At 54.7% G+C, this 57,671-nt stretch carries 51 protein-coding genes, 2 tRNA genes, 1 pseudogene and 1 CRISPR repeat array (1 of these 55 running past the window's edge); of the genes and pseudogenes, 25 read left to right on the forward strand and 29 right to left on the reverse strand.

Annotation, left to right across the window (positions count from 1 at the left end; translation table 11 throughout):
- From VGK23_06990 to VGK23_07045, 12 genes and pseudogenes are all read left to right on the forward strand, one after another.
- Positions 1-567 (forward strand): B12-binding domain-containing protein (locus VGK23_06990; protein ID HEY3420282.1); only part of this gene is annotated, 567 nt, incomplete at its 5' end.
- Positions 568-599: 32 nt separating this feature from the next.
- Positions 600-2,006 (forward strand): annotated as a pseudogene (gene mtbB / locus VGK23_06995) ([dimethylamine--corrinoid protein] Co-methyltransferase).
- 106 nt (positions 2,007-2,112) lie between these two features.
- Positions 2,113-3,600, forward strand: coding sequence for an APC family permease (locus VGK23_07000; protein HEY3420283.1), 1,488 nt, complete (start codon positions 2,113-2,115; stop codon positions 3,598-3,600).
- Between the two features lie 328 nt (positions 3,601-3,928).
- On the forward strand, positions 3,929-4,756 hold the full coding sequence (gene pylSc, locus VGK23_07005) for a pyrrolysine--tRNA(Pyl) ligase large subunit (GenBank protein ID HEY3420284.1): 828 nt from the start codon (positions 3,929-3,931) through the stop codon (positions 4,754-4,756).
- 10 nt (positions 4,757-4,766) lie between these two features.
- Positions 4,767-5,852 carry a methylornithine synthase PylB gene (gene pylB / locus VGK23_07010; GenBank protein ID HEY3420285.1) on the forward strand — a complete coding sequence of 362 codons (1,086 nt, stop codon included), beginning with the start codon at positions 4,767-4,769 and terminating at the stop codon, positions 5,850-5,852.
- On the forward strand, positions 5,849-7,018 hold the full coding sequence (gene pylC / locus VGK23_07015; protein HEY3420286.1) for a 3-methylornithine--L-lysine ligase PylC: 1,170 nt from the start codon (positions 5,849-5,851) through the stop codon (positions 7,016-7,018). Before pylB ends, pylC begins: the two co-directional genes overlap by 4 nt.
- Positions 7,015-7,875 carry a 3-methylornithyl-N6-L-lysine dehydrogenase PylD gene (gene pylD, locus VGK23_07020; GenBank protein HEY3420287.1) on the forward strand — a complete coding sequence of 287 codons (861 nt, stop codon included), beginning with the start codon at positions 7,015-7,017 and terminating at the stop codon, positions 7,873-7,875. Before pylC ends, pylD begins: the two co-directional genes overlap by 4 nt.
- On the forward strand, positions 7,872-9,509 hold the full coding sequence (locus VGK23_07025) for a methylamine methyltransferase corrinoid protein reductive activase (protein ID HEY3420288.1): 1,638 nt from the start codon (positions 7,872-7,874) through the stop codon (positions 9,507-9,509). Before pylD ends, VGK23_07025 begins: the two co-directional genes overlap by 4 nt.
- Before the next feature lie 17 nt (positions 9,510-9,526).
- Complete coding sequence (locus VGK23_07030) at positions 9,527-10,552, forward strand: hypothetical protein (GenBank protein HEY3420289.1); 1,026 nt, start codon at positions 9,527-9,529, stop codon at positions 10,550-10,552.
- A gap of 5 nt (positions 10,553-10,557) precedes the next feature.
- A complete protein-coding gene (locus VGK23_07035) occupies positions 10,558-12,555 on the forward strand; it encodes a hydantoinase/oxoprolinase family protein (protein HEY3420290.1) in 1,998 nt (665 codons plus the stop codon).
- Positions 12,556-12,641: 86 nt separating this feature from the next.
- Complete coding sequence (locus VGK23_07040) at positions 12,642-13,343, forward strand: DNA alkylation repair protein (GenBank protein ID HEY3420291.1); 702 nt, start codon at positions 12,642-12,644, stop codon at positions 13,341-13,343.
- Positions 13,344-13,406: 63 nt separating this feature from the next.
- Positions 13,407-14,315 (forward strand): hypothetical protein, encoded by a 909-nt coding sequence (locus tag VGK23_07045; protein HEY3420292.1) that lies wholly within the window; start codon positions 13,407-13,409, stop codon positions 14,313-14,315.
- 304 nt (positions 14,316-14,619) lie between these two features.
- On the opposite strand, the gene VGK23_07050 is transcribed toward VGK23_07045, so the two are convergent.
- Positions 14,620-15,012, reverse strand: coding sequence for a hypothetical protein (locus VGK23_07050; protein ID HEY3420293.1), 393 nt, complete (start codon positions 15,010-15,012; stop codon positions 14,620-14,622).
- 222 nt (positions 15,013-15,234) lie between these two features.
- On the opposite strand from VGK23_07050, the gene VGK23_07055 reads away from it, so the two are divergent.
- Positions 15,235-15,726, forward strand: coding sequence for a methylated-DNA--[protein]-cysteine S-methyltransferase (locus VGK23_07055; GenBank protein ID HEY3420294.1), 492 nt, complete (start codon positions 15,235-15,237; stop codon positions 15,724-15,726).
- 68 nt (positions 15,727-15,794) lie between these two features.
- A complete protein-coding gene (locus VGK23_07060) occupies positions 15,795-16,391 on the forward strand; it encodes an Ada metal-binding domain-containing protein (protein HEY3420295.1) in 597 nt (198 codons plus the stop codon).
- Between the two features lie 198 nt (positions 16,392-16,589).
- Here the strand turns inward: VGK23_07060 and VGK23_07065 are convergent.
- The 3 genes from VGK23_07065 to VGK23_07075 all read right to left on the reverse strand — a co-directional run bounded on the left by VGK23_07065 (position 16,590) and on the right by VGK23_07075 (position 18,758).
- Positions 16,590-16,664: transfer RNA gene (locus VGK23_07065), tRNA-Arg, on the reverse strand.
- A gap of 57 nt (positions 16,665-16,721) precedes the next feature.
- On the reverse strand, positions 16,722-17,477 hold the full coding sequence (locus VGK23_07070) for a peptidylprolyl isomerase (GenBank protein HEY3420296.1): 756 nt from the start codon (positions 17,475-17,477) through the stop codon (positions 16,722-16,724).
- A gap of 165 nt (positions 17,478-17,642) precedes the next feature.
- Positions 17,643-18,758, reverse strand: coding sequence for a M42 family metallopeptidase (locus tag VGK23_07075; GenBank protein ID HEY3420297.1), 1,116 nt, complete (start codon positions 18,756-18,758; stop codon positions 17,643-17,645).
- A gap of 172 nt (positions 18,759-18,930) precedes the next feature.
- On the opposite strand from VGK23_07075, the gene VGK23_07080 reads away from it, so the two are divergent.
- From VGK23_07080 to VGK23_07095, 4 genes are all read left to right on the forward strand, one after another.
- Positions 18,931-19,332, forward strand: a complete 402-nt coding sequence (locus tag VGK23_07080) for a hypothetical protein (GenBank protein HEY3420298.1) — start codon at positions 18,931-18,933, stop codon at positions 19,330-19,332.
- A 99-nt stretch (positions 19,333-19,431) separates the two neighbouring features.
- Positions 19,432-20,856: a hypothetical protein gene (locus tag VGK23_07085; GenBank protein ID HEY3420299.1), complete on the forward strand. Its 1,425-nt coding sequence runs from the start codon at positions 19,432-19,434 to the stop codon at positions 20,854-20,856.
- Between the two features lie 104 nt (positions 20,857-20,960).
- A tRNA-Thr gene (locus VGK23_07090) sits at positions 20,961-21,037 on the forward strand.
- Positions 21,038-21,220: 183 nt separating this feature from the next.
- Positions 21,221-21,427, forward strand: coding sequence for a hypothetical protein (locus VGK23_07095; GenBank protein ID HEY3420300.1), 207 nt, complete (start codon positions 21,221-21,223; stop codon positions 21,425-21,427).
- Positions 21,428-21,445: 18 nt separating this feature from the next.
- Here VGK23_07095 and VGK23_07100 read toward each other — a convergent pair whose 3' ends face one another.
- From VGK23_07100 to argC, 7 genes are all read right to left on the reverse strand, one after another.
- The gene (locus VGK23_07100; GenBank protein ID HEY3420301.1) at positions 21,446-21,793 is read right to left on the reverse strand and encodes a cupin domain-containing protein; all 348 of its coding nucleotides are present in this window, start codon (positions 21,791-21,793) and stop codon (positions 21,446-21,448) included.
- A gap of 4 nt (positions 21,794-21,797) precedes the next feature.
- Complete coding sequence (locus VGK23_07105; GenBank protein ID HEY3420302.1) at positions 21,798-23,159, reverse strand: acetyl ornithine aminotransferase family protein; 1,362 nt, start codon at positions 23,157-23,159, stop codon at positions 21,798-21,800.
- A gap of 81 nt (positions 23,160-23,240) precedes the next feature.
- Entirely contained in the window at positions 23,241-23,927 is a 687-nt protein-coding gene (locus VGK23_07110; GenBank protein ID HEY3420303.1) for an ACT domain-containing protein, read from the reverse strand.
- Positions 23,928-23,985: 58 nt separating this feature from the next.
- Positions 23,986-25,167: an aspartate aminotransferase family protein gene (locus VGK23_07115; GenBank protein ID HEY3420304.1), complete on the reverse strand. Its 1,182-nt coding sequence runs from the start codon at positions 25,165-25,167 to the stop codon at positions 23,986-23,988.
- A gap of 45 nt (positions 25,168-25,212) precedes the next feature.
- Positions 25,213-26,073: an acetylglutamate kinase gene (gene argB / locus VGK23_07120; GenBank protein ID HEY3420305.1), complete on the reverse strand. Its 861-nt coding sequence runs from the start codon at positions 26,071-26,073 to the stop codon at positions 25,213-25,215.
- A gap of 8 nt (positions 26,074-26,081) precedes the next feature.
- Entirely contained in the window at positions 26,082-27,308 is a 1,227-nt protein-coding gene (gene argJ, locus VGK23_07125; protein HEY3420306.1) for a bifunctional ornithine acetyltransferase/N-acetylglutamate synthase, read from the reverse strand.
- Between the two features lie 2 nt (positions 27,309-27,310).
- Positions 27,311-28,327, reverse strand: coding sequence for an N-acetyl-gamma-glutamyl-phosphate reductase (gene argC, locus VGK23_07130; protein HEY3420307.1), 1,017 nt, complete (start codon positions 28,325-28,327; stop codon positions 27,311-27,313).
- Positions 28,328-28,551: 224 nt separating this feature from the next.
- On the opposite strand from argC, the gene VGK23_07135 reads away from it, so the two are divergent.
- Positions 28,552-29,796: an argininosuccinate synthase gene (locus VGK23_07135; GenBank protein ID HEY3420308.1), complete on the forward strand. Its 1,245-nt coding sequence runs from the start codon at positions 28,552-28,554 to the stop codon at positions 29,794-29,796.
- 10 nt (positions 29,797-29,806) lie between these two features.
- Positions 29,807-31,255: an argininosuccinate lyase gene (gene argH, locus VGK23_07140; GenBank protein ID HEY3420309.1), complete on the forward strand. Its 1,449-nt coding sequence runs from the start codon at positions 29,807-29,809 to the stop codon at positions 31,253-31,255.
- Between the two features lie 52 nt (positions 31,256-31,307).
- Here the strand turns inward: argH and VGK23_07145 are convergent, their stop codons facing one another.
- From VGK23_07145 to VGK23_07195, 11 genes are all read right to left on the reverse strand, one after another.
- Positions 31,308-31,676 (reverse strand): hypothetical protein, encoded by a 369-nt coding sequence (locus tag VGK23_07145; GenBank protein HEY3420310.1) that lies wholly within the window; start codon positions 31,674-31,676, stop codon positions 31,308-31,310.
- Between the two features lie 338 nt (positions 31,677-32,014).
- Complete coding sequence (locus VGK23_07150; GenBank protein ID HEY3420311.1) at positions 32,015-32,164, reverse strand: hypothetical protein; 150 nt, start codon at positions 32,162-32,164, stop codon at positions 32,015-32,017.
- A 212-nt stretch (positions 32,165-32,376) separates the two neighbouring features.
- Positions 32,377-35,393: a CRISPR direct-repeat array (repeat unit 29 nt; unit sequence CGGTTCACCCCCACCTGTGTGGGGAATAC).
- 51 nt (positions 35,394-35,444) lie between these two features.
- Positions 35,445-35,723, reverse strand: a complete 279-nt coding sequence (gene cas2e / locus VGK23_07155; GenBank protein ID HEY3420312.1) for a type I-E CRISPR-associated endoribonuclease Cas2e — start codon at positions 35,721-35,723, stop codon at positions 35,445-35,447.
- A complete protein-coding gene (cas1e, locus tag VGK23_07160) occupies positions 35,704-36,645 on the reverse strand; it encodes a type I-E CRISPR-associated endonuclease Cas1e (protein HEY3420313.1) in 942 nt (313 codons plus the stop codon). The genes cas2e and cas1e overlap by 20 nt, the downstream gene beginning before the upstream one ends.
- 12 nt (positions 36,646-36,657) lie before the next feature.
- Complete coding sequence (cas6e, locus tag VGK23_07165) at positions 36,658-37,236, reverse strand: type I-E CRISPR-associated protein Cas6/Cse3/CasE (GenBank protein HEY3420314.1); 579 nt, start codon at positions 37,234-37,236, stop codon at positions 36,658-36,660.
- A gap of 10 nt (positions 37,237-37,246) precedes the next feature.
- Complete coding sequence (gene cas5e, locus VGK23_07170; protein HEY3420315.1) at positions 37,247-37,927, reverse strand: type I-E CRISPR-associated protein Cas5/CasD; 681 nt, start codon at positions 37,925-37,927, stop codon at positions 37,247-37,249.
- Complete coding sequence (gene cas7e, locus VGK23_07175; protein ID HEY3420316.1) at positions 37,902-39,092, reverse strand: type I-E CRISPR-associated protein Cas7/Cse4/CasC; 1,191 nt, start codon at positions 39,090-39,092, stop codon at positions 37,902-37,904. The genes cas5e and cas7e overlap by 26 nt, the downstream gene beginning before the upstream one ends.
- Entirely contained in the window at positions 39,089-39,589 is a 501-nt protein-coding gene (casB, locus tag VGK23_07180) for a type I-E CRISPR-associated protein Cse2/CasB (GenBank protein HEY3420317.1), read from the reverse strand. Before casB ends, cas7e begins: the two co-directional genes overlap by 4 nt.
- A gap of 44 nt (positions 39,590-39,633) precedes the next feature.
- Complete coding sequence (casA, locus tag VGK23_07185; protein ID HEY3420318.1) at positions 39,634-41,187, reverse strand: type I-E CRISPR-associated protein Cse1/CasA; 1,554 nt, start codon at positions 41,185-41,187, stop codon at positions 39,634-39,636.
- Positions 41,184-43,139, reverse strand: coding sequence for a CRISPR-associated helicase Cas3' (cas3, locus tag VGK23_07190; GenBank protein HEY3420319.1), 1,956 nt, complete (start codon positions 43,137-43,139; stop codon positions 41,184-41,186). The genes casA and cas3 overlap by 4 nt, the downstream gene beginning before the upstream one ends.
- A 42-nt stretch (positions 43,140-43,181) precedes the next feature.
- On the reverse strand, positions 43,182-43,901 hold the full coding sequence (locus VGK23_07195) for a CRISPR-associated endonuclease Cas3'' (GenBank protein HEY3420320.1): 720 nt from the start codon (positions 43,899-43,901) through the stop codon (positions 43,182-43,184).
- A gap of 271 nt (positions 43,902-44,172) precedes the next feature.
- Between VGK23_07195 and thiD the strand changes: the two genes are divergently transcribed.
- Together thiD and VGK23_07205 are read left to right on the forward strand one after the other, a co-directional pair.
- Entirely contained in the window at positions 44,173-45,462 is a 1,290-nt protein-coding gene (gene thiD / locus VGK23_07200) for a bifunctional hydroxymethylpyrimidine kinase/phosphomethylpyrimidine kinase (GenBank protein HEY3420321.1), read from the forward strand.
- Between the two features lie 4 nt (positions 45,463-45,466).
- Positions 45,467-46,627, forward strand: coding sequence for a glycosyltransferase (locus VGK23_07205; protein ID HEY3420322.1), 1,161 nt, complete (start codon positions 45,467-45,469; stop codon positions 46,625-46,627).
- A gap of 1 nt (position 46,628) precedes the next feature.
- On the opposite strand, the gene VGK23_07210 is transcribed toward VGK23_07205, so the two are convergent.
- The gene (locus VGK23_07210) at positions 46,629-47,801 is read right to left on the reverse strand and encodes a glycosyltransferase family 4 protein (protein HEY3420323.1); all 1,173 of its coding nucleotides are present in this window, start codon (positions 47,799-47,801) and stop codon (positions 46,629-46,631) included.
- A gap of 58 nt (positions 47,802-47,859) precedes the next feature.
- On the opposite strand from VGK23_07210, the gene VGK23_07215 reads away from it, so the two are divergent.
- Together VGK23_07215 and VGK23_07220 are read left to right on the forward strand one after the other, a co-directional pair.
- On the forward strand, positions 47,860-48,078 hold the full coding sequence (locus VGK23_07215) for a hypothetical protein (protein HEY3420324.1): 219 nt from the start codon (positions 47,860-47,862) through the stop codon (positions 48,076-48,078).
- Complete coding sequence (locus VGK23_07220) at positions 48,075-49,151, forward strand: glycosyltransferase family 4 protein (GenBank protein HEY3420325.1); 1,077 nt, start codon at positions 48,075-48,077, stop codon at positions 49,149-49,151. The genes VGK23_07215 and VGK23_07220 overlap by 4 nt, the downstream gene beginning before the upstream one ends.
- A gap of 33 nt (positions 49,152-49,184) precedes the next feature.
- Here the strand turns inward: VGK23_07220 and VGK23_07225 are convergent, their stop codons facing one another.
- Positions 49,185-50,090, reverse strand: coding sequence for an FKBP-type peptidyl-prolyl cis-trans isomerase (locus VGK23_07225; GenBank protein HEY3420326.1), 906 nt, complete (start codon positions 50,088-50,090; stop codon positions 49,185-49,187).
- Between the two features lie 292 nt (positions 50,091-50,382).
- Here VGK23_07225 and thrS point away from each other — a divergent pair, with 292 nt between their 5' ends.
- On the forward strand, positions 50,383-52,095 hold the full coding sequence (gene thrS, locus VGK23_07230; GenBank protein ID HEY3420327.1) for a threonine--tRNA ligase: 1,713 nt from the start codon (positions 50,383-50,385) through the stop codon (positions 52,093-52,095).
- A 222-nt stretch (positions 52,096-52,317) separates the two neighbouring features.
- Here thrS and VGK23_07235 read toward each other — a convergent pair whose 3' ends face one another.
- The 5 genes from VGK23_07235 to VGK23_07255 form a co-directional block, all read right to left on the reverse strand.
- Positions 52,318-52,917 (reverse strand): archaellin/type IV pilin N-terminal domain-containing protein, encoded by a 600-nt coding sequence (locus tag VGK23_07235; GenBank protein HEY3420328.1) that lies wholly within the window; start codon positions 52,915-52,917, stop codon positions 52,318-52,320.
- Between the two features lie 432 nt (positions 52,918-53,349).
- A complete protein-coding gene (locus VGK23_07240) occupies positions 53,350-54,462 on the reverse strand; it encodes an isocitrate/isopropylmalate dehydrogenase family protein (protein HEY3420329.1) in 1,113 nt (370 codons plus the stop codon).
- Entirely contained in the window at positions 54,450-54,944 is a 495-nt protein-coding gene (locus VGK23_07245) for a 3-isopropylmalate dehydratase (protein HEY3420330.1), read from the reverse strand. Before VGK23_07245 ends, VGK23_07240 begins: the two co-directional genes overlap by 13 nt.
- A 5-nt stretch (positions 54,945-54,949) precedes the next feature.
- Positions 54,950-56,218 (reverse strand): 3-isopropylmalate dehydratase large subunit, encoded by a 1,269-nt coding sequence (locus VGK23_07250; protein ID HEY3420331.1) that lies wholly within the window; start codon positions 56,216-56,218, stop codon positions 54,950-54,952.
- A gap of 13 nt (positions 56,219-56,231) precedes the next feature.
- A protein-coding gene (locus VGK23_07255) for a 2-isopropylmalate synthase (GenBank protein HEY3420332.1) crosses the window boundary here: on the reverse strand, positions 56,232-57,671 show its 3' portion. 162 nt of this gene lie beyond the right edge of the window; the window shows 1,440 of its 1,602 coding nt (coding positions 163-1,602); the start codon falls outside the window, past its right edge — the gene reads right to left on this strand; it ends in the stop codon at positions 56,232-56,234.

The raw sequence follows: 57,671 nt of genomic DNA on the forward strand, positions 1-57,671 counted from the left end.
GAAATGGCACGCGGAGTCCTTACGCCCCAAGAGATAATCGATTCACTCGCTGCAGGGATGAATGAGGTTGGGATCAGGTTCGAGAGGGGTCGCCTTTTCCTTCCTCATGTAATGGTAGCTGCAAATGCGATGACCTCGGGAGTAAAGATCATTGAAAAGGATCTTCCCAAAGGTGAAGCAGGCAAAAGCCTAGGCGTGATTGTGACTGGAACAGTTGAAGGGGACGTCCATGACATTGGAAAATCAATCGTCTCCACTATGTTGCAGTGCGCTGGATATGAAGTACACGATCTAGGTAGGGATGTACCAACAAAGAACTTCATTGACACTATAAAGGACAAAAATGCAGATATGGTAGGCTTGTCCGCCTTGATGACCACATCAATGCAAACCCAGAAAGAAGTTATCGAGGTCTTAGTTGAAAAGGGTTTGAGAAAGAATGTAAAGGTGATGGTCGGCGGTGCACCAGCGACACAATCATGGGCTGAAAAGATTGGTGCTGATGGCTATGGAGAGAACGCGAGTGAAGCGGTTAAGAAGGCCGGAGAACTTCTCAAGAAGAAGTGAGAATTGTAAACTTGATCAAGGAGGAAAGATAAATGTCAAACGAATATGCAATTAGAATGGGAGATGGCAAGAGAGTCTATCTCTCAAAGAAGCAAATCATAGAAGATGTTGCCGCAGGGTCTGAAGATGCTGCAGATCTCGGAAGTATCCCCACTATGAGCTCCGAAGATATGGAAAGGCTCGTAGAAATTCTGATGATACCAGGGAGAATGGTGGGCGTTGAGCATGGAATGGAAGTGCCCGTTACTCATGATATCGGAACCATCCGCCTTGACGGAGATCAAGGAAACAGCGGTGTCGGAATTCCCTCCAGTAGATTAGTCGGAATGATGACGCATGAACGAGCCCTAGGAGCCGACTCAATGGAACTTGGCCACATCGACTACAGTTTCAAACCAGTTAAACCGGTGATTGCCCAAGAGATGCAGACGATGGAGGTCGTTCAGCAGAACATGGTTGTTCCGGTGCTTTACGGTGCCATGCCGAATATGGGCCTCTATTATCGCCCAGATGGTCCGTTTGATAACCCCGGCGACCTTATGAAAGCCTTTAAGATCGAGGAAGCCCAAAGGTCAACAGAACATGCAGCAGAGCATTTGACTCGAGACATGATCTGGGTAATGCAGAGAATCATGAAATCAGGATCAGATGGTGTCAACTTTGACACGACTGCGGCAGCGGGAGATGGCGATTTCTTTGCCACGCTCAATGCGATCGAAGTATTGAGGAATGAATTTCCCGAAATGTATATAGAATCCGGTATGGCTGGAGAGCTAGTACTTGGAATGCATGGTGAATTAAAATACAAGGGTGAGACCTTGGCTGGCATGTGGCCACATCAGCAGGCAAAAATGGTGGCTAAAGCTGGTTCTAACATTTTTGGCCCTGTGGTCAATACCAACACCAGCAAGTCAGGTGCATGGAATCTGGGAAGAGCGGTCACTTTCGTAAAAGCTGCAGTTAAGGAATCTCCAATCCCATGTCATGTAAATATGGGCATGGGCGTGGGTGGAATTCCCATGTTCGAGACCCCCACAATAGATGCCGTCTCTCATGCAAGCAAGGCAATGGTAGAGATTGCCGGCGTCGATGGCATATAGATTGGGGTCGGCGACCCTATGGGTATGCCGATAACACACGTAATGACTTCCGGGATGAGCGGAATTAGGGCAGCTGGCGATCTCGTATGTAGGATGGAGTTTGCGAAAAGCATGAGAATCAAGCAAGCGAAGGAGTACGTTGCAAAGAAGGTGGGTGTCACCCCAGTGGACCTGAGCGACGAATTTGTCATGCGAGATATCAGAGAGAGCCTCGGAATTGGTGTGGTAACTTCTGTTGCTGGAGCACCAAAAGGCATTGCTGCTAAGATGAACATAGAAAAGTTGCTGGGCATCAAGATAAACTGTTGCGAAAAGTTCAGGGCACAGGTGAAGAAGTAGAAACGGAAACGCTTGATTTGATAATCTCTGGATCAGCATCTACTGTCAAGTTCATTTTGGTCCAGAGAGCGGTTTTTTTCCACATACGATATAGGAGGGGTGAGTCATGGTTGATGGTCAAGAAGGTGGAGGCGGTTCTACGGAAACCGAGCCGAAGAAGGCGAATTCGAACGAACTGCAAAGAACTATAGATTGGAAACAAGGATTGATGATCGCTGTTGGAGTGCCATTGCTGATATTGCCATCGATTGGCTATACCGCATCGTATCTATGGGCGGCTGCGATAATACTCTGGGTCGCATCTGTTTTACAAGGGTTCATGCAGAATATTGCCTATGGAGAAATGGCGACGGCATTCCCCAAAGCTTCAGGGTTGCCTGGTTTTGCTCAGGCTGTATTCAGAACTAAAAACAACGTAAACAAATATGATAAAGGGAAGTTGATTGGTGGATTCAGCGCCTGGGGGTATTGGTTCGCATGGAATCCGGTATTGGCGATTTTTTCATTGACGATCGCCAGCTATCTGCAAGGCATGATTCCGGCTTTGGCTGGGTATGATTTCGTATCTTTGGCCTTAGTTTGTGGCGCATTAATATTCGTGGCCCTAATTCTTATAAATATAAGAGGACTGGCCAACGGTGCAAGGATTGGATTAATTCTAGCAGTTGTCTCCCTTATTCCGTTGATTGTGATATCGATTGCGCCATTTGTCACTGGTGATTTTAACGCTTCGAATATCACTAATAACCTAGTGCCTACTGGATGGACATGGGATTGGCAGCATATACTGATAATCTTTGGTCTATTCGCCATCGCTCAATGGAGTGCGTGCGCCTGGGAAACTGCAGCTATATATGGACCACAATACAAGAAACCAGGGTCGGATGTTCCCAAAGCCTTATTCTCCTGTGGGATAATTTGTCTCATTATCTTTGCACTAGTTCAGACATCTGTGACTGGCACATTGGGAATTGATGGCATTCTTGCAGAACCGGTCTCGCCCTTAGTACCGATGGCTGAAATGAGTTTCGGCTCGCTCGGTTCATCTGTCATGATTGTCATGCTCGTAGCTGCCATGATCTTGATAATTCAGACGGCATTCCTGGGCTCTGCAACATCGATGCATTCCATGGCCTCTGAAGGAAATCTTCCAAGATTCTTCAGCAAGCTGAACTCGAGTGGTGTTCCAGTTCGGGCAATGCTAGTCATCGCACTCTTTAATATGGCGCTGATCTCACTAAAGACCCCGACAGCAATACTAGCAGCATCAGCGATTGGCTACACTTGCGCCAACGGTATTAGCCTATTTGCCTATGTCAAGGCTAAGCGGGATCCAGAGCTAAGGAAGTTGGATCGACCGTTCAAGGCACCAAGAGGTTGGACATACGTTGCCCTTGCGTTCGGGCTGTTCAACATCCCTCTATGTCTAATTGGTGTCATGTATTTGAACAGTCTAGAAAGTGGAATAACGGCAATTATTGTTGGAGTCATCGTACTTGCAGCCTATTTACCGATCTGGTTCTGGACCCAGCACGAGAATACCAAAAATCATGAAAAAGAGGTGAAAGTGGAACAACCCGAGGCATTGAATTGAATTTATCAATGGACAGGTAAAACCTGTCCGCCAATTATTTCCTATACTCTTTGAGATAAAAACTCCTTAAACGAAGCATGTGAGATGCACACAATGAATGAAAAAAAGGAAAAAGACCAGGTGATGAAAAAAGGCATTTCCCATTTTCGGAAATATGCCAATATTCATATCGTAAGCCACATTTATCAATATTCCAATGATATTGTACATCTAATGCATGGAGGGTTGGTCAGGGACCGCCGGGCCTCTACAGCTATGGCAGCCGGGTTCGATTCCCGGGCCCTTCGCCATTATTCTCAAAGCATCCTCTTACCCCGAGGTGGATAGGATGCCGCTTATCTGGACCTCTTCCCAGTCTCAGAGAATTCGAGAGCTGGGCGGAGATATTTCTCAAATTGAGGAATTTCAAACCGAAGAAGCCAGGGAGAAAGCGTTCTCCGTGCTCATCGAAAAACTGCAATCCCAGCACCGTAAGTTGATCCGTGACCTCTCCGTCAATCCCCGCCGGCATCCGCTTGCCGAACTGGAGGACTCGCTCGCCAACATGCTGGTCAGCAAGGGTTTCCTGGAGGTGAAGACCCCCACCATAATTTCCTACGAAGCGCTGAGGAAGATGGGCATCGACAAGGAACACCTTCTATACGAACAGGTCTTTTGGCTTGACGAGAAAAGATGCCTCAGGCCCATGCTGGCACCGAACCTGTATTTCTTAATGAGGCAACTGAAACGGAACGTGAAGATGCCTCTGATGATGTTCGAAATCGGGACCTGCTATCGGAAGGAGTCGCACGGAAATTCGCACCTCGAGGAGTTCACCATGCTGAACCTCGTGGAGATGAAGCCGAGCACCGATGCGATGGAACGATTGAAAGAGCACATCGTTTCCGTCATGGACCAGGTCGGTCTGGAATACGAACTGGTCACCGCCAAGTCCGAGGTCTACGTCAGCACCATCGACGTCGAGGTCGGTGGAGTGGAGGTCGCATCAGGCGCCGTGGGACCACATGTCCTCGACAAGGCCCATGGCATAACCGACCCATGGGCGGGAGTGGGTTTCGGATTGGAGCGCCTGCTCTTGATGAAAAGCGGCGACCTGAACATCAAAAAGGTAGGTCGGAGCCTGATCTACCTCAACGGAGCAAGGATCGATATCTGAAGGTGAAAGAATGAACACGGATGAAGATCTGGATATCATAATTTCAAAGGCCCGGGAGGGCCGGATTCTGGCTGACGGCGAGATCGCCTATCTGCTTGGACTTCGCGATGAAGCGTCCGTCGGCAAACTCTTCGAAACGGCCCGTCATGTCAGGGACAGGAACTTCGGGCACAAGGTGTTCCTTTACGGTTTTGTGTACTTCTCTACCCATTGCCGGAACAACTGTTCTTTCTGCTTCTACAGAAGGTCGAACGAGGAGAGCGTGAGGTACCGTAAGAACCGGGAGGAGATCATCGGCCTGGCCACCGCGCTCGAGGATTCCGGGATCCATCTGGTGGACCTCACCATGGGTGAAGACCCTACCTATCACGGAAAGGCGGGTTACAACGAGCTGGTGGACCTTGTCCAGAACGTGGACGATTCGGTCGATGTGCCCATAATGGTCTCCCCCGGCGTGGTGCCCAGGGAGATGTTCACCTCGCTTCGGAACGCGGGCACCGACTGGTTCGCCTGCTACCAGGAGACCCATAACCGAGAACTGTTCAGCAGACTGCGCCCTGACCAGGACTATGACGTACGCCTGAACCAGAAGACCTGGGCCGGGGAAAGGGGGATGCTGACCGAGGAGGGCATCATGATCGGCGTGGGGGAGACCATAGCCGACCGGGTGAACTCCATCAAGATGATGGGCAAACTGGGAGTGCAGCAGGTTAGGGCCATGACCTTCGTGCCGCAGGCCAACACCCCAATGAAAGGGATGCCCTCGACGCTGATGATCGAGGAGCTTGTGACCTTGGCCGTTATGCGTCTGGTGCATCAGGACAAGCTCATCCCGGCAAGCCTGGACATCGAGGGGGTCAAGGGCCTCCGCCCACGGCTCGACGCCGGTGCCAATGTCATCACCTCCATAATCCCCCCCAGCAAAGGCCTGGCAGGTGTGGCCCAACATGAGCTGGACATCGAGAACGGGGAACGGTCGAAGGGAAATATCGAGGACATGCTGGACATCATCGGTATCAAGATCGCCAGACTGACCGATTATACGAATTTCATTGCCTCCAGGAAGGAGAGGCTTGGGATCGAGGTGATCCAGTGAAGGTCGGTGTGGTGGGCGGTGCGCTTCAGGGCACTGAGGCGATCTACCTATCGAAGAAGGCGGGCATTGAAACGGTGGTCATCGACCGGAGAAAGAAGGCACCCGCTATGTCACTGGCGGACGAAGCGGTGAACATCGATGTGATCAAGGAACCGAGACGGGCGATAAGGGTGTTCGAGGACTGCGATGCGGTCCTACCGGCCAACGAGAACTATGAGACGCTGACCTCTCTGGTGAAACTGTTCGAGAACCTGGACGTCCCGCTGATGTTCGACATGGAATCATATGATGTGTCATCCTCCAAGGTCCGGTCCAATGAAATGATGAGGAAGCTCAAGGTCCCCATGCCTGGAGATTGGCCGGAATGCGGGTTCCCGGTCGTTGTGAAGCCCTCCGGGCAAAGCGGAAGCACCGGGGTCACCAAGGCAGTCACCCAGCAAGAGCTGGAGGAAGGGATTGACCGGGTCCGGGGCATCGGCGATGATTGCATTGTGCAGGAGTTCGTAGAGGGACCGAACATCTCTGTCGAGGTCATCGGGAACGGCATCGAAATGGTGCCTTTGGTGATCACTGAGGTCGTTCTGGACGACGGATACGACTGCAAGATGGTCCGTTCGCCGTACAGAAAGCTCGATGCCGACACCGAGATGATCTTCATGGCCGCCAGCGAGAAGATGGCCCAGCACATGACCTTGAACGGTATCATGGATGTGGAGGCGATCGTCAAGGATGGTATCCCAAAGATCCTGGAGATCGATGCCCGGATACCAAGCCAGACACCGGCGGCGGTGCTCGGCTCGAGCGGCATCAACATCATTTCGATGCTGACCGATTCCTTCGTCAAAGGGAAACTGGAAAGGCCCAGACCGACCAAGAGCGGTGCTGCCTTCTACGAGCACGTCATCGTCAGCGGCAGTACGATGCGTTCCTGCGGAGAAGGCGTGTTCGCCGGGGTGGATAGACCCCAGCTCATGCCTGGACTATTCAAATCCGATGAGATGATAACCGACTATGAGCCAGGCAAGAATAGGTGGAGGGCCACGATCATCAATTCCGGCCCCTCCGAAGAGGCTGCCTGGCACAAGAGGCTGGCCTGCCTGTGGGAGATCATGGAACAGACCGGCGTTACCAGGTACGTCAACCCGATACCGGAGGCGATGAAATGACCCGATTGACCTATGAGATGATTGAGAACGTCCCGGACAGCATGGGCCTGCGGGATGAACGGCTGCGCCACGATCTGGGCATGGACATGAAATGCCTGGCATATCTCGCATTGGGTCTCGAGGAGAGCGACCTCAACCTGAACGGCTTCAAGGCGGCGGCGGTGCCGGTCACCAGCGGGAAGGGCGTGACCCCAGGGTTCTGCGATTCGGTCTGCGCCATAACCAGACATCTCGGCATGGAAAGCCATGTCACTGAGGGGACGGACGTGGCCGGTTTCTATCAGGCCATGGAGGCGGGGGCGGACATCGTTTTCATGGCCGATGACCAAGAGTTCGTGGCCATCAACATGAGGGAGCACAGGGCGGCGGACAACACCCATTCCACGGCATTGGGGTACTTCTCCGCCCTGAAAAGAGCGGTGGGACCCCTTGCAGGGAAGGAAGTGCTGGTGATCGGTGCCGGTCGGGTCGGCAGCTGCGCCATAGACCTTCTGGCCGACGAAAAGGCATCCATAACCGTTATGGATTCCGATCTATCCAAGATAGAATCTGTGAAGAGAAGATACCCCGACGTCAGGACGGTCAACGATCTGGAACGGGCGGTATCGGGAGCGGGTGCTATAATAAACGCATCGCCGGCCAGGATACCGGGCGAGTGGATCCGGGAAGGGGCGATCATATCCTCCCCGGGCATGCCCTATTCGTTCGACGACCTGGGTGAATCCAAGGCCAGGGTCCTCGTCCACGATCCGCTGCAGATCGGCGTCTCCGTGATGGCGGTATGGAGCGCCAGCTACTCGATGCAGAGGAAGCCGAAGGGAATAGCCTGGGCACAGGCCATCGAGGTCATCCAATGACCGGATTCGGCATTGCCCTGGACATCGGCACCAGCGGCTTCCGTGCCCAGGCGATCGATCTGAGCAACAACGAGATCATCTCGACGGCGATAACCATCCGGCACCCGATCCCGGGAGCGAACGTCATCGACCATGTCAATTTCGCGGTGGTGACCGGGACCGAGGAGACCCATCGGCTGATGATCGATTCCATCAACAGGCTGTTGGGGAAACTGGACATCGATCTGGATAAGGTCGAACGAATGGCGGTCTGCGGGAACCCGTTCCAATTGTCCCTGTTCCAGAAGATCGAGATCCGTGACCTGGCCTATGCTGGGAAGAACATGTTGGACAGGCTGGGAGTGGTGCCTCCCAAGAGAGACGGGGACATCGTGAGGGCGAGGGACCTGGGCCTCGACCTGCCCCCGGAAACGACGGTGATGATACCCCCAGCGGTCAGCCACGAGATAGGGGCGGACGCACTGGCCATGCTGCTGATGACCGGCATAATGGACCAGAAGGAGCCGTGCCTGGTCATTGATTACGGCACCAACGCGGAGATGGCGCTGGTGGTCAACGGGAACGTATACTCCGGTTCGGCTGCGGCAGGGCCGGCCCTGGAAGGGCAGCAGGTGGAGATGGGCATGCTGGCAGCGCCCGGCGCCATATCAGACGTTACCGCTGAAGCGGACGGATGGCGCTGCTCGGTGCTGGACGATGGGTTCATGTCCCAGGAAGGAGACACCGTCGATCCCACGGACGGCCGGACCGTCTCGGCCGGGGAGATGCACGGGAAGGCCACTGGTATAACTGGCACGGGACTCATCGCGGCGATCGCCAGCGGAATCGGGGCAGGACTGATCGTGCCGCCGAAGATCAAGACACCTGACCACCGATTGCACCTGCAGGACGGGGTGTACATAACGGAGAACGATGTCTCTGAGGCGGGGAAGGCCATCGGGGCCATCAGGGCAGGGTTCCTGACCTTGATGAGAGAGGCAGGCCTCTGGACCGGAGATGTCAGGACAGCGTTCATGTCAGGAGCTTCCGGATTGTATGTGGACGCCGTCAAGGCGCAGAGTATCGGCCTGGTGCCGCCGGAGAGCGATCACATCATCCAGCTGGGCAACACCTCCCTGGCCATGGCAAAGGAGCTGGTGCTCCGGCCGGAGCGGTTCCAGGAGCTGAAGTCGTTCGCCAAGGACCTGAGGGCCAGCCACTGCATGTTCGCGACCTCGGACCTGTTCAAGCACATCTATTCCATCGAGCTGTCGCTGTGGTACTATTCGATGCCGATGTCGGCATACAGTGAAATGCTGGCCATTTACAAGCTTCCGCCGCTGCCGCCACCGGTCGCCCACGTTGACGTCGAGAGAAGGATGAGCCGGGACATACCGGACCTGGGCCGGAAGGGCATCGCCATCCTCAGGGACATCGGGGTTTCCCTGGAATCTGACCTGACAGGCTGCGTCCAGTGCGGAAAGTGCACCGAGGAATGCCCGGAGGATGCGATCACCATTGTCGAGTCGGATGGGATGTTGAGAGCGATCATCAGATCGGAACTGTGCTCAGGCACTGCATGCCGCAGATGCGAGCAGGCCTGCCCCAACCAGGCGATCAACTTCAACAACATGAGGGCGAACAGCAGCAGCTGAACATGGGAGGTTGGACGATGGTTGAAGAGGGAGGTCTGAACAGATGGGAAAGTTCACAGCCGATGGTGCTGATAATGGCGATGATTTTGGGATTGATCGCAGGCAATTTCATAGGCGGGATCTGGAATGACAGCAACGCCATCATCTATGTGAGCCTCGTCCTGCTGGTGTATGGGATCGCCCTGGGAACGCCGCTGAGCGCGGTGGCCCGATCGTACAAGAATCGCCGATTCATTGCCATCGCCCTCCTTGACAACTTCGTGGTCATTCCGATCATCGGTTTCATCCTGGCGCTGGGGTTCCTATATTCGACGCCTTTGATCTTCGTGGGTTTCATCCTTTACGTGGTCAACCCTTGCACCGACTGGTTCCTGGTGTTCACCGGGATGGCCAAGGGGGATGTGCCCTTGGGGCTGGCGCTCCTGCCCATCAACCTGATCGTTCAGATCCTTCTCATTCCGGTGTTCTTGTTCCTCTTTGCGGGGGAGCTCATCGCGATACCGCTATGGGCGTTCGTGGAGACCTCCGTGGTCTTCATCGCCATCCCTTTCGCCGGCGCCGTCGCGACCAATTGGGCGGTCATCCGTTCCAAGGGCATGGAGTGGAAGGAAAGACGCATGAGCAGGACCCCGATCCAGATCCAGACCATTACCCTGGCGGTGATAATATTCTTCATGTTCGGGAGCCAGACACCGACCATCTTGGACAACCTTCTGCCGCTGTCGGTGGTGCTGATACCGGTGGCCATCTTCATCGTGGCGTCCTACATCATCGCCAGATACGTGGGGATACGGGCAGGATTGAGCTATGAGGAATATGCCCTCCTCTCATGCACCACGATAGCCCGGAACTCGCCGCTCGCGCTTGCGATCTCCTATGGGCTCTTCCCAGGCGAACCGCTTATCCAGGTCGCTATCATCATAGGCGTCCTGGTCGAGCTTCCGGCGCTGGTGCTGTTGGTGAAGGTCCTGAGGCTGAGCAAAGATGGATATTCATGCCGGGTTAGAGGGAAGTCGCCAGACTGTAGCGCAGAGAATCGGTGAGGAACATGAAACTGGGACTGGGGATCGACACCGGCGGAACGTTCACTGATAGCGTAATTATGGACCTGGAGACCGGCCAGGTGATAAGGAAGTCCAAGGCCCTTACCACCCGGGAGGACCTGGCCATTGGGATCAAGAACTCGCTGTCATCGCTTGGCGAGGAGCTCATGGACCAGATACGCCTGGTATCGATGTCTTCCACGCTGGCCACCAATTCGGTGGTAGAAGGCAAGGGCTGCCGCGTGGCCCTCATCATGATCGGAATGGAACGACGTGAGACGATGCCGGTGGAGCACCTCATAGAGGTGGCCGGGGGACATTCGTTGAATGGCCTGGAACAACAGGTGCTTGATGCCTCCAAGGTGGAGGAGTTCATAGAAACGGTCTCGGGAAAGGTTGACGCCTTCGCCGTTTCCAGTCTCCTGAGCGTAAGGAACCCGGACCATGAACTGAGGGTCAAGGAGCTGATAACGAGTAGATGTCAGCTTCCGGTCGTATGCGGTCACGAGCTCTCGTCCCAACTGGGTTTCTACGAAAGGACCATAACGGCGGTCCTAAACGCCAAACTGATACCCGTGATCGCGGACCTCATTTCAGCCGTGAAAAGGGTACTCAAGGAGCAGGGGGTGTCCGCTCCCCTGATGATCGTGAAGGGGGACGGTTCGCTCATGAGCGAAAGCATGGCAGGGACCCGCCCAGTGGAGACCATCCTTTCCGGACCGGCCGCAAGCATCGTCGGGGCGAAATTCCTCACCAAGGAGAAGGACGCTGTCATAGTGGATGTTGGCGGGACCACCACCGACATCGGCATACTGAGGGATGGCAAACCACGGCTGGACCCTGAAGGGGCGCTCATCGGCGGATGGAGGACCAGGGTGAAGGCAGTTGACATAATGACCTCCGGCATTGGAGGCGACAGCCGCATCATCGTGACCAAGGACGGATTCATGCTGTCCCCGTTAAGAGTGGTGCCGTTGTGCGTCGCCTCCAAGAGATATCCGGATATCGTCGAGAAGCTCAAGGCCATCGCGGAGAACATTCCACGCCAGAGGACCAGATATTATGACGCGAACCTGATCCCCCAGCTGGTGGAGTTCTTTATCCTCTCGAAGGAGGTCCCGGGCGTCGAGCTCTCGTCCATTGACAAGGCCTTCCTCGGTGCGATCAAGAAAGGTCCGATCACCATCTTCGGCATAGCCGATATCACCGGCATCGACCCATACACCTATAGCATTCGCCACCTGGAGGAGCTAGGGATGGTGGCCAGGATCGGCCTGACCCCGACCGATATACTTCATGCCATGGGCAAATATTCCGAATTCGTCAAGGAGGCATCGGACCTCGGAGTGGCGATACAGTCGAAGGTGATGTCCCTGAACCCGGATGACTTCTGCTCCCAAGTTAGGCAAGAGGTCATCAACAAGATAGCGAAGGAGGTCCTGCTGAAACTGATACAGGAAGACTCGGGGCATGATGCGGACAACGAATTGAGCCGGCGTTTCATCCAGCAACTGGTCACCCGGGAGATGGGGATCGATTTCTCCCTCAACCTGAACCTGAACAAGAGTATCATTGGCATAGGCGCGCCGGTCAGCGCCTATCTTCCAGAGGTGGCGGCGAAGTTCAACACGCCTCTCCTATTGCCGGAAAATTCCGAGGTCGGCAACGCGGTCGGTGCCATCACCGGTACGATAATGGAAACGGTAGAGGTCCAGATAAAGCCGAAGGCTGGCATGAGCAACACCGAAAACCCGCCTTCGATCGTCTTCTCCTCAAAGGGACGAAACGCCTTCCCCAACCTGGAGGAAGCGAAGGCCTTCGCAGTCGAACTTGCTAACCGAGAGGCGACGGAACTGGCTACGTTCGCTGGGGCCGATACCGTAGAGCTTGTCTGTGAGGTCAAGGACGATTATGGCAAGATAGGCAACGGCTACGGCGGGGGAGGGATCCTGCTTGGCACGACGGTCGTGGTCATGGCGGTAGGGAAACCCAGGATGCATTGATCGGCCCAAGAGAGCCACTCCGATCCGAAGATCGTTCCCCGTCCTTCTGGTTTATCATCAGCCATGATGATACAGGGATGGTCCATATGAACGTCGATGAGGTCGTTGAATTTCTCCGATCGCACGGGAGCGAGGTCAACCGAGAAGGAATGTCCAGGTTCGGGATCAAGGTCGACAATGCCTTCGGGATCTCGATGGTGGACATGCGGTCCCTGGCGAAGAATATCGGAAAGGACCACAAACTCGCGCTGGACCTCTGGGAGGCCGGATTCCACGAATCGAGGATCATCGCTACCGTCATCGACGTCCCGGCCCAGGTGACCGAGGACCAGATGGAGCAATGGGTGGTCGGGTTCGATTCTTGGGATATCTGCGACCAGTGCTGCAGCAACCTGTTCTCCCGGACTCCATACGCCATCGCAAAGGCAAAGGAATGGTCGTCACGGGATGAGGAATACGTGAGACGGGCGGGCTTCGTATTGATGGCGGCCCTGGCAGTTCACGACAAGAAGGCCAAGGATGAACTGTTCCATGATTTCCTGGCGATAATTGACTCGGAGGCAGCGGATGATGACCGACCGTTCGTGAGAAAGGCGGTCAATTGGGCCTTGAGGCAGATCGGGAAAAGGAACGTTCCGCTGCAGGAAGCAGCGATAAGGACGGCGGAATCAGTCCAAGCACGCAACACGAGGAGCGCCCGATGGATCGCTGCCGATGCGCTGAGAGAGCTTCGGTCCGAGAAGACGACCAACATGATCAAGAAACGCAAAAGGTCGACCATCCGATAGTTTGACTGAGCTGTATCAGGACAACCCCCGGTCCCAGTGCCTGACAAGACCTTTATTTACGATATGGTCCAATTAGCCGTCACGAACGGCAACTCAGTAAGGACGATAGCGGTCATTCTGGCGGTGGCCGCCATGCTGCCCGGAGTGTTCACCGCATTGGTGGTAGTCCAGGATAGCGGCGATCAGATCTCGTATTACATATCAAGCACCCGCGCAAGCTCTCTGCATTCCCAGCTGTCCCAGGCGCCAGGCGGATTCGCCTGGGACTATCTGAGGGGGGATGACTATCCGGTCCTGAAGGTGGAATGGACCGCTTTCAACAGGCATATCTTGGATTCGAGGAGCTCCCCGTTCTCCAGCTTCGAATCCATGATATTCTCGCACTGCAATAAGAGTTCCATCACCTACACCTTCGTGGGGACGATGGAGGCATCCCTCCAGCAGCAGGTCTATTCGGAGGCCGATCTGAACAGGTTATATGACACGGTGTTCAGGAACACCACCTCAAACGGGGTGGCGATAGTCCATGTGGCCTTTCTGACCGGATCGTTCTCGGACCCGGCGGCAGTGGGCATCTCATTCACGGCAGACCGATTCGCCATTTTTGGGGACACACTCATTGACGCGTACCTGCGAGTCTCGATAGCCCATGAAATGGGACACCTTCTGGGCCTTGTCGCACCGCTGGGTCCCAATTCACCATATACACCAAGAAACGCGACCGTCCATTATGACTATCAGGACCCGCCACATTGCACCTCGAACCCCTGCTTGATGAGACCGGTGGTGAGCTCGTATGACAAGACCTGCAGCTTCTGCAATGCGGACATGCTGGAGCTCAAGAACTCGACAGCACCCTACGCATTCGATCAGAAACAACCGACGATCAGATCGGTCCCGATAATCGTCGGAGCCATAATCACGCTGTTCCTGGCGGTCCCGGCGTTCATCCTTTACCGGAGACGATATTGATCCAGGAACGGCCGGGGTCCCTTGGCCTATTCACCGCTATTTGAATCGGGAGTCTCAGAATTATCAGGCCATCCTTTGACGAGACTGTCCATCACGATATCGATCCCTTCTTCCCTGACATCAAGCTCGTGGACCTTACTTCCTTTCTCTTGGATCAGCTAGAAACCATATCGCCTTAGGCGGCGGATCAGGTCCTTCCTTGATGCTGAATCGATGGGTGACATTGGAATGTCAGGTCTTGTCACTGCCTCAAGTACCAGAGAACATCTTGGGGAACGAAGGCTTTTTGTCCAAAAAGTCTGGACTAATGGGACTTGTCCGCTCTCTTCGGCAGCGCCGATTTCAGGAAATCCTTGGCCTCGTTGACCGGCCCCTCGTCCAGGTTTCCCTTCATGAAAGCATCCAGGATGTTCATGGCGTTGATGACCATATTGAGACGGCTCAAATCGCCCTCGGAGAATGAGTTGCTCCTTTCGATGATCGACCGGAGATAGACCAGATTCTGCTTCATTACGAAGGCCGTCTGTAGCACCAGCATGATGCTGTCTATCGGCATATTGTCGGGGTGCTTGAGTGCCGACTCCATCGTCTCCTCGATCGATTCTAGACCGGATATGGTCGACTCGATCGTGTCCCGGACATTCTTCATCATATCCGGGTTCGCATCTCCCTCCAGCAGTAAGTCTTCTCCCGCCAAATCGGTTACCTTTCAGCACATGACCCTTCTGGATATTCTAACTTACGCTGGAATTCCGCAAAATTTAGATGAATCGGAGGATCCGAGGCCATTGCAGAGACCGGAGGTAACAGATTGAAGATCATACTTCGACCCTTCTCAACCCAATAAGAATTACCCGATGAAAACCGGAAACAAAATGCTCAAAAAATTTGTTAAATAGGATGCTCCGGTATCCTTGGGATGACAAGTAAGGTCGATACCATGACGAAAAGCATGTTCTTCTATTCCACCACCATCGGTCGCATTGGTATCGCGGAGGATGAAAACGCGATATCGAACCTGTGGTTCCCAAAAGAGAGAGCTCCCAATGATGCCGTCGAACTGGAGACCGGGCTGCTGCGCGAGGCGCATGGACAGTTATCGGAATATCTTTCAGGAGAGAGGAAGGAGTTCACAGTACATCTGGCCCCAGCGGGAACACCATTCCAGAGAAAGGTATGGGAAAGCCTTTTGAAAATCCCATATGGACAAACAAAGAGCTATGGCGCTGTTGCCAAGGACATAGGTTCTCCGGGGGCATCGAGGGCGGTGGGCATGGCGAACAACCGGAACCCGATCTCCATATTCATCCCCTGCCACCGAGTGATCGGAGCCGACGGAAAGCTGATCGGATATCTGGGAGGATTGGACACCAAGAAAAGGCTTCTTGACCTGGAAAGAAACAACCCTTGACCCATCCATAGATTGAATTGAATATATGGAGGGAATATTAGTGACAACGGAACGGCAGGAGATCAATAATGCGGAGAAACGCCTCAGACCCTCTTGAGCAACAGAGATGGGATGCAGTTCAGAAGGGAGATGCAGTCTTCGATGGCGTTTTCTTCTACGGAGTGAGAACGACCGGGGTTTATTGCCGGCCTTCGTGCAGATCAAAGATACCTCTCAGGAAGAACGTGGAGTTCTTTGATAGTGCAGAGAAGGCCGAGGAAAGGGGTTTCCGGCCATGCAAGCGCTGCAAGCCAGATCTTTCTGGACAGGATAGAGATAACTCCACTATCGACCAGTTAAAGAAGGTATGCGACCGCTATTTCGATGACCGGGAACGCCTATCCGCTGAGCTGGAACGGCTCGACGTCCATCAGAACCGAGTGGCCCGTCAATTCCATCGTGAGTATCACACCACCCCTTCGAAATACATCAATGAGCTGAGAGTGTCAAAGGCCGAGAGACTGCTCCAGGGATCAGACAAGAGCATGCTCCAGATCGCCTCCGAATGTGGATTCGGGAGCGTATCGAGCTTCTATGCGTCCTACAAGGCCAAGTATGGCCGGACCCCGTCCGAGTCTAGAACCCACCGGCCAAGGGCGGAATCAGTGGATAGGAATAACCGATAGATCGAGAGTAGCGGATGAAACCGAAAATACGAGGATAAGAGCCAACATACTGTCTTCCATTGGACCGATCAAGAAATGATCAGCCAATATCCAACCGCTAAGGTTACCCGGTTACCAAATAAATTACACGCATTACATCATCCAGATGTGAAATTGCGTTATTAGTAACTATTTGAGATTAATGGCAATAATTAGAGGCGGACGAGAGGGGATTCGAACCCCTGACCTGCAGCTTAGGAGGCTGCTGCCATATCCATGCTAGGCCACTCGTCCATCGAAAGGAGTTTGGTAAAGCGTTTCAACATGCAAGGGGAGATAGGGAACTGAAATTCAGCTCTTGTCCTCTTCGGAGCCGAGCTCCTCAGGGGCCTTCTCTTCGGCCTTGGCCTCGTCCTTCTTGACGTACTCCTCGATCAGGTCGACAGTGACCTTTCCGAAGAGCTCGCGGAGGTCGGCTACGACCTTGTACTTGGCCATGGTCCATTTGGAATCGTACTTGCATACGTCCGGGAGGACCAGCTTGACGACGTCTTCTTCCTTGGTGATGACGAATCCTTCCGATGTACCGTAGTCCATCTCGAGCATCGCCTTGACCTTGTTCTCGTCGCCCTCGATCTTCTCAACGATGGTGAAGACGTATTTCAGGGATTGCCCAGCGAAGCGCCTGTTGAAATCGACCTTGACACGGCCGGCGGAGACCGATGTGACTATGCCGGTCTTGTTGTGCATGGTGACCTCCATGCCCGGGTGCGGCTCGACGTCCTGCTTCAGGAACTCGCGTACCGAGTGCACCTCGACCAGCTTCGGGTCCCTTGGTCCGGCCGCCTTCTCTGGCGGGATGATGACCTCGGTCTCCTTGCCGACCTCGGCCCCGATCAGGGCCTCGTCCAGTCCCTCGAAGATGCGGCCACCGCCGACGAGCAGAGGCATCGGGGCGTAGGTGAACTTCTCGTTGAAGATACCTGCTTCCTTGGCGCTCTCCTCCTTCGTGGTGTCGATCATTTCGTTGGTGTCGACGGTCCATGCGTTGTACTCGATCCTGATGATGTCGCCCTTGGCAACCTGTGCAGAGTTTTCAGTTGACATGAAATTCACCATGAAATTAGTCGTCTGATTTGACTCCCTTCAATCCATGATTGTTCTTATAAGTTTTGGTGTCCACCAAGCCTGAAAGTCCTTCGTCAGGGTCAAAATCCGGGCATTTTTCTAGCCGATCGAAATCGCCCTCCTGGAGAATGTGATGGCCATAGCTCATATCTTCGTGAGCGACTCCACCGTTTCTCGGTCCAGAGCTTTGGCGAGCTCAAGGCAGAGCTTGACCGAGTTCTCCTGGTCCTGGAGGTCGAAAACGCCAACATGCGAGTGGATATGCCTGACCGGTATCCCCACCGCTATCGTCGGAACGCCTGTGTTGGCAACATGGATCGCCATCCCGTCAGTGCTGCCTCCTTTGACATAGGATAACTGGTAAGGTATCTTCTTTTTCTTGCAGATCGAGAACACCAGCTCCTTCAATGGCTGATTGGGTATCATTCCCCCGTCCCAGATGGTAATGGCCAACCCGCAACCCATCCGTGCCGGGGCCAGGATGGGGTCGATGCCAGGAACGTCACCGGCGATGTCCACGTCGACTATGATCGCCACATCGGGACGCACGCTATTGGCCACGGTCTTCGCCCCGCGGGTGCCTACCTCTTCCTGGACCGTGCACGCCGCCACCACCTTGTTCGGATGATGGATCCCGCCTTCCTTGATGGACCGCAATGTGTCAAGGACGGTGCAGACGCCCAAACGGTCATCGAACGCCTTGCCCATGGCCAAGGTCCTTTTGCCGGCCTTCTTGCCGTCCTTGAACGCGGTCTTGGTGAACCAGCGGAACTGGCTGTCCGGCACCACGCAGTCCCCGAGCCTGACCCCGCATTCCTCGGCCTCTTCCTTGTTCGCGCATCCGACGTCTATGAACATCTTGTCCTTGGTGACCACCTTCTTCAGCTCCTCGGACTCCATCAGATGGGGTGGTTTGCAGGCTATGACGCCGTTGATGGGGCCCTTGTTGGTCATGACCAACACGCGCTGACCCAGAAGCACCTGGTCGAACCAGCCGCCCAACTGGTTGAAAGTGAGATATCCATGAGACTCGATGCCGGTCACGATGAAGCCGCATTCATCCATATGGGCAGCGAACAGGATGGTCGGGCCATCATCGCCTACCTTCTCGAACATCAGATTGCCGATGTTGTCATTATAGACCTTGTCGGCGAACTCGGAGGCGTAGTCTTTGCACATGAGAGCGACGCTCCTTTCGAAACCTGATGGTCCGGGAGCGTTGCACAGTCCTTCGATCATTTTTAGAGATTTTTTGTCCATTGGAATCGCCAGACCACGATAAGTTTCCTCACCCTGCTGCTGTATTGCTGAAATCCAGCTCATCCGATAAATACATTGGTCCATGGCCGAGGACACGTGCCCTACATCCAGCCTTATCGCAGTGTGTTTCTATCAAAGGCGTATACGGGCCCCCTCCCAGATGTTGATGACGATGACGATAACGAATCAATCATTGGGCGACCTCAAAGAGGCCGCGATGGAAGACGCCTGGTATGAGATGGAGGGTGCCTATGAGGTCTACGGCATCGGACGCTGCCGGTTCGTCCTGCTCCATTGCCGAATGGCCATGCTGATCGGCATCGTTCTTCTGGCGAACGTGAAAGGGATTCCGTTGTCAGAAGGAGGGATCGAGAGAACCGCCAGGGACCTGAACATGCCAAAGCACCTGATCGATTCCTGCAGTGACATTGACCGGACCGGAAGGTATCCGCTCCTGCTCAAGAAACGAGAGGACGAACAGCAATATGCCGCCACCATCCTGAGCCAGACCCTCGAGGTGTTCGAATGGATAAGAGCCGAGATGGAAATCGATCGATCGAACATGTCTGAATGATCAAGATGCATTGACCCATCGGCCCGGCCATTTTGGCCGAATTGAAAAATTGGTGTCGGACTCAATTATTAAATATCACACGGTCAGAATCATTCCTCATTGAACAAATTGAAAGGCAATCGACGGGCGATCAGTGGACTGACCATACTGATCGTCATACTACTGGTCTCGACGGCGATGCTCGCTGCTTTCCTGGCCTATTCCGATATCAAGACTGGAGGCATGAGGGAGATATGGAGGTTCGGCGAGAACGATCTCGCAGGCAAACCGTCCAATATGAGTCTCATGTACCAAGGTGACGACGGTACGATATATGCCTTTGAGACTCAGAGCTATTATCCCAACTATTTCATGGCCTTTAATCAAGATGGGAACCTCAAGTGGAGGACCGGGGTCAATGCTCAACCCTATCCCGTCCAGGGACCAGATGGAAGATTCTACTATGTCGATTGGCCTTACATCACATATTGGATGGATGACACGAGCAAGGGAGGGTGGTACAATCTCACCTCATTGGACAGTAATGGTGACTATAGGTGGAGTTACCTGGTCGAGAACGGCACCCTCTCTATTCTGGCCATCTACCCCGACGGGACCGTCATCGCCCATCATTACAACAGCGAATATGACAGCGCTACCGGGACTTATGTCACCCTGCTCGATACCATCATCGAGATATCGAACAACGGGACCGAGCTGTGGCAGATAGACCGGCCTTTGCCCGATATGGCCATCCAAGATCCGCGGATCAGTTCGAATGGGACCTTCGTGATGAACGCGTATGATGGAGGTGGAACGTACGAGATCGGTATCTTCAAGAACGGTACCTCCGGATACATCCAGAAGGCGGATTTCGTTCCTGGATCATCTCCTGGCCAATCGAGCAAGAGAGACGGAGTACAATATGAGGTCAGGCGGACCTTCACGGATAACGAGACCTCGGTCATCGGTCTGTATGCCAACAACGTCTCCGACGGAGGCCAGGTCTGGAAGACCGTGCTTGCACATTCGGATAACCCGAACAATTTCACGGCCGGATACTGGGTAGGGCAGGACGCTATCGTGGACCGGGACGGGATCATCTATTGCGGGGACATCATCGGCAACCATACCTATGCCATCGATCCTAACGGGACCGTCAGATGGCAGGGACCATACCTTGGAGTGATCTGGGCGACGTTCACCGACGGAGGCATCCTGGTAAGCGATGGTACTTCCATCAAAAGGGTGCAGGCTGACGGATCAACGGTCTGGGAATACAATGTCGGTAAGCTAGGGTCCGATTACAGCAGGGTGTTGTTGAGCCCGGACCAGGCGGTCTACTATAGCCTCGGGTCCACCATTGTGGCTTTGGGCCATCCTAACAATGTCGGCGGCAGCACCATCATAATCGTAATCATAATTGCTTTCGACCTCATTGTGGTCGGTGTCTACGGTAGGATGGTTTGGGCAGGCAGGAAAAGAAGAAGGGCTCGGGAAGAGGTTGGCCCTTCTCCCAAGAAAAAGGCGACTGGAAAGAAATGATGGAACGCATATCGGAATGATGTTGACGCGCTCGATGATGGTGGCTCTTTGTCGGGATTCATGGGATAAACCATTTTATCCTTGATGCCATTACGAGGGACAAGGCCACCATAGCTCAGCCCGGTTGAGCGGCTGACTTGTAATCAGCAGGCCGGGAGTTCGAATCTCCCTGGTGGCTCCATAGTCTTCTAAAACCATCATCCGCCATTCATCGTGTTACCGCCGTCCGACGGGAGTATCTGTAAACACTCCTTTTAACCCTGTCAATTTCCCTCCGGACAACATTTAAAGAGAAACGTTGATGCGAATAGATTAGTAATAGTGCATTCCTAGCCGTCCTAGAGAATAACAAGGACTATTTACAATGAAAACAAATGAGAAGAGACCGCTGGCTGATGTAGAAAAGGAATATCTGGGCAAAGTATGGACCGCGAGCATGGACCACGAACCGGGATTGGAAGGATTCCGATATTGGGTCTCGGAAAGGGACGGCACCATCTGCAAGATCATGGAAGACAGCGGTGTGGATGAAATGGCTCTTAGAAAATCGCGTAAGAAGAAGAAAAATTGAGATCTGACCGTTGGGACCTTAGTCCCAATAGATGTCGTTCTCACGGAACCCGACCTTCAAGACCAGTATCCTGAAGTCGTGCGAGATCACCGGGTTACCATGGACATCTCCGGGCTCACATACCAAAATATCGCCTGGACTCATGGTCACTTTCATTCCATTGATGAGGAACGGCGCTTCGTCAAGGGCGTAGAAGATCTCCGTCTGGTATCGATGATGATGCTGGCGGACGGTCTCCCCTCTGCGGAACTCCACCTCCTGGATGAAAGAGCCGGGAATGCCCAGAGCCGATTCGTCGATCAGCACCTTCTTCGTGTATCCTTCCCCCGGCACGACCTTGGCCGCATCATGCTTGAAGTGCTTCATCTCGCTACTTCCGGACCGCATCCCCTATCGCTTTTTCCAATACGTCCAACCCAGCATCGATCTGTTCCAACGGGGTTATGATCGGCGGTATGACCCGGATGCCGGACTTGCCGCAACCCAGGGTTATCAGGCCGCGCTTCATGCATAGCTCGTCCACCTTATCGCGTAGCCTGCAGGCGGGGGTCTTGCTCTTCCGGTCCTCGACCAGCTCGATCGCCTGCATCATGCCGAATCCGCGGACGTCCCCGATCTGCTCATACCTGTCCTGCATCTCTTCGAGGCGCTTCCTGAGGTGGACCCCTTTCTTGGCCGCCATGTCCACGATGCCTTCCTCCTCGTAGACGTCAAGGGTGGCCATCGCCGACGCGCAGGCGACGCAGTTGCCGCCGTAGGTGTTGGAGTGAGCGCCCTTTACCTTCCAATCCAGTTCGGACCGGAAGGTGGTGGCGGCGATCGGCAGGCCGGAGCCGAGCGATTTCGCCATACACGCCACATCTGGCTCGATGCCGTGGTGCTCGATGCACCACATCTTGCCCGAACGGCCCATGCCAGCCTGCACCTCGTCGTCCACCAGCAGGATGCCTTCCTTGTTGATGATGTCATAGATCTTCTTCGCCCAACCGACCGGCGGGACGATGTAGCCCCCCTCTCCCTGGACCGGTTCCATGAAAAGGGCTGCCACCTCCTCCGGCGGGGTGATGGTATCGAAATATATCTCCTTCAGGATGTCTGCGCACCAGATACCGCATGAAGGATATTCCAGATGGTACGGGCACCGGTAGCAGTAAGCATAAGGAATGTGAGTGACGCCAGGTATCATCGGAGCATATCGTTCCCTCTGCACCCTCTTCGACGCCGTGAGGGAGAGCGATCCCAATGTTCGACCATGGAACGCCCCGATGAAGGCGATGAATTGTTTCCGGTCTGGCCTGTTCCATCTGGCAAGCTTCATTGCCGCTTCGATCGACTCGGCTCCGGAGTTGGAAAAGAATATCTTCTTCTTGTAATGTCCCGGACCCACCTGGCAGAGACGTTTGGCCAGTTCGGACTGGATATCATAGTAATAATCGGTCCCGGCGAAGTGCATCAGTTTTGCCGCCTGCTCCTGCACCGCCTTGACCACCTTCGGATGGCAGTGGCCGATGTTCAACACCGCCACACCGCTGGCGAAGTCCAGGAGCGTGTTCCCGTCGACATCGCGGATCACGGCACCGGAAGCGCTCTCCACCGCTATCGGTGCCGCCTTGGTCGAGGTGGCAACGAACTCGTTGTCCATCTCGATTATCTTTTTTGCATTCGGCCCCGGTGGTTCGACGATTATGTTGGGAACTTTCTCCAATGTATCGCGCTCCGTCGTCCAGACCAACGATAATCGTAGCCAACATTATTTGATGCTTTGCCGGAGACCGTCCAGTGGCGTTTTGGGACGAGGGCGCTGCCGCCCGCGCTACTCTTCGATGCCTTCCGCCAGTTCAGCGCTGGCGATCATCTTGGAGAGTATCTCGTAGGCGTGTATCATATCCTTCTCGTCCACGATGAAGATGGTATCGGTGTAGCAGGAGACGGACTCAGCCACGTTGACGTTGTTCTCGGACAGGTTGGAGGAAAGATATGAGAAGACGCCGCTCGTCTCCATGATCTTCTCCGGGGACTTGACGGATATCTCCACCAGACTTGGGCGCACCCTGAGCACGTTCTCCTTGCCCACCGCGTTCACGACCTCGTTCTTGAGCTTCTCGTCGGCGATGATGGTAATGGCATGAGCGCCCTGGATCACCTGCATGATGGCCTTCTCGTTGATCAGCCTCTGGAAGATGGTCTCCAGCTTATGAAGCACGGTCCAGTCGTTCTTGGCTGTGACGGCGCAGACCTTGGTCTTGACCTCCAGGCGGCTGTTGCCCAATATCTTGAGGACATCCTTCTCGTGGTCCTTCTTAGAGAGCTTCACCGAATAACGCCTGCAGGCTATCATGACCGCCTCCTCGTTCTTCACGCTGAGGTCCTTCATGATCAGTCTTGCGAGCGATGAGTAATTGATGAGATCCTTGGAGATGCAGTCCTTGATGCTTGGATGGGCGTCGATATAGGCCCTGGTCTTTTCAGCTATGCTCTCCTTGGGAGCCTGTTCTTTCATGTAAGTCAAACATATAATAAAAGAGATATTTGAGCATGTCTGTTTTTAGACACATTGCTCATTGGCCGGAGAGGAACGACTCCAAAGAATCGTTGAAGACCCTCACCGAGGCGTCGGAGATGATCAGTGGAGGCACCACCCGTACCACCTTGGCGGCGGCCACATTGATCAGGAGCCGCCTTTCCAGCCCGTACCTCTGGAACTCTTTTGCCTTGTCACCCATCTCGATACCGGTCATCAGACCGATGCCACGAACGTCCTTTACGACCTCGTGACCGGAAACGATCTTTGCCAGGTCGGAACGCCACCTATCGCCAAGTTCGGCCGAGCGCTCCACCAGTTTATCCTTCTTCATGGTGTCGATGACCGCGCAGGCGGCCGCGCAGGCGAGAGGGTTCCCGCCGAAAGTGGTCCCGTGCGACCCAGGGGTGAATGCCTTGGATATCTCCCTTGTGGAGACCAGGGCACCGATGGGAACGCCCCCGCCAAGCGCTTTGGCCAGGGTGATCATGTCCGGCACTATGTTGAAATGCTGGAAACCGAACCATTTGCCCGTGCGTCCCATGCCGGTCTGTACCTCATCGATGATCAACAGCGCGCCGGTGTCGCTGCAGACGTCCCGGGCGGTCTTGACGAACTCGCGCGTGGCGGACAGGACACCTCCCTCCCCTTGAACCGGTTCCAGCATGACCCCGGCGGTTTCCTTGGTCACGGCCGTCTTCATGGCCTCTGGGTCATTGAAAGGGACGAAGGAGAAGGCCTGCGACAGCAATGGCTCGAAACCGGTCTGATATTTCACCTGACCGGTCGCGGAAAGCGCACCCGCCGTGCGGCCGTGGAAGGAGTTCTTGCAGGCCACGAATTGCTTCCGCCCGGTGGCCTTGGAGGCCAGCTTCAGCGCCGCTTCGTTCGCCTCGGCCCCGCTGTTGACGAACATGGAGACCCCCAACGGACTGGGCACTATCGATGCGATCGCCTCCCCCAGATCGGCCTGTTCCTGAACGTAGTAAAGGTTCGACACGTGGATCATCTTTTGGGCCTGTTCGGATATGGCCCTCACCAGCGCTGGATGGTTGTGTCCCAGGGCGTTGACCGCGATGCCGGCCACGTAATCGGTATAACGGTTCCCCTCCAGGTCGTAGAGGAACTCCTTCTCCCCGCGAGAGAAACAGATGTCCTCGCGGCCGTAGTTCTGGAATAGGTATGCTGAACTTAGTAACTTGACTTCTTCGAAATCCATGTCGATCACTTGTATGATTAATGCCTCTGATATTTATCCTCAGGTCTAAGGTTTTATCCGGGTGCCCCGGTTCTCTCCCACCAGGAGCTGGGCCACGATCGCCTCGGGGTCTTTCCCGCAGATGATGTTCGCTGTGCCCCCCTTCGTAACGGCAAGGCAGCAGGCTTCCAGCTTGGGGATCATCCCTTCCTTGACGATCCCATCGGCGACCAGCTGGGCCACCTCTTCCGTTCTTATCTCCCGTATGACCGAATCAAGGTTCCCGAACTCCCTCATGAGGCCGGGAACATCGGTCACCAGAAGGAACTCGGCCGCCCGGACCGCCCTGGCCACGTGGGCCGCCGCGGTGTCTGCGTTGACATTGTACAGATGCCCTTCGTCGTCGGCGCATATCGAGTAGATGACCGGAACGAAGCCCAGTCCGGCGAGCCATTCGATGGACCTTGGGTCTACGGAAACGACCTCGCCCACGTGACCCAGGTCGGCCACGACCTCGGAACCGTTCTCGATGCCGGTGACCGGGCCCATCTTGCGGCACATGATCGTTCCACACTCTGATCCCGCCAGCCCTATCGCCTTGACCCCCTCCTCTCGTATGGAGGAGACCAGGGAATCGTTGATCCGACCCAGGACGGTCTTCGCCACCATGAGCGTGTTGTCATCGGTGACCCTCAGCCCCAGCACCTTCCGCACCGGCAGACCGTTCTTCTTCATCTCCTCGGTGATCTCCGGGCCGCCGCCGTGGACGATGACCGGTCTGACCCCCAGCGACACCAACAGAGCGATGTCCCGGCTGAAACGGCCCTGGTCGTTGGCCCCGCCGAGGGAGCTGCCGCCGAACTTGATGACGACCGTCTTGCCCCGTAGCTCCTGTGCCCGTGGATACTCCGAACCGTTGATGGCCATGTGACCCCTCAGGTAGTGTACATGGCGTTGATCTTCACGTAATCGTACGTCAGATCGCAGCCCCATGCCTCGCCCGATGAAAAGCCGACCGCCAGATACAGTTCCATGATGACCTTCTTGCCTGAGAGGACCTTTCTCACGTCGATCTCCGATTGGGTCCCGGGTATCATGGTGGGAGAACCGTGTTCGAACAGCGTCACGGTGGTCTCGTCGTCGCTCAATTTGAGGACCACCTCATCCAGTTTGAAATCCGCGCCTGAATTGCCCAGGGCCGACAGTATCCTGCCGAAGTTCGGGTCTGCCCCGAACACCGCGGTCTTCACCAGATTTGATGAGATGATGCCTTTGGCGGCGAGCCTGGCCTCCTTTGGGTCCTTGGCACCGGTGACCCTGACCTCGATGAGCTTGGTGGCCCCTTCCCCGTCGATGACCACCTTCTTGGCCAGCATCTGCGCCACATAGCGCACGCCATCCCAGAATACGGCGTCGTTGTCTGCTGCCGCTCCTCCGGCGCACCCGTTGGCCATCAGGATCGAGATGTCGTTGGTGCTCTGGTCCCCGTCCACGCTGATGACGTTGAACGACTGGTCCATCATCTCCTGCCACTGCCTGTTGACGTTCTTCTCCAGCATGGCATCGGTGGTGATGAACGACAGCGTGGTGGCATGGAGCACCTTGACGTTCGGCGATATCATGCCGCTGCCTTTGGTTATACCGGCGATGGTGACCACGGTTCCATCCTTCAAGGTGACCTTGCAGGCCGCCTGCTTCTCAACGGTGTCCGTGGTCATGATGGCCCGGGCAGCGGCCAGATCAGCATCCTTGCCCTGTCCGAGCTGCTTGACCGCCAGCGGGATCCCGCTCATGACCTTGTCCATGGGCAGGAAACGGGAGATGACCCCGGTGGAGGCTATGCCCACCAGTTCCTCCTTTAGCTTCAGTTCAGTGGCCAACCCGGAGATCATCTGGTTCGCATCGAACAGTCCGCGAGGCCCGGTGATGGCGTTAGCATTGCCGGAGTTGACTATCAGGGCCTGCAACATGCTGGGGTCCTTCTTCATCATGACCTCTATGGGAGCGGCGCGAACGCGGTTCTGAGTATAGGCCAGGGCGCAGCGGGCTGGCCGCTCTGAATATATGACGGCGAGGTCCAGCTTCTCTTTCTTGATGCCGCAGTGAATGCCTGCCGCCTTGAATCCCTTCGGCGAGGTGATCCCGCCTTCAATTATTTCCATTTTCAAACCCCCAGTCCCGGGAAATCCAGTCCCGTTTTCTCGTCCAGACCGAACATGATGTTACAGTTCTGGATCGCTTGGCCGGACGCTCCCTTCACCAGGTTGTCCAGCGTGCTCATTACTACCAGATTGAGTTCTCCCACGACCTCGAACCCGATCTCTACGAAATTGGATCCGGCCACCGATTGCATGGTGGGAATCGGTTCGAATTTGACGAAGCGCGAACCGGAATAGAAATCATGATACAATGAAACGATCTCCTCCTTGGTCATCGGTTCCTTCAGGCGCGGGTAGGATGTGCATAGCATACCCCTGACCACAGGAACCAGGTGCGGCGTGAATATGAGCTCGACCGGCGATCCGGAGAGCCTTTCCAGTATCATCTTGATCTCGGGCATGTGACGGTGCGATCCGACCTTATAGGGGGTCAGGCTGGCACCGCAGTTCGGATGATGGGTGGCCTTGGTGGGTTCGGCCCCTGCGCCCGACGTCCCGCTCTTGGCATCGATGATGACCCTTTCCTCGACCAGGCCGTTGGCGAAAAGCGGGGCAAGTCCCAGGGATGAGCAGGTGGGATAGCATCCAGGGTTGGCCACGAGAGCGGCTCCCTTGATCTTGTCCCGGAACAGTTCGGGGATACCATAGACCGCTTTGGCAAGGTTTTCCCGGTCGCGGTGATCCAGGCCATACCATTTCTTATAGAGCTCCGGGTCGAACAGACGGTAGTCCCCGGAAAGGTCGATGACCTTGACACCGGAAGCGGTGAGCTCCGGCACCACGTCCATTGAGGCCCCGTGAGGAGTAGCGGTGAACACCACATCGTAGTCGTTCCCCTGGAGCTTCTCAGTGAAGTTGAGGTCGACAAACCCGTTCAGGAACGGATGTGCCTTGGCGACCTTGAGCCCGGCATGCTGCCTGGAGGTCATTGCCTGGACCTTGATCTCCGGATGACGACACAGCAGGCGGGCCAATTCCCCGCCAGTATACCCCGAACCGCCGATTATCGCTGCACTTATCATGAATCTGTCCTCAATCACACTATGAAGAGTTGCCGAATTACGAAAGATGTTTATTAAGCATGATGACCCAAATGGGACAATCGCAATCTCCCCTGTCCCTGTCGGAACTATGGCCAGCCTAAGGGTTTTTCATTTTGTCCGAAAGAAGACGGACAAGGCCCCAAATGTCCCTCTGTTGTCATCATCGCTTAATAAGCTCCCTCCGCTCACCGACAAAGATTCACATGGCACCCAGCAAAAAGACTAGCAAATCATCGGTCAAGTCATCCGAACGCAAGAAGGTCGTTCTTGCTTACTCAGGCGGATTGGACACCTCGGTGGCCATCCGCTGGTTACAGGAGAAGTACGACGTCGACGTGATCGCTGTCGGTGTCGATGTGGGACAGCCGGGACAGATGGATGAGGCGATCGAGCGGGCATACACCATCGGTGCCGTCAAAGCCTACGCTGTGGATGCCAAGAAGGAGTTCGCCGAAAGCTACGTCTTCAAGGCCCTCAAGGCCAACGCCCTCTACATGGGCTCATATCCTATGGCCACCTCCATCGCCAGGCCGCTCATCGCCAAGATCCTGGTGGACGTGGCAAAGAAGGAGAAGGCCCAATACATAGCCCATGGATGCACCGCCAAGGGCAATGACCAGGTGCGTTTTGACGTATCCATCGGAGCACTGGCGCCGGACCTCGAGATCATCGCCCCGATGCGCGAGTGGGTCATGACCCGCGAGGAGGAGATCGAGTATGCCCGGAAGAACAAGATCCCCATTAAAGTGAAGAAGGCCACACCATACAGCACCGACGAGAACCTCTGGGGGCGGTCCTGCGAATGCGGATGCCTAGAGGATGCATGGCAGGAGCCCCCGGAAGATGCGTTCGAGTGGACCAAGAGCCCGGCCGCGGCGCCGGACAAGCCGACCTATGTGGAGATAGGGTTCGAGAAGGGGCTTCCGGTCTCTCTGGACGGCAAGAAATACAGCCCCGTGGACCTGATCGAGAAGCTCAACGTCCTGGCGGGCGAGAACGGGGTCGGCCGGATCGATCAGGTGGAGGACCGCCTGGTTGGCATAAAGTCCAGGGAGATCTATGAATCGCCGGCGGCGATCGTTCTGATCGAGGCCCATAAGGACCTTGAGAAAATGGTTCTGACCAAGGATGTCAACAACTTCAAGCGGCTTTCCGAGCAGCGGTATGCCGAGCTCTGCTACGATGGCCTGTGGTTCTCTCCCCTGAAGGACGCCCTTGATGCGTTCATGGACTCGACCCAGGAATATGTCACCGGAACCGTCCGCGTGAAGCTCTTCAAGGGAAGTGCATGTGTCGTCGGCAGGAAATCGAAATATTCGCTGTACGACCATGGACTGGCGACGTACGCCAAGGGAGACCAGTTCGATCACAGCTGTGCCAAGGGATTCATTTACGTCTGGGGATTGCCGCTGAAGAACGTGGCCTCGACCCAGAAGCTGAAGAAGTAGGTGCTGTGAAATGTCAAACAAAGTCCTGTGGTCGGGGAGGTTCAGCGGAGCGCCGGACGAGGGGACGATGGCATTCACCTCTTCACTTTCCGTCGATTCTGTGCTCGCATGGTACGATGCCGTCGGATCGGTGGCTCACGCGAAGATGCTGGTCAGGCAGAAGATCATATCGGAGGCGGACGGCGAGAAGATAATCACGGGACTGAAGGACATCATCGGCCTGATCGAGGACGACACCTTCGATTTCAATGAGACGTTGGAGGACATCCACTCCAACATCGAGTTCAGCCTGACGGAACGTATCGGCGAGGCCGGAGGTCGCCTCCATACCGCCCGCAGCCGCAACGACCAGGTGGCAACGGACTTCCGAATGTTCATGCGGGACGTGGTCATGGATACAGCGGAATTGCTGCTGTTGCTCCAGGACGCGCTGATCGATAAAGCGAAACTGAACATGGACACCGTAATGCCCGGATTCACGCATGTCCAGCATGCCCAACCGGTGAGCTATGGCTTCCACCTGATGGCGCATGTTTTCAAGATCGAGCGTGACGTCGACCGCCTGCTGGACTCGTACAAGCGCCTCAACGTGTGTCCGCTCGGATCTGCCGCTTTGGCCGGGTCCACATATCCCATAGACAGACACATGACCGCAGAACTGCTGGGGTTCGACGGTCCGACCCACAACGCCATGGACACCGTAAGCGACCGGGACTTTGCCCTGGAATATTCATTCTGTGGGGCCTTGATAATGGACCATCTGTCATCTATGAGCGAGGAACTTGTCCTTTGGTCCAGCCAGGAGTTCGGGTTCATCGAGATCGACGACGCGTACTCGACCGGCAGCTCGATCATGCCCCAGAAGAAGAATCCGGACGTGGCTGAGCTCATCAGGGGACGGACCGCTTCCACCACAGGCAACCTGATGACGATGCTCACCCTGCTGAAGGGGCTGCCGCTCTCCTATAACCGCGACCTTCAGGAGGACAAAGGGTCCGTGATAGCCACCTATGAGACGGTCACTTCTTGCTTGGCCATGATGGCTCCGATGATGGCGACCCTAACGGTCAACAAGGAGAGGATGCTGGCGGCCACATCTCAGGGTTTCTTGAACGCCACCGACCTGGCTGACTATTTAGTAAGAAAGGGAGTGGCCTTCCGTCAGGCGCACGAGATCGTGGGCAAGGTCGTCCGCCATTGCATAGACCAGAACAAGAAGATAGACGATCTCAGCGTGACGGAACTGAAGAAGTTCTCGGCGAAGATCGGCAAGGACGTCAAGGAGTTCATCTCCGTGGAGAGCTGCATGAACCGGCGGACATCATACGGAGGAACAGCACCGACCAGCGTCGATGCCCAAATCGATGTGGCCGAGGAGATCGCCAACGGACAGGTTGAATTCTGCGAGGCGGAACGCACCCGCATGGTAAAGGTCTGGAACGAACTGCTCAGATCTTAAAACTAAAAACGCTTCATGAACTGGAGCCTTTTAAGGCTCAAGATCTATACTTTTACTCTTCTGCCGAGCTCAGAGCGTTCCATTGCATCTCGTGATGCACTCCTCCCTTGGTGAGGATCTTGCTGAGCTTTTCTGCCACTCTCACGACCTCACCGCTCTTGGACGAGCCGCGTATGTAGAACTCCTTACGGGTCATCGGGAAGACCAGCCTCATGCGGCCTTTCCGATTGTATCCTTCAGGCTTCTTGTTGTTCTCCAGTTCGGTCTGGTTGAGATAGATGAACATCTGCATGACATCCGGGTCCTCGGGGACCTGGTCGGTTTCTTGCAGGAATGTACTGAGCACCTCTGGGAAGACCTTCGCCACGTCTTTGTAGTCTGTGTCATCCTTTAGAACGAAATGCCCGCTTGACGCCTTCATCATCTCATTCGATGAATATCAGTCTATTTAACCTTTGTTCAGATATCGAACAATATGTCGTGTTCCTTACATCCATATTGTGGATGACCAGATGGTAGAAATTCGGGCATAATTTGGCCGCACCGGTAGAAATAAGTTGGTTATGATTGTCCTGATTGCTTTCTCATATTCCCCTCAACTTGAGTAAGCCCCCATTAAAATGTCAACTGTGTTCGGATCGTTTTTCATTTAATCCCTTATGGTTGGTGAAAGAAGAAATGGCAAAGAACGCCGCATCGGTACGATCGATTCATTATTAAACCAGCCTATCGCTGAAAGGGCAAGTTTGCATCGCGTCATCATGTCAATAGTCTTAAGACCCTCCCGAGCGCGTTCAGCCTGTGATCGAACATTCTCTTCCCGTCGTGCGACGTGAAACTTCTTCCCAAGTACTTCGATATCTCCCGGAATATCGGTTCGGTGTCCTTGAGGTCGCAGGACTGAGGCATAATTCCATGCTTAGATTGATGATAAGTTCATCTGGCATTACGAGCCTATTCTCGACCATCCTTTGATGGCACGTCATATTCCGCATTGGGGGTTCTCGTATGGTCTGAATGTACTTATCCCAGATGAGCTTCCCGCTGTATACTCCTTGCCGCGGATCATCGACCCATTGGTGTTGAGGAAGTCCTACATGTTCATGTCCTTCTCCAGCCCTCGATCAGTCACACCTGATCTGAGGAATACAGTTCCCGTGTCGCGCAGTCTATGCAGAAATCGGTTCACCCCCACCTGTGTGGGGAATACCCTTTTGTTCAGCTTTGCCTTTCCTAATATCTCGGTTCACCCCCACCTGTGTGGGGAATACGGTGCTCGATGCCCAGAAGGAGATCATGAGAGCGGTTCACCCCCACCTGTGTGGGGAATACGGCAGCGGCGTCACCTCCATCGGCGCGGACATCGGTTCACCCCCACCTGTGTGGGGAATACACCAGTTTATCTCCCTGACGGGTGATGACGTACGGTTCACCCCCACCTGTGTGGGGAATACTCTGGTACGGCGATGTTGTGCATGTCGCCGACCGGTTCACCCCCACCTGTGTGGGGAATACTGGGTGGTCAGCCAGCAGTTGGATTATGGCCTCGGTTCACCCCCACCTGTGTGGGGAATACCCATCCTTCCGCCAGACCGAGCAAGCCCGAATCGGTTCACCCCCACCTGTGTGGGGAATACAGCGACAAGCTCACCGTGCTGAGGGGCGGGGGCGGTTCACCCCCACCTGTGTGGGGAATACAAATCGTCCATCGTGAAAATGCTCTTGTCTTCCGGTTCACCCCCACCTGTGTGGGGAATACCAGCCCTGTATCGGTCCGGTCATGTCGGAGACCGGTTCACCCCCACCTGTGTGGGGAATACATCGAGCCGATGCAGCACTACATGGGCTGGAACGGTTCACCCCCACCTGTGTGGGGAATACGCGGACGGCCACCTGCAAGACTTGGGGGCTTACGGTTCACCCCCACCTGTGTGGGGAATACGGCACTCATAGAAAAGGTCTATATAAAGTTACCGGTTCACCCCCACCTGTGTGGGGAATACGGCAGATTCCATCGCCTCACCCTGGCCGGGTTCGGTTCACCCCCACCTGTGTGGGGAATACTGCGGCGTCGTCACTCATGCCACCTGCCCTTCCGGTTCACCCCCACCTGTGTGGGGAATACGTGGTCACGTAGGCCACGACGATCGGGTCCCCCGGTTCACCCCCACCTGTGTGGGGAATACTTCGCATGCGATGGACCCGAAGCACACATACTCGGTTCACCCCCACCTGTGTGGGGAATACTGGAGATCGAACACGAACTCCTCATCCTCGATCGGTTCACCCCCACCTGTGTGGGGAATACTCCCATCTCCTTACTTCCCGGACGTGTCCTCTCGGTTCACCCCCACCTGTGTGGGGAATACGCTCTTTCCGGAGGCCTTCAGGATCTGGGCCACGGTTCACCCCCACCTGTGTGGGGAATACGATAAGGTCGAGTGCGGCATGTGCCGAGCGGTCGGTTCACCCCCACCTGTGTGGGGAATACCCCGCCGCGGGGTATTGGACCGTATCCAACAACGGTTCACCCCCACCTGTGTGGGGAATACGTCGTCGAGGATGGCGAGGATCGGATGCTTCCCGGTTCACCCCCACCTGTGTGGGGAATACTCGAAAGGTGAGTACGAAAACATATTCGACTACGGTTCACCCCCACCTGTGTGGGGAATACTTATTATGGTGGCAATCCCTGATACCCAGTAGCGGTTCACCCCCACCTGTGTGGGGAATACACCGCCTATGCCATTGAGGGCGTTCCAGGCGTCGGTTCACCCCCACCTGTGTGGGGAATACGCCTGGAGCATTTCCATTTTCGATTCTGTCTTCGGTTCACCCCCACCTGTGTGGGGAATACCCCCTTGCACCGGAGCGCCTCAGGGCCAGGGGCGGTTCACCCCCACCTGTGTGGGGAATACTCCTGGGCCAGCCCGGTTATCTCGGTGCCATCCGGTTCACCCCCACCTGTGTGGGGAATACTCTAGGCTTTTGGTCTCAGCAATAAGAACGGGCGGTTCACCCCCACCTGTGTGGGGAATACAGGTCCACGCCCCCGACAAAGATCATTGCCGCCGGTTCACCCCCACCTGTGTGGGGAATACCTCACATCTGTCTCCGGCGTTCTTCCTGGAAGCGGTTCACCCCCACCTGTGTGGGGAATACCCGGGAACGAGAAGTTCTCCAGGTCGCTCATGCGGTTCACCCCCACCTGTGTGGGGAATACTATCATGGCCTCGGCAGCGTTCATTGAGTCACCGGTTCACCCCCACCTGTGTGGGGAATACGGAACGGGCGTCACCAGCATCGGGGCATATGCCGGTTCACCCCCACCTGTGTGGGGAATACTCCTTGGCGAGCTTGAACGCACTGATGCCGATCGGTTCACCCCCACCTGTGTGGGGAATACTTCTCGAAGTCTTTCATGTCTGACTTGGCGTTCGGTTCACCCCCACCTGTGTGGGGAATACCCTCTATCCCAGTATCTGACCTTGGACGAGTCCGGTTCACCCCCACCTGTGTGGGGAATACGCCTGTAGGGTGATCGGAGAATCGGCCCCGTACGGTTCACCCCCACCTGTGTGGGGAATACTATGCTGACCCGCTCGAATGCATCACCTCCATCGGTTCACCCCCACCTGTGTGGGGAATACCATGCATACTTCTGTCATTTATATACCTGGTACGGTTCACCCCCACCTGTGTGGGGAATACCCCATCTCTATGACGGTGGTGCAGGGGCATTGCGGTTCACCCCCACCTGTGTGGGGAATACCCATGGTAGGTGTGACCGTGGAGATTCGCGCACGGTTCACCCCCACCTGTGTGGGGAATACGTTCCTCAGTTCGTTGCATGACGGGCATGGGTCGGTTCACCCCCACCTGTGTGGGGAATACTTGGACTAGTCGGTGTCGGGGCCGCCGCTCTCCGGTTCACCCCCACCTGTGTGGGGAATACTAGGGGAGGCACTCGAAAATGGACGACACAACCGGTTCACCCCCACCTGTGTGGGGAATACTCAGCAAGCGTATCCCATACGCCATCACCGGACGGTTCACCCCCACCTGTGTGGGGAATACCCTCCGCCGCGAACCGCGCCCTCCAGGGACAACGGTTCACCCCCACCTGTGTGGGGAATACACATTTAAATAAGGCTAAATCCCGAAAATTATTGACATATAATACCCAGCCTCATAATTTATATTCTCTAACTAATGTTAATCCGTCAAAATCCACAAGACACTTAGACGTGTCTCCATACGTTCGGATGGCAAACCCTTGTTCATTATTTGTACTCCAAGCTTGAATGATCCCACCCTCTTTGATCGAGGACATGCATTTCACCCATAAACGTTCCCTGACCTCTGCAGATACTTTACCGAGGAAGACTCCGACCTTCGGTTCGATCATCCATCTGGACAACTCTCCACGAAGCGAACTGGGCGTCTTTTCAAGAATCATGATCAGCATTTCCCATCCTCTCGGACAGTTCCTCTTCATCCTCATGCCATAAAGGAGCGGGTCTTGCAGCATCATCGCTGAAATTGTCGTTTTCCTTAGACACAGTTACTTCCCCCATAAGTTCGTTGATGTCATCGACGATCCTTGCTAGGATGCGATGCTCCTTGAATGAATTTCGCAATTCCAATCGTATCCTCCTCTCAAGATCTTCGCTGCCTACGGCCGTTGCCATGAACGCAACAGGAATTGTCGTTTCCGTTTTATAGAGATCGGCGATATCATAGACGAACGAAAGTTGCTTGCCGTTGTGGATGAAACCTAACGCAGGGGAATACCCAGCAGATACGATGGCCGCATGGCATATCCCATATAGGCAGGAATTGGCCGACGATAGGGCCCTGTTTATTGGATCAGTGGACCCCCACGCCTCTCTTTTATAACTTCTTCCAGCCCAAACAACTCCGTATTTCTTGCTGGCTTGAGCATATGCGGTCCGCACTCGGACCCCTTCCATTCCCCGGAGCTCTTCGAGACTGCGATCTTCAATCCCTTCGAGTCCCGGAAATCTCATCGTGTACATCTTCCTGACGACATTCAGACGTTGCACTGGATCCGAGACCAAAGCGGCCTGTCTGATCAATTTATAGGATGAGCGGGTCTCGCCCATCCCCTGAGCATAGAACCTTACTCCCTCTTCCCCTGTCCATATCAAAAGACACCCGTTCTGCGCGATGGTTTTGGTCGCCTCATGTGAAATAGCCGCCCCCGGACCGAGCATGATGACGGCAAGGGAGGCACAAGGAATTTTCGTTACGCCTTCCTTATCATAACTGGCTATTGACTTTTCGTCCTGTTCGACCCTGCATCTCTCCAGGTATAGATAGCTAAGGCCATCGCGGAATTTTGGGAGCTCATGGAGATCTTGAGACATGCTTACCTTCCCCTACCTTATCGGGGCAATGGATAGGAGGCCGAATCCGAATCCCTTTCCGCTGCCTATGCCCGATTCGAGCGTCGACTTGAAATTCAATGGTTCCTCAATTCGGAGAATCCCGTCAAACAGCGCTGCACCGATTGTAGTTTTGGCCTTCCCCTCACCCGGTGACATCGGTTCTAACTTAGACCGGATGCTGGTCAATTGGATGACGGAAAATCCTCCAGTCGTCGCCTTTCGGTCTAGCCAGTACACTTGATCTTCATAGTCAAAAAGAAATATCCTTTTCATTTCCCTCTTGACTGTCGGATTCGCCCTGAGCCTGAACCTTAGGACCTGCCCAGCCACGACCTCCGGATCAAAAGATTTCTGCAAGGGCGGCGAGGACAGGTAGCCTCCGGCCAGAGGAAGGCTGCCCCATTTCGCCTCAACGGTGGATTGGACGATGATGATCGGCCTCTCCAGTTCACCCTCCAACCGGAACAATACCCTTCCAGGACCTCCAGCCTCGGCCGATGGAAACGCCCTCATGATCGTTCGGTGCAGTTCGTATGGATCCGCCAGGTCTCTCCTTACTGACCGGTTCATTGGATTCACCTCAAGCTTTGACAGATACATGATCCTCACCACCTTTCGTCAACTGGTCTGCCCTCAGCCAGATCGTCTTGACGTAACGTACTGAGTAACGTCTCGGTGAGAAGCTAAGCGGCACGTCCATACGCTCCTCGCCTTCCTCCCTTCCGCATTCCACTACCGCCCTGAACTTATCCATTTTGTCGCGATCCCACCATCGTCCCATCCATGGAACGGCAGACAATCTGGACTCCAGCCCGTCCGGCGAGACCGAACGGTCCAGGAGCAGTGGCGAGGAAGGAGGGAATGACTTACGACCCAGGAACGGGAGCCAATGTGGATTGTTCAGCCCGTCCAAGACCTGTGCGAGGAGGCTCTCTTCACCTTCAAGAAATACGACGAAACAACCGTCTGCCAGGTATTGCCTGTTGGAGACGACCATCCCGCCAGTGGCCCCACTTGCCCTGGATGTCTCCATCACTGTGTGGAAATCATTCTGAAGTTTGCCCTCTCGATCGACCCGGACGGCCATCCTTAGCCCCGCCAAATCCGCGACATTGTCCTTTCTTCCCCGGCCTAGGCAGGTGCATAGCAATCCTACTACACCGCTCTTTGAAGGGTCCTGTCCGCTGTCTCTCTCGGTGAAACGGCTGGTCGTTCCCCAGGCTTGCATGGGTCCTTCAAGCCTTATTGCCAAGGAGCTCATCCGTTCTCCTCCCTATGGACCCAAGCAAATCTGCCACAGATTCGAAACGTTTCGCGCCGATGCTCTCCAGATCCGCCATTTGTGCCGAGCCGATGACGGCATACCCGATCATATCTATCCCGGAACCTCCGTACATTTGGAACATATCCTTAGTGTATCGTCCCAGGCGCAAGGTCGATGTCTCCACCAGGCCATGCCCGGTCTCGGTGACCGGTGTCGCGAAGGCGTTTGCAAGGCTCCACGGTTGACCCTTGGCCCTCACGGCGACGAGCAGCAAGCTCGGAAGGTTGTGAGCCGCCATGGAGTTCTGCTTCCCTGATGGGATCGCCTCAATCGACCCATGCAGGAAGCCGTCCAACGTTCTCAATGTGAGAGCTCGGTCGCCTCCGAGGTTCTTCATAAGTTCGTTCACATCCAAGGCACTGTATCGGTAGAAGCATGCGCTGTCGAACTCCACAGTGCCCATCATACCCGCTCCGGTCTCGTCCTTGGGCTGTAGGTCATCCACCGCAGTAAAGAAGTCCATGTCCATGTTCACTCTATGGGTCGAGATGGCGTGGGCCACTTGGCAGGCCGCTTCCACATTGAAAGCGTGTTTGTCTGCCACCATTCGTCCGAAAAGCGCGATGTCAGGCGAAATGGTACCAGGTTTGAATTCCTTGACTATTGTTTTGCATATCTCCTCAAGGGGAGAACTCTCGGACGCTTTCTTTCCCTTTTTCTTTGGCTCCGCTCCAGTTTTGTTATCAGAAGTTGGTGTGTTCTTCCCGGTCAGTGAATCCCAATTCTTATCGAGTATCTGTTCGATTCGAATTATCTCGTCCTTTCCCAAGAAGAGCAGAACCTTGGTCCGTTCATCCTCGTCAATCGCCCCGACCAGGCTAGGGATGAAAGCTCTCAGGATCGGGTTGATATCGGATTCGCCTTTGCCACCAGCCTTGAGATGATCGGCGAGCTCCTGATATAGCATCCTGGTTCTTACGCCCACTTCCACCTTGATGGATTCCTTGAACGTATCGCTCATCCGTATGGACCTCTTCAGGCACTGGCTTGAGATCCTCGCTCTTCTCACTCCTCCGAAATCGCAGTCTTTAGGGCTGTTCGTGTCGTCCCGGTTCAGGCAGGACGGCGCGAAATTTTGGATCATGTGTAGCTCGACAATCATTTTTGCTCCTCCTCAGTTCCGTTTTTATTCTCTTTCTCTTCTTCCGCGAGATCATTTCTCCAAAATGATGTCGCCCATTTCCTCTGGACCGACCGGTTGCTCGATTCCCAGTACCTCAGGTCGGAAAATAGCTGGTTCCAGTCGATGGGGACTCCCTTCGACTTGCACAGGCTTACCGAATGTCTAAGATGATCGGGGAGGTCCTCGGCACGGGTCCGAAGAAGGGCGACGAATCTCTTCTCGATGCTCTCAGAATTGCTGAGCTGTCTCACCTTGAACAGGGCCTCTCCCATGTTCCCAACCCCACCGACGTCCGGATGGAGGGCGAAAAGAGGGGCAATGATGTAGCATATCTTTTCCTCCCAGGGCGAAGCGGATTCACCTATCCACGGGACAACATAAGGATACATCTCGGCCGCTGTACCGGGGGGCTTACCTAGCCCCCTGCGCAAGGACGCCAGAGCACCTCTGTCTCCAGCGTCCCTCAACTCTTCCAATCGCCTTACTAGTTCAATGGACGACGTGCTTGTTCCTCCCAATTTTATTCCCCTCCATACTTGTCGCTTATTTCCTTGATCCCGTACAAAAAACGACCCTGGGCCTTGACTATGGCTTTCAACCCTGCTGGGTTCTCCGGCAGTTCACCATAGAGTCGGTTGAACTGTTTCCTCGCTTCTTTAGCCACAACATCCTGGGCCCAGCCTTTGAGGGCCAGGACGCGCCCCTCGTCCGTATCAATGCCGATGGTCGGGGAGACCAGATCGAAGATGAACCTCCTGAATGCCCCTTCGAGCGTTGCCCAATACTGGCGCGGAATACTGGACGCCCTAACCCGTTCCGCCAATTCATCCCTCTCCGGTTTTCCATCTGTTGGGTCAATCCACCATCTGAACGCCTCTCTTACTGAAACGTTCAGGATGATTCCTCCCTTCTCAGCAATATCAAGCGCCTGCCCTAAGGCATCCACAATCAATTCATCCTGCAAATATCGGGCGGGAATGGGTAGCACCTCGTGTCTCCAGAGATCCACTTTGGCCGGCTTATTCGAAACTAATCCGAAGGCTTCGATACTGAAGACCCTGGAACTGTCGACGATAGAATCGTTTACAAAGCCGGAGACCCATTTCATTGCATACGGGGGCACCGTGTCTCCATTGCTGCGAGGCAACCGGAGCAGTACCAAACTATTCCTCCAGAATGCCCTATCTGGGTCGAAGGAAATTGGAACGAAACCCCGATCATTTACCTTCCTGAAAGCCTTGGACGGGTCTATTATCGCGGCGTTCTTGGGGAACATACGACCGACGCCAAGCTTTACTCGGGAGACGTACCGGTTGCCCATCACCTCTTCTGGAACTAGACGAATAGCCCTACTCTGCCAGGTCAGGTAATCCAGGTAGCCATGTGGTTCTCTCCTGACCTCCAGGACAGCCTCATCTGAGGCCTCCCAAGATGGCTTATCATCTGTGCAAGGAAGTGGGGCGTTCTTTCCGTCGTATCGGATCAGATTGAGAGTGAGCGTCTCGAATACGGAGGCCCCTTTCAGGAAGATGGCCGCACCACTTACCAAAGGCGCATGTTCGAAATTTGTGTCTGAGCCGCTTAGGCCACTAAGTGAATAGGCCTGCGCGGCAATGAGATAGCGTGCAGCCTCGGCCGCTGGGACTATTGGAGGAGAGTCGTCCCACCGATGATCGAACCATGCCGGGTTATTGCCCGATGACATCTCGTGGACGATCTTGGCGATCGTGACCGGCAATTTTCCGTCCACCTCTTTGGTCTGGTAAAAGGGTCTGGCCTCGTCAAAGATGTCAAACGAACCATGCCATTTATCGATATAGGCATCTAAGCATCGTATGTCCCATTGACCATCCGTCCATATCTTGCCCCAATCAGACTCTTCCACTGGACCAAGGTTGCGATGAAGGATGGCAAGGAGCAGCCTATGGATGGCGCACCGGACCAGGGGGGATTCGTCAATGATCTCTACTATATCAGATGCTCCAACCACCAATTGCCGTATGCTCAACTCATCCATCTTGCCATCTTTCATCAGGCATGGAATCCATCTCTCATCCAACAGATTGAACTTCATTCTGTCCTCTCCTCGTTCGCAAGTACGATTCCCAGCTCCTTGGAAAGCCTGATAGGATGGCCTTCGATCTCGGATCTGAACACATTCCCGCCTTCAGATAGGGGAAAAGCAACTATCCTATGACCTCTCAAAGGTGTTCGGTCAAGGGCGATCTCAAGGTCGCTCTTCGGCCGCTTTCGGAAACCGAAAACAATACTCGGCTTGTCGATTCGAACGGTGCGGTTGAGCAGATTCCTCTGCATTTCCTGCGAGCCCAACTCCTTTTGTGTGATCGGCACGGTTCCCAGCTCATCGAGGTACGTTTGTGATCCTATTGCATACAGGCAGACCAGACTTACCCCAGGACGTATCAGCCTGGTCCTCGCCTGCAGAGACACATGCATTTCATCATCCTCTTCTTCCAAGTAACGAGGGATGTCTCTCCAGACCTTTCCCTCGCGAGGCGAAGGTATGACCGCTGAGCGGGCCATATATTCTTCGGAACTGAGCGCAGTTTCACGTTCTCTGTTCAACTCTTCCAACCTCTCCACCCAAGGCAGAGGTGAGCCGTTGGGCAGGGTAGGTGGATAGACCGCCTCGACAAGTTCTTCAATATCCGTGGGGGTGGTTATCTTGTCCCTCCCCAGAAGATGGGCATAGGTTGACAGGAGCGTCGATTCCCAGTAAACGAATGAAGAATCTCCAAACGTAGGATTGCCCTCCTTCAGCTGGGGTTCGACGATGTATAACCTAGGACAGGTTAACAAAAGAGGCCTACGATGACCTGGATGCCTGTGAAGTCTCCCAATTCTCTGCAGAAGGAGGTCCACAGGTGCGATGTCCGAGACTATTAGGTCGAAATCGAGGTCAAGGCTTTGTTCAATGACCTGTGTGGCAATAAGCAGGTGTTTTTTCGATGGGTCCCTTTCCTTTTTTCCAAACGAGGATATGCATGTGTTCTCTTTTGCAAGTCGATCCTCCAATGGAAAGCGGGCATGGAACAGGTCCACTTCTATCCCAGCTTTACGAAGCGGGCCTTCGATCGCTTGATACATGTCTTGTGCCCTGGAAATGGTACTGCAGATTAGTGCCGCATGCCCTCCATCCCTTAGTAGGTCCGTAAAGAGGGCGGTTAAGGCATCGTGGTTGTCCTCGATCCAATCAAGGAGAACTTCCACCTTTCTGCCTGTTGATTCAATGGTCTGTGACCCTACTCCACTCTTCGAGGCCCACGAGATTCTAGGATAGGCACCGACCGAGGGCAACGGCTCTCCACCTGAATAGGCATAAATTAGCTCGGCGCTTCTCTTTCTTGGAAGTGTAGCTGACAGCACGACGACTGAACACCCCAATGCAGATAACCATGACAATAGTATTTCTAAGAGCGTGGAGGTGTAAAGGTCATACGCATGGACCTCGTCGACCACCACGGTTTTCCCAGCGAGACCGAACAAACGAACGAAGAAGTGCTTTGAGGGAAGGACAGCCATCAGAGCCTGATCCACGGTGCCTACACCATAGGACGATAGTATGGCCCTTTTCTTTTGAGAAGAAAACCATTGTACCGCAACCACGGTTTGTGAATCATCGGAAACGCTATTCTGTGTTCTTAACTGGGCATACTCGGGAGATAGGGCGGCGTACCCGTGGAGGAGATGCAGGTTGACATAACCATCGAACGAAGCATGTTCAAGGTACAATCTGATCCGATGGAACATCTGATTAGCTGTTGCTTGGGTAGGCAGAGCGACGTAGGCGCCCCGATTATCGAGGGTTCGCCTCCAATAGTTCTCCAGGAACATGGCCGCTTCTGTCTTACCTTGACCCATTGGCCCCTCGATCAACACCAGAGAGGGGCCTTCTAACTTGGTCACCATGTTCACTGTACTGCTTTGCAGTGGAAATAAATCCTGGAAACCAAAAACCTCACCGAAGGTCTCTGGTTGGCCGGTCTGGTCACCGATACCCCACATAAGCTTCCGGACGGCGCCCTCAGCTTTGCTAGAGGTCGCGCACTAATATTCTCTAAATGAAGAGGCCACACGTTCATATGGGAAATTCTCGATGTCGGAACCTATCCAATCAGAAACTGAGATTAGACCTGCTATAAACACAAAAAACGAATTTGCATTGTTGACAGATAGTCTGGGCCAGATGGATATATCTAATCCAATAGTCTCAATTACACATTTTATCATCTCCTTTCTGAGCGCAGCCCACTCTACCCCACCTAGGACTGATGGACTTACGCTCATGACATCAATTGATGAAGGAATTGTACCATGATGAGACCCGGCGGCAAAAGAGATCAATTGAAGAAATCCAGGGTCGACCTTGCCTTCATTGAGAACCGTCTTTAGCTCATTGAGCATTATTTTGGATGTAACTGTCCCATGTGGGACCTTTTCATGCCCAAGAGACAGCTGACTGAAATGAATACCCTGTTTTGCTATTGAAATCTTCAGATCGGGCACCATTGCCTGGAATTGAGGATGCGCTTTTCCAATGTCATGGCATGCAGCGATGAAAGTTATCCATTTCTCACAGTCCAAAATGGATATTGACATCGATTCTGCTAGCCACTTCTTCGTCCTGTTACTGAGCACAGTACGGAACAACTCTTGCGCTACAGAACCGACATCAAGCATGTGATAGGTCAACGGATGGTAACTGGTCGGAGGTCCAACCGTAGCCTTGGCCCAAAGAGCCAACTGCCTTTGATCACTTATCCCCACTGGATTGACATCCTCACGTGAGGGTATAAAACCTTTCTAAGACCAATCAATAGGGCTTCGGGTTCTATTCATATCTGAGCTATTCATATCTATGCATATAATTATAACCGTTTAAGATGTCTATGGAATCGCTTTATTACAACGTTACCGCCTTGGGGCTCGTCAGCATCATAAGAAGTCCTGCGACCTGTTCATAGACCTTACCCATTAGCGCATATCCAGTCGCCGAGGCCGTCGCATCTGTTTAAATCGGAGAAAAAGATACCTAAGCATGCCCACGGTCCTAACCATCGCAGGTACTGATTCCATCGGAGGTGCTGGCGTTGCCGCCGACCTTAAGGCGTTCGCTTCGATGGACCTGCATGGATGTTGTGTCATAACCGCGGTCACCTCTCAGAACACCCAAGGCGTTTCTAATATCTTGCCCGTTCCGGTAAAGGATGTGGCATCCCAGCTCAATGCCGTCTTTGACGATTTGAAGATAGATGCGGTCAAGACCGGAATGATCTATTCCTCAGAGATTGCGGAGGTCGTGAGACGGAAACTTCGCAAGGAAGGCGTTCCCCTGGTTGTTGATCCGGTCCTTTGCGCCGGTGTTGGATCCCCGCTCTTCCGGGAAGACCTGAAGGGGGCCTTGCTCGGGAAGCTGTTCCCGCTAGCCACGCTGGTGACCCCAAACCGTCCTGAGGCTGAAGAACTCACATCGAGCAAAATAACCGAACAGTCAGGGGCAGAAGACGCCTGTCGGACGATCATCTCCTGCGGTGCAAGCTCCGTCCTCCTGAAGGGAGGTCATTTCGAAGGTCCCATGGCATCCGACCTTCTGCTCCACGAAGACCAGTTCACGGAGTTCACGTCCCCCCGGCTCCCGATCAAGGTGCATGGGTCTGGGTGCACGCTCTCATCATATATTGCCGGACATCTCGCAATGGGGTGCGATGTCAGAAGAGCGGTTGCAGGTTCGAAAAGACGCGTTCAGGATGCCATAGCCATGTCATCCAGCCTCGGCAAGGGAATGGCCATCATCAATCCTATGGCGACAAAGCAGAAGGAGGCGATGCGCTATCCTCGGATGGAAACGTTGCGCAATGCGATGATGCGTCTTGAGCAACACCTGCCGCCTTCATTCATCCCGGAGAACGGGATCGATTTCGTATACTCACTTCCAAACCCGCAGGATTTCCATGAGATATGCGGTTTTGAAGGACGCGAACAGTGCAGTAATGTCGTCTTCGGATCGAGCGGATGGATATCACGCATGATCATGTCTGTCAATATCGAACACCCGGAATTGCTTTCCGGGATAGAGATCCGGCATTCGAAGTGGAACGAACAATTCCTCCTCGACCGGAGGATCGTAAAAACGATCGCATGTTTCGAGGACTCAGGGGACGTTCTGCTGACAGTTATGGAGGGAACGGAGCACCCATCCAAACAATTAGGTTTATCATCGGGTTCATTATTTAAGTCGGATGGAATGGGAAGAGAGCCGAGGATCGGCTTGTTGGGCAAGGACCCCGACGAGATAATCAAAATGATCGGCCCTTGCTTGGATGGGTGAAGAGATGAGAATCGCCATGTTCACGGACAGTTACCTCCCCTCACGGGACGGAGTGGTAACTTCAATATTGCTGTCCAGGAAGAGCCTGGAGGCCCTTGGACACGAGGTTATCATCTTCGCCCCGGAACCGAAGGACCCGAAACAGAGGGAGGATGGGGTCTACTATTTCCGATCCAAGAGCTTCAACTCCTACCAAGGGTACTCCATACCCATGTTCCCCACCGAAAAGTGCCATATATTGAAGAAGCTGGATGTGGACGTTATCCATGCACAAGGCCTGCTTTTCATGGGCCTCCGAAGCATGCTCGCTGGAAGGACATTGAAACTGCCAGTGGTCGTTTCGTTCCACACCATGATAACTGATGCTGCCAAGTTCTACAACTTTACTCCGCTGCCAGATTGGGTCGTTACCCGGCTCATGTGGACCTATTTGAAAAGCCTGCTGAAGAGGGCCGACTCGGTGATCGTTCCAACAAAGGCCATAAGGATCGAGCTCGAGGAATCGGTCAGGCATATGAGGCATATCGAGGTCATCCCGACCGGAGTGGACACTGAAATGTTCAATCCCCGGAACGACGGTTCCGTCATGCGGGAAAAGTATGGACTGGATGGAGGCAAGGTCATTCTGACCGTGGGGAGGATCGCCTGGGAAAAGAACCTAGACCTGATCCTAGAGGGATTCAAGATCCTCCACGACCAAGACCCAGATACCAAATTGATCGTGGCCGGCGAGGGGCCGGCGAAGGGCCATGCCAAGCAAAAGGCGATCGACCTGGGGATCCAGAACAGCACCTTCTTTCCCGGATTCGTTCCGGACCAAGACCTTCCGGGATTGTATGCGGCCTGTGATGCCTTCACCATCGCATCGAAGTTCGAGACCCAGGGACTGGTCGTCCTGGAGGCCATGGCCACTGGAAAACCATGTAGCGGGATCAACTATCGGGCGATAGCGGAGATCATCAAGAACAACGTGAATGGCTTCACCTTCTCAGAGAGCCCGGAAAGCTGGGCGATCGCCACCCAAATGGCGCTGCGATCGAATAGTAGTGTATCGGCGCAGGCGAGGGCGCGGGCCGAAGAGTACTCCTTGATGGAGAGCGCAAAGAAGATGGTCGACCTTTACGAGTATGCCATCGAAGCCAAGAAGAAGAGACTGGCCAAATAGATCATAGCAGATGCTTGTAGGACCGGTCCCATTCCTTGGTGATGACATCCCAATCAAAACGTTCTACGGCCCGCTCCCTTGAAGCCCTCCCCATCAGCATGCGCTTGGTAGGGTCCGCAAGCAGCCCGGAGATGCTCCGGACCAATGCCTTTGTGTCTCTGGACGGGACTGTCTCGCCGCACTCCTTGGAGACTATCTCCTGGTTCCCGCCGACGGACGTGGCCACGATCGGTTTTCCGCTGGAAAGGGCTTCGTAAAGGACGACCGCGCTGGGTTCGTACAGGGAAGGCAATACGAAGAGGTCGGCCATGCTGTAATAAAGAGGCAATTTCGGCTCTGGGATGCCGGTAACGAACCTGACCGAGCCCTGCACGCCCCGCTCGGACGCCTGTAGGATCAGTTCTTCCTTCAGTGGGCCCTTCCCGATGATCACCAGCTCTGCGTCCTTGATCTCCTTCCGGACGATGGCGAAGGCGTCGATCAGGTACTTGAAGCCCTTTTGCTCGATCAGCCTGCCATTCGACAGGATGACCGATCCTTCACCCAGGCCAAGCTCCTCCTTTAGGCCCGAATGATCAAGACCGGGCTTGAACTTCGATGTGTCAACACCATTGTAGACCACAGAGCATCGGTCGCGTATCGGCTCCGGAATGGTGTCCATCATCGTTGCATTGCTGACACAATTTATCCGATCGCAGATGGAGAAGATACGGTTCCCCATTGTGTCATCGTACATTCCTCCCCAGAAATCCACGCTTTCCGAGATCCCTCGAGGCCTGGCATTGTGGATGGTCACCATGAGCTTCTTTCCGATCCCGTGCTTCACTTTATGATATGTTAAGGGAGAATACCAGAACCGGTTGTGCACATGGAAGATATCGTTATTCCCGCACTCCCTCGCAAGGTCCCGGTTGATGGATGGCGCCAGAGTGAATGGGGGAGGCAGAAAGAAGGGCATCCTATCAAAGAAGATTGAGGGCGAGCGGATGACATTTATCCCTCTGATCTCCTCCCGCTGAATCCCATTGGCCTGGGGGATCATGGAGGTAAGAACATCCACCTGATAGCCGTGGTCCTTGACCAGACGGCTCCCCACCTCTAGGACGACCTTCTCGGTCCCCCCATAATACGGGAAGAACAAAGGATCCAACATACAGACTCTGAGACCGCTCACGGCATCCAGTTTGATATTGTATGACGGTATAAAAACATTGATTTAGAGTTCAAACCACATGGGAAAGCAAGGCGTGTCCCACCATCCGTTCTCACGCGGCCTTAATGGTCCACGTCAAAGTAAGGACTGGCTTTGTTCTCGACCAAGCGAAAGCCATATTAACGAATATTTGTTAAACGTCCTTGAAATGTTCGATATTGGCCTCGTTGGTCTTAGTGATCGCGATAGGCCTGACCATTTTGATGTCGATGCACAAGGAATGAGTGATGCCGAATGAAGGTGGTCGAAGTAAACGCGTTCCATTATCCATACATGGGTGGAATCGAACATCGCATACACCACCAGTCCCAAAGGTTGGGGAAGAAGCACAAGGTGACCGTCCTCACCTCCCGACTGCCGGACACGCCTGAAAGGGAAAGGATGGACAATTATGATGTGGTGCGGCTCGACTCGCGCTTTGTGAACTTCTACAATCCCCCCCATGTCATCACTCCAGGCATCCTCGAAGCGATCGAGGAACTGGACCCGGACATCGTTGATTTTCACTATAGATGGTCGGGAACCTACAACAAGGCAGCACGTTCCTATAGGGGAGCAAAGACGTTCACGTTCCACAACACATTCGGGGAGGGCGTTGGACTGCTGAGGCCGTTCTCACTCCTCAATGACGCCCTTTGGAAGCCTCATCTCCTGAAATTCGAGAAAATCATCTGCGTCAGTGAGTTCGTCCGGAAAGACCTTATCTCCAGAGGCTTCGGTCCCGATCAGCTGGAGGTCGTTTCCAGCTGCATTGAGATGCCTCTCCCGCGAGAGCAGAGGGAAGAGGATTACATCCTGTTCGTGGGAAGATTGGTCGCGACCAAGGGCATTCCTTACATCTTGCATGCGATGAGAGAGGTCGATACCCGCCTGGTGATATGCGGAGACGGCCCATCCCGGCATAGCCTTGAAAGGATGGCGGCCAAACTCGGGGTGGAAAAAAAGGTAAGATTCGAAGGAAGGGTCTCAGAGGAAAGAAAGGCCGACCTGTTCGCCGGATGCAAGATGCTGGTCATGCCCTCGCTCTTCGAATCCCTGGGTCTGGCCGCGGCAGAGGCGATGTCGTACGGGAAGCCCGTGATAGCTTCGACATCGGGCGGACTGCCGGAAGTGGTGGGGAAGGGAGGCCTGGTGGTTCCGCCCCGTGACTCAAAAAAGCTGGCTGAGGCAATTAGGAGCCTGCTTGAAGATGAAGAACTTAGACATTCCCTTGGGGCGAAGGCGAAGGAGATAGCCGCGCAATACTCATGGGACCTGGAAGTGGAACGGATAGAGAGCATCTATTCAAGTCTAGTGTCAGGATCAAAATAAAAGGAAAATTGTTTGGAAAAGAGATCCACCCGGTCACGCGATGGAGACCAGGGTGATCGTGAAGCTCAACGTCTTTCCGATCAGCTCGGTGTTGGCATTCCGCTGTGCCGTCCCTGAGGCTACGTTCACATTGTCCAGGATGAACAAGGTACCTCTAGAGTCTACGCCACGGACCATTCCCGAGTCACTGTCCTTTATGTCGTGGACAAGGACGATCTGCCCTTCCGCTGAGATGGAGGTATCCACGGTCGTGACGGTGATGTTCCATCCGGAGGCGCTTTGGGTCGAGTTGCTGAAGATGAGATAGCTCTGTCCCTGTACCGGGGAGTTCTGTACCCTGACAATGTCTGCGTCCGAGTTGGCAAGCAGCACATTGACCGGCCACTTGTAGACCGGGTCGGTGACCGTCATCCCAGCCACGGCCGTTACGGAATATTTGGTTATGAACTGGGAGAACGACATGTTCTCATAGACGTTCTTGGTCTCGGTGAGATTGAAGTTTGTGACCTTGCTCAGGACCAGGTTTCCATATGCCTCCGAAGGGGGAATGGTGACCGTCTTGGTCTCGCCAACCTTCATTCCGATCACCGCATTGTTGAAACCGGCGATGAGGGAGCCCGATCCCACGGTGAACGGCAGCGGGATATAGGACGAGTTGGACCTAAGCGCAAAGGACAATGACTTGGGAACAGACGCATCGTTCGCCACGCTCTGTAGCGAGGTATCGAAGACTCTTCCATCCGCAAGCTTGCCAGTGTAATCGACCTTGACCGTGTCCCCGGTGGCGACGGTGCGGTTCTTTTTGTTCGTATCTTCCTGGTTTCCCTGGTAAAGTACTATGACGAGCGTGCTTGCACTCAGCATGACTAGGACGATGATTATGATCAGCGCCGTCTTTGCCAGACCGCTCGTGTCATTCTTCAACTTCTTCGGGAACATAGTGATTACAGGGCACGCAATCGATTCTCTGCACTTAAACCTTGTCGTTATAGCTGGCTATGGCCTTGAGGCTCCTCCGGCAACCCACAATTTTCCAAGGGCTCACGCTCATGGAGAAACCATAGTGCCCTAATCTGACTTGATCCTCCCATCGAAGATGAATGTGGATTCCCGCTTGAGGCACGAAAAAAGCTATGGCCAGTCCCTAGGAATATTCAAGGAGGACATACCTTCCGGACATTCTTTTTATATCACACTGGCGTTTATTGGCACAGTCAAGAATGGCGATAAGATGAAGACCCTTTACATTCACGCCGATTATATGGAGTACGAATCCAAGAAACCTACTCCAGTGGCAGAGAAGGACATTCCCGAGGACATGCACAAGGGCCGTGCCGAAGAAGTGCTCGTCGCATTCACCACCGTGGAGAAGCAGGACCAGGACAATGTCGAGGAAGTAGCCGAGCTGGCGGTCAAGAACCTGCTCGACGTCTTTGCCAAGGTCAAGGCGGAAAGGGTCATGCTTTACCCGTATGCACATCTCTCCTCGGAGCTTTCCGACCCTGAGACGGCCAAGAAGACGCTGAGGACCATGGAGTCACTGCTAAAGGACAAGGGAGTGGAGGTGTCCCGGGCGCCGTTCGGTTGGTATAAGGCGTTCAAGATCAGCTGCAAAGGTCACCCGCTTTCCGAGCTGTCGCGAGAGATCAGGGTGGCGCCGAAGAAGTCTGCGCCGACGGAACAGATCGACAATATCGCGCTGCTGAAGCAGATATCCAAGGCCAAGCTCAGCAAGGAGAACCTCAAGGACAATGACCACCGGATACTGGGTCAGAAACTGGACCTGTTCAGCTTCTATGACGTGGCCCCGGGGATGGTGTTCTGGCATGCCAAGGGGTTGACCATCAGGAACGCCCTGATCGATTTCTGGCGGGACGAGCATCGCAAGGCCGGCTACCAGGAGATCAAGACCCCTCAGATCATGAGCGATATTCTGTGGAAGGTGTCCGGTCACTGGGAGCACTATAAGGACAATATCTTCCTCACCAGTTACGACGAGCGACAGTTCTGCGCCAAACCGATGAACTGTCCCGGAGGGATCCTGGTCTTCAACAGCAAGGAAAGGAGCTACCGGGAACTGCCGCTGCGGATGTCGGAGCTCGGAGAGGTCCACCGGGTGGAGCTGTCGGGAGTCCTGTCCGGGCTGTTCCGGGTCATCCAGTTCACCCAGGATGATGCCCATATCTACTGCATGGAGGAACAGCTGGAGAGCGAGATCAACAGCATCATCAACCTCATCGACAAGTTCTACAAGCTATTCGGTTTCGAATATCGGATGGAGCTGTCGACGAAACCGGATAACTCCATGGGAGACCCACTTCTGTGGGAGAAGGCAGAGAGCACCCTGAAGAGAGTGCTTGACGGCAGGAACGTCAAGTATGAGATAAATGCCGGGGATGGGGCATTCTATGGGCCGAAGATCGATTTCAAGATACGGGACTCTCTGAACCGGGAATGGCAGACGGCGACCATACAGCTGGATTTCCAGATGCCGGAAAGATTCCAGATCAAATACGCCGGTGATGATGGGAAGATGCATCAGCCGATCATGCTGCACCGGACCGTCTACGGTTCGTTGGAACGCTTCATCGGCATCCTGCTGGAACACATGAATGGCAACCTGCCAGTGTGGCTTGCGCCGGTCCAGGTCCGGGTCATATCGTTCCGGGAAAACAATAACAAGTCCACCGAGGCGGTCCATCAGAGGCTCTTCGACCTGGGATTCCGCGTCGAAATGGACCTCAGCCCCGGGACGGTCGAGGGTAAGATCAGGGACGCAGAGATGCAGAAGATACCTTACATCATCGTGATGGGCGACAAAGAAGAACAATCCAACACCCTGGCGATAAGGCGGCATGGAGCCAAAGGAGCGAAGTTCGGGGTCAAGCTCGAGGATTTCGAGACCCAGCTGAAGGAAGAGTGCAGCCTGAAACGACTTTCCTGATCATCTCATGCAGCCGAGAACGGCCACATCAACCATGTAATGAGACGTGTTCGGAGGCTATATTCGATTCCGGGCGATGTCCGGAGAGGCCAGGCTAAGAAGCCTTTGAGCGTTGGAGAAAATAAGAAATCAGACCTTTTTCATGGGACTGATATAAGAATGAAAGTAGGAATGGGATCAATTCCTGTTCCCATCACCTTTGCCGGCCTTATGTTCATCAGCCTACCGTAGGGTGACCAATGGTGTGGCGTAGTAGGACGGAGTAATGAAACTGACCGATGTCGACGACCCGTATGAAGGGACTATTTTGACCGTCGCTGCGGTGGTGTAGCCCAGGTTCAGTCCGGTTATTGTGACAGTAACCAGGTCCCCCTGCGAAACGACACGGTTATCGTCGGTCCATGTCGCGGCCGAACCGGTCGTGTTCGCCCCGTAGGTCGAATTGACGGCTGCACCGCTGGCCGTGGCAGACCCCGCTGCAAAGTTCAGCCTGGCATTTGTGTTGCCACTGACGACTTGGATAGAGACCGGGTCCATATTGATATTAGGGCTTCCAGCTTGGAGCCTCATCTGGATGATGAGATCGGTGATCTGGCTATATCCAGCGTTGACCTTGCCGGTGACATCCTGGACGACGAATCCGGAGGCGACGTTGTTGATGGCCTGATTTCCGGTGTTCTGGGCCTGCTCCCTTACCTTATTGGCCGTACCGATCAGCACGGAGGCGGCCATCGCCGCGATCAGGATCATGGCGATGAAAATTATCATTGTTCCAACCCCCATTTCACCGCGCCTATTCTTTTTCAACCAGATCTTTTTCATATTCTCACCGATCTTTCGATGACCACTAGTGGCACTGCGGCTCGCTAGAATATTGTCTTCCCATAAGTTACCGGAAAGCTGTCTATATGAACCTGGTAGTGCAGAATGTCATTATCGATACTGAGAATTGGACCGGAATCGGAACGTCTGGCTATATGAAGTGTGTTTCGAATCATATCATTATCCAAAGTGGCGGTTGAATTCTGTGGTCCGAGCAAAATGGAAATGCGGATCCTTGATGGCGCCCATTTCCTAGCTCCATCATCCGAGGTTTTTATCGAAGGCATATGGAACTTCATTCAGGAAGGACACCTCGTTAACCGATTGAACAGAAGCTTAACCGAGAATTCTGAACGCGGTCCGAGTGCCGCTCGGTTGCCGGAAAAGAAGAAAATAACGAAAGGAAGGGGTTTCGGGAGACCGAGGACGCTCTCAGTCTCGGCCGATGGCCGCGACCACTGCATCGCCCATCTCGCTGGTCGTCGCCTTTCCGCCGAGGTCCTGGGTGTATACACCCTGGTCCAGGGCGGCCCTGACGGCCTTGAAGATGACATCCCCCAGGTCCCGACGGCCCAGGTTGTCCAGCATCAGTTTTGCTGCCAGAATGGTGGCGATCGGGTTGATCCGGTTCATGCCCTTGTACTTCGGGGCGCTGCCATGGACCGGCTCGAACATGGAGATGCCCTTGGGGTTAACGTTCCCGCCAGGTGCCAGGCCCAGTCCTCCAGTGACCTCCGCGAGCAGGTCTGTGACGATGTCACCGAACATGTTCGGTGCCGCGATCACCCTGAACTTGTCAGGGTTCTTCACGAGCGCCATCGTCATCGCATCGACGTACATGTAGCTCAGCTCCACGTTCGCCTGCTTGCACTTCTCTGTCCAGACGTCCCTCCACAGGCCGTAGATGTTGCTGCAGACGTTCGCCTTGTCGATGACGGTGATCTTCTTTTCGCCGATCATCTTGCAGTAGGTCAGGTTGAAGTCGGCGAACCTCTCGATGTTCTTGCGGGACATCATTCCGATCTCGAACGCGAACTCGTCCTTGGCGTCGGCGTCGGCCTGGAGCTGGACCCTCATGTCGTACAGGTTCCTCTTGATCTGCATGTTCAGCTTGCCGTGGCCTTCCTGGACCCTTCCGCCGATGCCGACGTAGTAGTCCTCGGTGTTCTCACGGAACACATCGATGTTGAAATCCATGTCCCTCTTCAGGCGGCCGAATGGCTTCCATAGCGGGGCTGGACGGTGATTGATGAACTGGTCGAACTGGAATCGGAGCGCCAGCAGTATGCCCTTCTCCAGGACGCCCGGTTTGACCCGGTCGTCCCCGACCGCTCCAAGGTAGATGGTGTCGAACTTCTTCAGCTGCTCCACGTCCTCGGCGGTCAGCAGCTTGCCGGTGCGCAGATACCTCTCGGAATTGATGTCCATCTCTTGGAAGTCGAACTGCACCGAGTAGTTCTCGGACAGTTTCCGCAGCACCTTCATTCCCTCGCTCACTACCTCTGGTCCGATGCCGTCTCCTGGCAGGACAGCTACTTTGAACATCTCTTTTCCTCCTTTATCTTGGCCATCAGGCCGCCTTTCTCGATCAGGTCCTGCACGAACGGCGGGAACGGATCGAACTTCCACTCCTTCTTCTGGGTCTCGTTCTTGATCATCCCGATCTCGAAATCGACGGAAAGGACATCCCCTTCCACTGCCTCGATCTTGCATTGCACCGGCAGCAGACCCACATTGATCGAGTTCCGGTAGAATATCCTGGCATAGCTCTCTGCCACGACACAGGATACTCCCATCTGGAGCAGCGCCCGTGGGGCATGCTCTCGGCTCGAGCCGCTTCCGAAGTTGCGCCCGGCCACGATGACATCGCCCTTCTTCACCTTCGCCGCCATGCCCGGCCTTACCTTCTCGAAGGCGAACGTGCCCAGCTTATCGTTGTTGTCGCTGGTCAAGCGTTCCGCCGGGATTATCTGGTCGGTGTCGACGTGATCCCCGAACAGCCAGACCTTGCCCTTGATTTTCTGCATATCGATCACTCATCCTTGACATCTGAAGGCAGGGATATCTTGCCGGTCAGCGCGCTGGCGGCCACTACTGCCGGCCCAGCCAGGTAGACCTCGGACTCCTTGTGGCCCATACGGCCGATGAAGTTACGGTTGGTGGTGCTGACGCATTTCTCGCCTTTTGCGAGCACGCCCATGTGCCCTCCCAGGCAGGCGGCGCAGGTCGGGCCGGAGACGAAGGCGCCGGCGTCCACGAACACTTTTAGCAATCCCTCTTCCATCGCCTGCTTGAAAACCTTGACACTTGCTGGAACGACTATCATGCGGACACCGTCCTTGACCTTCTTCCCCCGCATGATCTCGGCGGCTATCCTCAGGTCCTCGATCCGGCCGTTGGTGCACGAGCCGAGGAACGCCTGGTCGATCTCCACGTCCACATCCTTCACCTTCCTTCCGTTGGAAGGCAGGTGGGGCAATGCGACCATCGGTTCCAGCTCGGATAGGTCATACTCCAGCGTCTGCGAGTATCTTGCCCCGTCATCGGCGTAGACCGCCTTGAAGCCTTCCCGTCTGGAGGCTTTCATGAAGGCTATGGTGGCGGCGTCGGTCGGGAATATTCCCGCCTTCCCGCCAGCCTCGATGGCCATATTACATATCGTCATCCGGTCCGCGACACTGACCGCGGATATCCCGGAGCCTCCGAACTCCAGGGTTTTGTATGTGGCACCGTCCACGCCGATGTCGGATATGATCTTGAGGATCAGGTCCTTCCCCCCGACATACTGGTTGAACCGGCCCTTGAGCAGTATATGCACCGATTCCGGCACCCTGAACCAGAGCCGGCCAGTGGCGAACACCGCGGCTGCCTCGCTCGACCCAACGCCGGTGGAGAATGCGTTCAGAGCACCGTAGGTGCAGGTGTGTGAGTCGGCACCGACGATCAGGCGACCGGGCGCGGCGAACCCTTCGTCCACCATGACCTGATGGCAGACTCCGCCCCTTCCCACCTCATAGTAGTTCTCTATCCTCCATTTCTTGGCGAACTGGCGCATCTCCTTTGCCTGTTGTGCGGAGGCTATGTCCTTGTTCGGGACGAAGTGGTCCGGGATCAGCACTATCCTTTCCCTCATGGGCTCACAACCCAGCGCCTCGAACTCCTGGAATGCCAGCGGTCCGGTGACGTCGTTCACCATGACATAGTCCACCTCCGCCTCCACTATATCGCCCGCATGGGCGTCAGTGCCGGACTTCAAGGACATTATCTTCTCTGAAATGGTCTTCGGATCATTGTTGCTCATCTTGTTTCCTCCATCATGCGCCCTTGCGGGCATATAGCCGGTCGATGGCCTCCATGGTCGCTTCGACCGATGTAAGTACGATGTCGGTGCCGATGCTCTTGCCTATGGACATGACGCTGCCCTCCCCGTTCATCCTCAGTTTCACCATGACCTCGCACAGCGAATCGCTCCCGCCGGTGATGGCACTGAGACGGTATTCCACCAGGGTCAGTTTGTCGCTGACCGCGCTCTTGATCGCGTTCAGGGCGGCATCCACCGGTCCTATGCCGATGTTGGAGCTCCTGCGCACGTCCCCATCGATATCGATCACCACCGTCGATGTGGGGGTGATGTTCATCCCGGTAAGCACGGTGAACTCTTTGAGCTTTATCTTATGCTCTTCCCTTGCCGTCTGTCCGACGATGTGCGATGCCAGCGCCACCAGTTCCGCGTCGTCCACTTCCTTTCCGCTCTCGGCCAGCTTCTTGACCTTCTCGACGACCTCGGCCACCTTTTCATCGGAGATGTCGATGCCGTATTCCTTAAGCTTCTGGGTGATCGAGTGCGCCCCGCTGTGCTTCCCCAGCACGATGGTGCGCTGCATGCCGACCAGCTCCGGTCGGAAGGCCTCGTAGGTCGACGGGTCCTTGAGGACGCCATGAACGTGGATCCCGGACTCGTGGGCGAAGGCATGGCTCCCCACGATGGGCTTGTTGTCCGGGACCGGGATGCCAGTGATCCGGGAGACCAGCTTGGAGGTGTAACCGATGCGCTTGGTGTCGATGTTCGTCGGGAGGTTATAGAAGGCCATCAGCCCGAGGACGACCTCTTCCAGTGCCGCGTTCCCAGCCCTTTCGCCCAGACCGTTGATGCAGACATGCACCTGGCTGGCCCCCTGCCGCACCGCTGCCAGTGAGTTCGCCACGGCCAGACCGAAATCGTCGTGGCAATGGATCGCCAGAGGCACCTTGGTGAATTTCATGACCTCTCCCACCAGATACTCCATCGCCGACGGCGACATGGTTCCAACGGTGTCCGGCAGATTGATCTTGTCCACCCCGGCATTCTGTACCGCGGTATGCATCTGCCTAAGGAAATCCAGGTCCGTCCTGGTCCCGTCCTCGCACGACATCTCGACCGTGAGACCGTGGGACTTGGCGTACTCAACCGTCTCCACTGCCTTGTCCAGCACCTGCTCTCTCGTCATCTTGAGCTTGTGCTTCAGGTGGATGTCGGATGTGGCGATGAACGTGTGCACGTAATCGAGCCCGCAGTCCAGCACCGCATCGATGTCTGCCTTGGTCGATCTGGCCAGTCCGCACACCCGGGCGTTGAGCTTGAGGCCGGCGATCTTTCTGATAGCCTCCCTCTCCCCGGCCGAGGTTATCGGGAATCCAGCCTCTATGACATCAACCCCGAGATCGCTGAGCGCCGATGCGATCTTCACCTTGTCGTCGATCGAGAAAGCGATGCC

Source organism: Methanomassiliicoccales archaeon (assembly GCA_036504055.1).
In the GTDB taxonomy this organism is placed as follows: domain Archaea; phylum Thermoplasmatota; class Thermoplasmata; order Methanomassiliicoccales; family UBA472; genus DASXVU01.

What these genes read in the sequence shown, in the direction of transcription:
- VGK23_07000 (HEY3420283.1), top strand. Translation starts at nt 2,113, where the DNA reads ATGGTTGATGGTCAAGAAGGTGGAGGCGGTTCTACGGAAACCGAGCCG.
- pylSc (HEY3420284.1), top strand. Translation starts at nt 3,929, where the DNA reads ATGCCGCTTATCTGGACCTCTTCCCAGTCTCAGAGAATTCGAGAGCTG.
- pylB (HEY3420285.1), top strand. Translation starts at nt 4,767, where the DNA reads ATGAACACGGATGAAGATCTGGATATCATAATTTCAAAGGCCCGGGAG.
- pylD (HEY3420287.1), top strand. Translation starts at nt 7,015, where the DNA reads ATGACCCGATTGACCTATGAGATGATTGAGAACGTCCCGGACAGCATG.
- VGK23_07025 (HEY3420288.1), top strand. Translation starts at nt 7,872, where the DNA reads ATGACCGGATTCGGCATTGCCCTGGACATCGGCACCAGCGGCTTCCGT.
- VGK23_07030 (HEY3420289.1), top strand. Translation starts at nt 9,527, where the DNA reads ATGGTTGAAGAGGGAGGTCTGAACAGATGGGAAAGTTCACAGCCGATG.
- VGK23_07035 (HEY3420290.1), top strand. Translation starts at nt 10,558, where the DNA reads ATGAAACTGGGACTGGGGATCGACACCGGCGGAACGTTCACTGATAGC.
- VGK23_07040 (HEY3420291.1), top strand. Translation starts at nt 12,642, where the DNA reads ATGAACGTCGATGAGGTCGTTGAATTTCTCCGATCGCACGGGAGCGAG.
- VGK23_07045 (HEY3420292.1), top strand. Translation starts at nt 13,407, where the DNA reads ATGGTCCAATTAGCCGTCACGAACGGCAACTCAGTAAGGACGATAGCG.
- VGK23_07055 (HEY3420294.1), top strand. Translation starts at nt 15,235, where the DNA reads ATGACAAGTAAGGTCGATACCATGACGAAAAGCATGTTCTTCTATTCC.
- VGK23_07060 (HEY3420295.1), top strand. Translation starts at nt 15,795, where the DNA reads ATGCGGAGAAACGCCTCAGACCCTCTTGAGCAACAGAGATGGGATGCA.
- VGK23_07070 (HEY3420296.1), bottom strand. Translation starts at nt 17,477, where the DNA reads ATGTCAACTGAAAACTCTGCACAGGTTGCCAAGGGCGACATCATCAGG.
- VGK23_07075 (HEY3420297.1), bottom strand. Translation starts at nt 18,758, where the DNA reads ATGGACAAAAAATCTCTAAAAATGATCGAAGGACTGTGCAACGCTCCC.
- VGK23_07080 (HEY3420298.1), top strand. Translation starts at nt 18,931, where the DNA reads ATGACGATAACGAATCAATCATTGGGCGACCTCAAAGAGGCCGCGATG.
- VGK23_07095 (HEY3420300.1), top strand. Translation starts at nt 21,221, where the DNA reads ATGAAAACAAATGAGAAGAGACCGCTGGCTGATGTAGAAAAGGAATAT.
- VGK23_07100 (HEY3420301.1), bottom strand. Translation starts at nt 21,793, where the DNA reads ATGAAGCACTTCAAGCATGATGCGGCCAAGGTCGTGCCGGGGGAAGGA.
- VGK23_07110 (HEY3420303.1), bottom strand. Translation starts at nt 23,927, where the DNA reads ATGAAAGAACAGGCTCCCAAGGAGAGCATAGCTGAAAAGACCAGGGCC.
- VGK23_07115 (HEY3420304.1), bottom strand. Translation starts at nt 25,167, where the DNA reads ATGGATTTCGAAGAAGTCAAGTTACTAAGTTCAGCATACCTATTCCAG.
- argB (HEY3420305.1), bottom strand. Translation starts at nt 26,073, where the DNA reads ATGGCCATCAACGGTTCGGAGTATCCACGGGCACAGGAGCTACGGGGC.
- argJ (HEY3420306.1), bottom strand. Translation starts at nt 27,308, where the DNA reads ATGGAAATAATTGAAGGCGGGATCACCTCGCCGAAGGGATTCAAGGCG.
- argC (HEY3420307.1), bottom strand. Translation starts at nt 28,327, where the DNA reads ATGATAAGTGCAGCGATAATCGGCGGTTCGGGGTATACTGGCGGGGAA.
- VGK23_07135 (HEY3420308.1), top strand. Translation starts at nt 28,552, where the DNA reads ATGGCACCCAGCAAAAAGACTAGCAAATCATCGGTCAAGTCATCCGAA.
- argH (HEY3420309.1), top strand. Translation starts at nt 29,807, where the DNA reads ATGTCAAACAAAGTCCTGTGGTCGGGGAGGTTCAGCGGAGCGCCGGAC.
- VGK23_07145 (HEY3420310.1), bottom strand. Translation starts at nt 31,676, where the DNA reads ATGAAGGCGTCAAGCGGGCATTTCGTTCTAAAGGATGACACAGACTAC.
- VGK23_07150 (HEY3420311.1), bottom strand. Translation starts at nt 32,164, where the DNA reads ATGCCTCAGTCCTGCGACCTCAAGGACACCGAACCGATATTCCGGGAG.
- cas2e (HEY3420312.1), bottom strand. Translation starts at nt 35,723, where the DNA reads ATGCTGATCATGATTCTTGAAAAGACGCCCAGTTCGCTTCGTGGAGAG.
- cas1e (HEY3420313.1), bottom strand. Translation starts at nt 36,645, where the DNA reads ATGTCTCAAGATCTCCATGAGCTCCCAAAATTCCGCGATGGCCTTAGC.
- cas6e (HEY3420314.1), bottom strand. Translation starts at nt 37,236, where the DNA reads ATGAACCGGTCAGTAAGGAGAGACCTGGCGGATCCATACGAACTGCAC.
- cas5e (HEY3420315.1), bottom strand. Translation starts at nt 37,927, where the DNA reads ATGAGCTCCTTGGCAATAAGGCTTGAAGGACCCATGCAAGCCTGGGGA.
- cas7e (HEY3420316.1), bottom strand. Translation starts at nt 39,092, where the DNA reads ATGATTGTCGAGCTACACATGATCCAAAATTTCGCGCCGTCCTGCCTG.
- casA (HEY3420318.1), bottom strand. Translation starts at nt 41,187, where the DNA reads ATGAAGTTCAATCTGTTGGATGAGAGATGGATTCCATGCCTGATGAAA.
- cas3 (HEY3420319.1), bottom strand. Translation starts at nt 43,139, where the DNA reads ATGTGGGGTATCGGTGACCAGACCGGCCAACCAGAGACCTTCGGTGAG.
- thiD (HEY3420321.1), top strand. Translation starts at nt 44,173, where the DNA reads ATGCCCACGGTCCTAACCATCGCAGGTACTGATTCCATCGGAGGTGCT.
- VGK23_07205 (HEY3420322.1), top strand. Translation starts at nt 45,467, where the DNA reads ATGAGAATCGCCATGTTCACGGACAGTTACCTCCCCTCACGGGACGGA.
- VGK23_07215 (HEY3420324.1), top strand. Translation starts at nt 47,860, where the DNA reads ATGGGAAAGCAAGGCGTGTCCCACCATCCGTTCTCACGCGGCCTTAAT.
- VGK23_07220 (HEY3420325.1), top strand. Translation starts at nt 48,075, where the DNA reads ATGAAGGTGGTCGAAGTAAACGCGTTCCATTATCCATACATGGGTGGA.
- VGK23_07225 (HEY3420326.1), bottom strand. Translation starts at nt 50,090, where the DNA reads ATGTTCCCGAAGAAGTTGAAGAATGACACGAGCGGTCTGGCAAAGACG.
- thrS (HEY3420327.1), top strand. Translation starts at nt 50,383, where the DNA reads ATGAAGACCCTTTACATTCACGCCGATTATATGGAGTACGAATCCAAG.
- VGK23_07235 (HEY3420328.1), bottom strand. Translation starts at nt 52,917, where the DNA reads ATGAAAAAGATCTGGTTGAAAAAGAATAGGCGCGGTGAAATGGGGGTT.
- VGK23_07240 (HEY3420329.1), bottom strand. Translation starts at nt 54,462, where the DNA reads ATGTTCAAAGTAGCTGTCCTGCCAGGAGACGGCATCGGACCAGAGGTA.
- VGK23_07245 (HEY3420330.1), bottom strand. Translation starts at nt 54,944, where the DNA reads ATGCAGAAAATCAAGGGCAAGGTCTGGCTGTTCGGGGATCACGTCGAC.
- VGK23_07250 (HEY3420331.1), bottom strand. Translation starts at nt 56,218, where the DNA reads ATGAGCAACAATGATCCGAAGACCATTTCAGAGAAGATAATGTCCTTG.